We start from the raw sequence: 56,655 nt of genomic DNA, 5'->3' as shown, positions 1-56,655 counted from the left end.
CACTTGCTCGACCCGCGCGTGGCAGCGCTGCTTGAGGAGACCGCAGCCCCGGAGCGGCTTTTCCCGGCATTGCTGAACGCGCTGCAGCGCGCCAAGGGCACGACCGTGCTCATCTTCGAGGACATGCATTGGGCGGATAATGCGACGCTCGACCTCGTAAGATATCTCGGTCGCCGCGTCTCCCTGCTCCGCACCATGCTGGTGCTCAGCATGCGCAGAGAGGACTTGAACGCCGATCACCCGCTGACCCACGTGCTCGGCGATCTTCCCGCCGCCTCCGTACGCCGCGTGACGCTTAAACCGCTGTCTCCCCAGGCGGTTACGATGCTGGCCGAACAGGCCGGCCGTTCCGCCGACGGGCTTTACCGCATTACTGAGGGCAATCCCTTCTTCGTTACCGAGCTCCTGTCCAGCAGCGAGACCGAATCGGCGCGCGTGCCCGATTCCATACGCGACGCGGTGTGGTCCCGCCTGTCGCGCCTGACGCCTGGAGAGCGCGACGTGCTGGAGGTCATGAGCATCATGCCGGGCAGCGTTGAGCCGTGGCTGATCCGGGCCCTTCTCGGGGACGAGACCGAAGCGCTGGTGGATCGATGCGTCGACCGTGGATTGCTGCGGCGGGACGATCAGGGCGCGCTGACATTTCGCCACGAGCTTGCCAGGGAGGCGACGCTCGACCGGCTCTCCCTCTCTCTGCAACGCTCGCTCCATTCCAAGGTCGAAGCGGCACTCTCTGAAGTTCCGGCGTCGCAGGCAAGCGCTCTGCTTTCGCGCCGCGTCCATCACGCCGGCGGCGCCGACAATGGCGAACGCGTGCTCGAACTCGCGCCGCTCGCCGCCCGGCAGGCCGCCCGCCTGGGCGCGCACCGGGAGGCGGCCTCGCATCTGGCGACCGCACTCAGATATGTCGACCAAGCCCCGCCGGAACTGGCCGCGCAGTTGCACGAGGACTGGGCCTACGAGGCCGGCCTGGCACTGCTTGTCTATGATGCCATCATCGAGGCCCGGCATCGCGCCATCGCCATCTGGCGGCAGCTGGACCGGGTCGACAAGATAGGGCTCAATTTGCGCTGGCTGTCGCGGCTGCACTGGCGGCGCGGCGAAGGCCCGCAGGCGGAAGAGTATGCGGACCAGGCCGTGCATGAAGTGGAAAGGCTGCCGCCGGGTCCCGAAGTGGCAATGGCCTACAGCACACGCTCGCAGCTCCACATGCTGCACTATCGTTTCGACGAGGCGATCGAATGGGGCGAGCGCGCGATCAGCCTGGCCGATCGGCTGGGTGAGGTCGAGACGCGCGTTCACGCCCTCAACAATGTCGGCACCGCGCTCATGTTCGCCGACCGTCCCGGCGGCCGTGAGCGGCTGGAGGAAAGCCTTGCCCTGGCGCTCGAGCACGGGCTCCACGACCATGCGGCGCGGGCCTATACGAACTTTGCGGAATGCGCGGTGGTGGCCAAGGACTTCGAGCTGGCGGAGCGGCTGCTGGCCGAAGGCATCGCATTCTGCACCAGGCACGACCTCGATTCGGCGGCGCAATACCTGCTCGGCCGGCAGGCGCAGCTTTGCATGGAACAGGGCCGGTTTCGCGAGGCCGCAACCATCGCTCAGGGCGTCATGAATGTGGAGCGCCTGCCGATGGTGATGCACTTGCCGGCGCTCACCGTGCTTGGCACGGTCCGCGTAAGGCTGGGCGAGACCGACGGCGTCGACCTTTTGCAGCGGGCCTTTGCGGAGGGGCAGACGACCGGCGAGCCGCAGCGTATCGTCCCGGTTCGCCTGGCGCTGACGGAGGCGGCCTGGCTTGCCGAGGATATCGGCGCCGGCCACGCGCAGCTTACCGAGCTGCGGCCATGAACCTCGACAATTTCCGCCCCAGGGACCTTGGCGAATTGTCGGTCTGGTGGCGTCGATGCGGAATGCCCGGATCGCTGCCGGCGCTATCGGCGCCCATACCGTCGCCCTGGTCCGCCGAGCTTGTCGGCGACCCGCAGGCCGCCGCGGCGGAGTGGACGCGTTTCTCGCTGCCCTACGAGGCAGCACTTGCCCTCATGCAGGTTCGTGGGGCGGATGCCGGAACGGCGCTCGCTCGCGCCGTGGCGATGCTGGACGAGATCGACGCGCCCGCGGCCGCAGCGCTGGCGCGCAAGCTCGCGCAGCGTCAGGGCCTGTCAGGCCTGCTGCCGAAGGTGCAGCGCGGACCCTATGCGGCGGCCCGTCGCCATCCGCTCGGCCTGACACAGCACGAGCAGAAGGTGCTCGCCCTGATCGCCCAGGGCATCAGCAACAAGGAAGTCGCGCGACATTTGTCGCGCTCGCCCCGCACGATCGAGCATCACGTCTCCTCGCTGCTCGGCAAGCTCAACGCCGCAAACCGTATGGAAATCCTCCTGCGGCTGCGCGGCGAGCCGTGGCTCCTGACGGGCACCCATCCGTTGGAACCGCACCAGACGGGACCATGATTCCAGCTGATTCTGTCGGGATGGAACAGGCTCTGGGTAGTTCCCGCAGCGAAATCTCCGCGAAAACTGGGAAATCGACCGCCTAAAAATGGGTGGCGGTACCGATTTGCATGCCCGCCGCTCCGCGTAGGCTTCTGCTCGCAGCGTGGATGGACCTCCCAACACCACGACGCCTTCACGATCCGGGGGAGAAGGCGGGCAACGGCGGCGGTGCGGGGAACCGCCGCCGGCGTCCGGCGGCTGGGGCGCGACGGAATTCCTCGCCGCTCTGTGATCGACGCCACAAACGGGAGGCTGCAATGTCAAATTCGCTTCTGCCGTCGACGGCCATGCTGCAATTCCTGGCGGCATATACGGTGATCATGATCACGCCAGGCCCGATCGGGCTCGCGACCGGCAGCCTTGCCTCCCTACACGGCTTTGGCAGGACGGTTCCGCTCGTGGCCGGGATCGGCGCCGGAACCGCCGTGCTGGCGGTCCTGGTGGCATTGGGCGCCGTTCATCTTTCCGGGTCGCTGTCGGTGCCGGCGGTCAAGATCGCTGGTGCGGCGGTCCTTGGCTGGATGGCCCTGCGCATCGCCAGAACGGCGCCGCCGGCCGTCGGCGACGAGCCTCAGAGACGACAGGCCGGATTGTTTGCCGGCGGGTTTCTCATCAGCATTCTCTCGCCTGAAACCGCCACTTTCTTTGCCGTCGCCTTCATGGGGCTGATGCTGCCGATCCGGAATTCGAACGAGATGCTGATGGTCGCGGCCATCGTCGCCATCATCGACATTGGCTGGTACGGATTTCTGGCCGTCGCCCTTTCGCGTCCGGTCGTGCGCGCTGCCGCGATGCGGCATCATCGGGTCATCTGCCGGGCGGCGGGGGTCGTGCTGGCAATGCTCGCCCTCGTCTCGGCGGCGTCGGCCTTTCCACTCGGCTGAGCGCTGGTTGAAGGAGGCGCGCGGGTAAATCGTTTGGTGCCGCTTAGGTGACTCGAACACCTGACCCCATCATTACGAATGATGTGCTCTACCAACTGAGCTAAAGCGGCCCGGGAAGCCGTGCTTCCAAGATCGGCTGGGTGATAGACGCAACCAGCGTTTAATTCAAGATGGTAGCGTTGAATTCAAGATGGCAGCAGCGAATTCAAGGACGAGGCTTGGCAATTCGTATCGGTCCGAGGCCGGGCGCAAGGGCAGCAGCCGCGCCGATCCGCCTAGGTCGCGCGATGCCGCACCAGCAGGCCGCGCGACCGCCACGTTGGCGTCGTGACCGGAAAAGCAGCGAAAAATGTTGATTCCTTTACCGAAAACCGCCGAAATGAGCTTTGCACCCCTCGGCAAGGCAGAATGCGGCCGCTCGCTTGTTGATTGATTGGTCGCCTGCGGCTAACGATCATGACAATGTGAATGAAATTGCAGAGGGAATTTGCTTGGACGCGATCGAAAAAGCGATCCGCAATGCCTTCGAGAAAGGCAATGCCGACGACCGGGCGTTTCGCGAGCGGGTCTATCGATCGGCTTTCGCGGCACTCGACCGTGCCCTGCAGGCCAATCCAAACGTCACCGTGGAGGTCGCCATCAAGCGCCGCAAGGCGGTCCAGGCCAAGATCACCGAAATCGAATCGGAATTCCTGCCGGCGGTTCCCGATGTCGCCGCGCCGACCGACAGTTTGGAGACAGCACCGGCGGTGGAGCCTCCAGCTGAAACCGAAACCGAAGCCGAGCCCGTGCCGTCGTCCGATGTCGTCGTTGACGGTCCGGCGCAGCCGCCCGAATCCGATGCGCCCCGGTCGCGCGTCCTGCCGGTCGTCCCCGACATCATGCCCGATGCACCTGTTGCCGAAGTGCCGGTGATCGACATGGGGGCCTCGGCTCCGACCGAAGCCGACGTCGAAACCGACGATGCGGAAGTGACGCCCGACCGCGACGACCGGCGGGCGAGGCGGCGGCGCCTGCCTTTGACCGCGATCTTCCTCGGTGTGACGCTGCTCGCAGCCGCCGGCATCGGCCTTTATTTCGCCAACCAGACCGGCGTCTTCAAATCGGCAACCGAACTCGACACGGCGCCGCCGGAAGTGCCGCCAACGGTCGACGGCGACGATTTCACGCCGGATGACACCGCTTCGCCGCCAAAGCAGGGCGAGGAGGACCAGGCGCGCGACTGGATCAACGTGTTTTCGCCGGGCGACCCGACGCAGGTCAATGCGCCGTCGGACGCCAAGGCCGACGTTGTCCAGGACGAAAGCGGTTCCTTCCTGCGCATCCGCTCGGGCGCATCCGGCTCGGCCATCAGCTTCGACGTCGGGCAAGGCGTGCTGGAGAGGATCGCCGGCAAGCATGCCACATTCGACATCATCGCACGCTCCGAGGAGGGGCAGGAGACGCAGATTTCCGTCGACTGCAATTTCGGCGAACTCGGCGACTGTGGCCGCAAGCGCTATGCGGTCGGTCGCGAGCGCAATGAATATCTGTTCGACGTGCGCCTTCCCGACAAGCGTCCGGGCGCTGCCGGCACCATCGCCATCAATTCCGACTTCGACAAGCAGGGCAAGTCGGTCGACATCTACGAGATCCGCGTTTCAGTCCTTCCTTAAGTTAACTGTCGAGCAGCGCCTGCAGCGTCTCGATGCGGTCGGCTTCGGCCGCCGGCTTGTCCCAGCGCAATCGTGAAATGCGGGGGAAGCGCATGGCGACGCCCGATTTGTGCCGCGTCGAGCGGTTGAGCCCTTCGAATGCCACCTCCAGTACGAGGCCTTGTCTGCGGTCGGCACGCACTGAGCGCACCGGGCCAAAGCGCTCGATCGTGTTGTCGCGGACATATTTGTCGATCTGCCTCAGTTCTTCGTCGGTGAAGCCGAAATAGGCTTTTCCCACCGGCACCAGCTCTTCCGATCCTTCCGGCCCGGACCAGACGCCGAATGTATAATCGGAATAGAAGCTCGAGCGCTTGCCGTGGCCGCGCTGGGCATACATCAGTACGGCGTCGACCGTGTGCGGATCGCGCTTCCATTTGAACCAGGGGCCCTTCGGCCGCCCGGCCACATAAGGCGAATCCCAGCGCTTCAGCATGACGCCTTCGATGACCGGATGCAGCGGCTTGCGGCGCAATTCCTCCAGCGCCTGCCAGTTGGTGAATTCGACCAGCGGCGACAGATCGAAGCGGCTCGGATCGAGTGTCCTCACAAAGGCCTCGAGCCGGCCGCGCCGTTCGCGGAAGGGAAGTCCGCGCACATCCTCGTCGCCGATCTGCAGCGCATCGTAGCAGCGCATGAAGGCCGGGTATTGCTGCTGGATCTTGGGTGACACGCTCTTGCGGTTCAGCCGCTGCTGCAGGTCCGAGAACGTGCCCGTCGCCTGCCTGGGGTCTCCGACCAAAAGCTCGCCGTCGAGGGCGCCGGAAAAATCCATCGCCTCAGCAAGATCGGGAAAGGCGCCGGAGACATCGTCACCGGTGCGCGAATAGAGCCGGCGAATGCCGCCTTCGCAAACCGCCTGGACGCGGATGCCGTCCCATTTCCATTCGGCCGCGTAGTCGGCCGGGTCGAGCTTTTCGAGGTCGCCGTCACCGACGGCATTCGACAGCATCACCGGCCTGAACAGCGCCAGCGCCGTCTTCCTGGGTTTTTCCGCTTTACCCTCCAGCCAGGCGAACAGCGCGATATAGGGCGGCGTCAGGCCGTGCCAGAGTTCCTCGATTTCGGCGATTTCGACCCTGCCGAAATCAGCGAGCGCCTGCTTGGCCAGCCGCGCCGAGACGCCGATGCGCAGGCCGCCGGTGACCAGCTTTATGATGGCAAAGCGCGCCGAAGTGCTGGCGCTGTCGAGCAGCCGGGCCAGCACCTGAGGCCCGTCCGAACGGCTCGCCGCCTGCAGCTTCGCCACCACTTCGGCCAGCGTCGGCTCGTGGTTCGCAATGTCGACCGGCGCTTGCGGCCAGACCAGCGACACGGTCTCGGCCAGGTCGCCGACATAGTCGTAGGAATAGCCGAACAGCACCGGATCCATGCGCTCGACGACCAGCGTGCGCAGCATCGCCGGCTTGACCGCGGCGATGGACAGATCGCCGGTGATGGCCGCCAGCGCCAGCCCGCGGTCAGGATCCTCGACGCTGCGGAAATAATCGGTCAAAAGCGTCAGCTTGCCGTTGCGCGACGGCGTCAGCACCAGCCGGTCGAGAAGCTCGGCGAAGCGGTTCATGGGAGGAGCGCCAACGGGGGAAGCTTGCGATCCTTCGCGCCCCCCTCTGTCCTGCCGGACATCTCCCCCACGAGGGGGGAGATTGGATGTCGCCACTGGTTTCGCCAATCTCCAGCGTTGAGGGAACGAGCGCGGCGCCAAAGCTGCCGATCTCCCCCCTCGTGGGGGAGATGGCCGGCAGGCCAGAGGGGGGCGCGACAGAACGCCATACCGGCGATTTCCACCATCAATCGCCCTCGTCCTCATAGCCAACCAGATGCAGCGGCCTGGCGGCGATGCCTTCGAGTTCGCACCAGCGCACCAGCGCCTCCTCGCGGCCATGCGTCACCCAGATTTCCTCGGCGCCGGTCTCCTTGATCGTCGCTGTCAGCTCGTCCCAGTCGGAGTGATCGGAGATGATCAGCGGCAGCTCGACGCCGCCCTGTTTGGCGCGCTGGCGGATGCGCATCCAGCCTGAGGCGAAGCACGACATCGGATCGGGAAAACGCCGCGCCCAGCGATCGGCGAACGCGGATGGCGGGCCGACGACGATGGCGCCGGCAAAGTCGCTTTTCGCGCCGCTCTCGACGGTCGCCGGTTCCAGTGTGCCGAGATCGATGTCCTGGCTCTGGAAATACTCGCTGAGCTTGGCCAGCGCGCCATGGATGTAGATCGGCTTTTCGTAGCCGGCATCGCGCAGCAGGCGCATGACGCGCTGCGCCTTGCCAAGCGCATAGGCGCCGACCAGATGCGTGCGTTCGGGAAACTGCTCGGTCGATTTCAGCAACCGGGCGATCTCTTCGCTATCGGGCGGATGGCGGAACACCGGCAGGCCGAACGTCGCCTCGGTGATGAAGACGTCGCATTTGAGTGGCTCGAACGGCTCGCAGGTCGCGTCCTTCTGGCGCTTATAGTCGCCGGACGCGACGATGCATGTGCCCTGATGCGCGACCTTGATCTGCGCCGAGCCCAGCACATGGCCAGCCGGGTGAAAGCTGACGGTGACGCCGTCGAGCGTGATCGTCTCGCCGAGCACGGCGGCTTGCGTCGTTCCGGCAAAATCTTCGCCGTAGCGCAGCCCCATGATGTCGAGCGTCTGCTGCGTCGCCATCACCGAGCGGTGGCCGGGGCGGGCATGGTCGGAATGGCCATGTGTGATCAGCGCCCGGTTGACCGGCCGCACCGGGTCGATGAAGAAATCGCCGGGCGGGCAATACAGCCCTTCCGGCCGGGGATGAAGCAGGTCGCTGGCGCGCATGGCCCCAAGATAGGCGCTAATTCCGGCGCGGGAAGCCTGTTGTAAGTCACTGCTGACTCCAGCATAGAGCGCAGGCCGGCCGCAAAACACCGGCGGAACCTGATCGCCATGAAACCGCTCCAGACTTCGTCCGGCGATCCGACCGCCGACCGCCGCGCCGACTATGCCGAAATGCTCCATGCGTCCGGCGATCATGCGGCAGCGTCGGAATTGCTGCTCGGCGCGCTCGAACTGGCGCCGCAATGGCCGGCCGGCTGGTTCCGCCTCGGTGAGATGCAGGAGGCGGCGGGCGCGCCCGATCTCGCCGCGCAGGCCTGGACGACGGCACTGCGGCTGGACCCGGCGGACAGGCTCGGCGCGGTGCTCAAGCTGCAATTGATCGGCAAGGCAGCGGCCGCCCAGGCGCCGCCCAGCGCCTTTGTCGAGACGCTGTACGACCACTATGCCGGAAGCTTCGAGGGTGAGCTGGTCGACAGGCTAGGCTATCGTCTGCCCGAATGTCTCGACCGAGCCATCCGGGCAGCACGGCCGGGCCGGTTTTCGCTGGTGCTCGATCTCGGCTGCGGCACCGGCCTCATGGGCCAGAGACTGCGGCCGATCGCCGATCGGCTGGAGGGTTACGACATCTCGGCCGGCATGCTGAGGCAGGCGCGCGCCAAAGGCGTCTACGATCTGCTCGTCAAGACGGACCTGCAGGATTTTTGCTATTCAGGCCCGAAAGCCGATCTGGTGACGGCGGCAGATGTGTTCATCTATCTCGGCGCACTCGACAAGGTGGTGACCAAGATTGCCGGAATGCTTGCCGGCGGCGGTCTGTTTGCGTTCTCCGTCGAGACGCTCTCCGGCGGCGACCTATCTGGCAGCGGCGATTTCGCCTTGCAGCCGTCGCGCCGCTATGCGCATTCGCAAAGCTATGTAGAGCGGGTTCTGGACGCCAACGGCTTTTCGGTCCTGTCGCTGCAGGCAACGATTATCCGGCAGGATCGCCGCGAACCGGTCGAAGGGCTTGCCGTACTGGCAAGCTTGCTTTCCGGCAGCGTAAAATCTGGCTAAGACTCCTGCCGCTGCACAGGAGAGTGGCAGCTGCGAAAGACAAGGAGCACGTTCATGCGCTGGAACATGATGGTCTTGGCATCTTGCTTGGCGATGGCCGGCTGCGTCGGCAATTCGATGTCCGAACGGCAGGACGAAAACGTCCAGTCCTCGCTGCTATATGACAAGGTGCCTTGCGACCAATTGCTGGCGCAACGAAACGGCCTGGCGCAGCAATATCATTTGCCGGTGGACGCCAAGCCGTCCTTCTCCAACCCGGCGACGGGCTTCGGCCCGTTCACGCCGGACATGCGCTCAAAAGCCAAACGTGACGCCGACCAGGCAAGCGGCAAGATCGACGCCATGAACCGGTCGATCAGCCGCCGCGAATGCGGCAAGCCGGCCAAGCAGAACAAGCTCAGCCTGACCTGACCGGACCCTAATCCGCCACCTTCCATTGCTCGCGCGAGGCACTGGCGGGGTAGACGCCGAGAATGCGCATTTCGCGCGAGAAGAAGGCGAGCTCGTCGAGCGCCAGCTTCACCAGCGGGTCGTCGGGATGGCCCTCTATGTCGGCGTAGAACAGCGTCGCCGTAAACGCGCCGAGCTGGTAGCTTTCCAGCTTGGTCATGTTGATGCCGTTGGTGGCGAAGCCGCCCATCGCCTTGTAGAGCGCGGCAGGCACGTTGCGGACGCGGAAGATGAAGGTCGTCATCATCTTGGCGTCGGCCGAGGGGCGTTCGGCCCATTGCTTGTTCTTGGTCAGCACGACGAAACGGGTGACGTTGCTGTCGGTGTCCTCGACATTCTCCTCGATGATGTCGAGCCCGTAGAGCGTCGAGGCCAGCGCCGGCGCCAGCGCGGCCATGGTGCGGTCCTTCATCGCGGCGACCATCTTGGCGGCGCCCGCCGTGTCGCCGGCAACCGTCGCCTTCCAGCCGTTCTTGCGGATGTATTTGCGGCATTGGCCGAGCGCGTGGATGTGGCTGTGCACGGTCCGGATCTCGTCGCGCCTGACGCCGGGCAGCACCATGAGCTGGAAGTGGATCGGCAGGAAATATTCGCCGATGATGTGCAGCTTCGATTCCGGCAAGAGGTGATGGATGTCGGCGACGCGGCCGGCAATGGTGTTCTCGATCGGGATCATGGCCAGATCGGCCTTGCCGGTCTCGACGGCGTTGAAGGCGTCCTCAAAGGTCGGGCACGGCAACGGCTCCATCGACGGGAACATGTTGCGGCAGGCGGTGTCGGAATTGGCGCCCGGCTCGCCCTGGAAGGATATTTTGTTGGTCTTTTCAGGCATGCAAAGAGTCTCGGGAATTGGGGGAAGAATTTCTTAGTTGGAAAGGAGCGCCCTGGCGCGTTCGAGATCGTCCGGCGTATCGACGCCAAGCGGCACCGACTGCACGATCTCCGCATCAATGCGCATGCCGGCCTCGAGCGCCCGCAACTGCTCCAGCCGCTCGCGGCGCTCCAGCGGCGACGGCCTCAGCGCAACGAAGCGTTCGAGTGCGGCGCGGCGATAGGCATAGAGGCCGATATGATGGTAGAGCGGGCCTTCGCCCCAGGGGGCGGTGGCGCGGGTGAAATAGAGCGCCCTGAGCCGCGTCGCCGAGAGTGGCGAGCCGACCAGCTTGACGACGTTCGGATTGGTCTTTTCCTCGTCGCGGACGATCTCGACGCAGAGCGTGGCGATGTCGACCGCTGCGTTCTCGAAAGGCTTAAGCGCGGCGCCGATAACAAGGGGCTCGATGGTCGGCAGATCGCCCTGCACATTGACGATGGTCTCGACGCTGTTGCCAGGGTCGAGAATGGTCAGCGCTTCGAAGATGCGGTCGGAGCCGGTTTCGTGGTCCGCCCGCGTCATCACCGCCTCGAAATCATGCGCGCGCACCGCCTCCGCAACGCTTTGCGTATCGGTGGCGACGACGACCCGGCCGAGGCCGGCCTCGGCAGCACGGCGGGCGACGTGGACGATCATCGGAGTGCCGGCGATGTTGGCCAGCGGCTTGCCCGGCAGGCGGGTCGAGGCCATGCGGGCCGGGATCAGGATGAGGGTGGACATGAGGCGGGCAGGGGCTCGAAAAAGAGGAGGACAAAAGTGGCAAAAGGTCTCACTGGCAGCGCCCTTATAGGTGTTGCAACGCCGGAGCAAAAGACCTAGTTTCCGCGCGATTTGACCGCCTCGCAGGGTGGTTCACGATACCGACGGACGGAGTGGACGGATCGGTCCGCCGGAAAAGGGAGCCTGGGGCGTATGGATTCCAACGAAGTCAACAAGCTGCTCGCCGCTTTCCTCGGCACGGTGTTCATTGTCTTTTCCGTTGGCATCGTGTCCGACGCGCTGTTTGCCTCGCCGGCGCCGGAAAAGCCCGGCTTTGCCATCGAGGCGACCGAGCCTGCCGAAGGCGGCCCGGCCGCTCCCGCCGCGGAGGCCAAGCCGATCGCCGAGCTGCTGACCACCGCCAACGCCGAAGCGGGCGCCGCCGTCTTCAAGAAATGCCAGGCCTGTCATTCCGGCGAAAAGGGCGGCCCCAACAAGGTGGGCCCCGATCTGTGGGACATCATCGACCGTCCGGTCGCCGAGCATGAGGGCTTTGCCTATTCTGCCGGCATGAAGGAGTTCTCTAAGGGCGGCAGCGAGAAGTGGACCTACGACAACCTCAACCACTTCATCACCTCGCCGAAGAAGTTCGTGAAGGGCACGGCGATGGGTTTCGCCGGCCTGCCGAAGGATGAGGACCGCGCCAACGTCATCGCCTATCTGCGCACGCTGTCGGACAATCCGAAGCCGCTGCCGGCGCCCGGCGCCTCGGCCGAGAACGCGCCCGCCAAGCCGGCCGAAGGTGCAGCCCCTGCCAAGCCGGCAGAAGGCGCGGCGCCAGCCGCTCCGGCTGCACCCGCAAAATAACAAAACTGTAATGACATAATCCTTGAAAAAGCCGGGTTCAGCCCGGCTTTTTCGTTAGGAAAAATGCATATGCGACGACAAAGCCGCTCCGTTGCGGTTTTCAGCGCCGCCAAATGATCTAGATTGGGCCCAGACGCTATGGTGACGGCGCTATATCGCGAAGAGGAGAACGCATGACGGTTGGCCGAGCGCGGACGCTTCTGAAATCGGTGCTTATGCTGGCTGCTTTTGCCGGCGGCCTGCAGGCGGCCCTCGCGGACGAATGGCGCACGACCTCGTCGCTGATCGGCGAATCCAAATATGGCGACAACTTCCAGCACTACGATTACATCAATCCGGATGCACCCAAGGGCGGCACGCTGAATTCCGTGGTGCTTGGTACGTTCGACAGCTTCAATCCCTACATCGTGCAGGGGTCGCCGGCTGCCGGCTTCGCGCAGTTCGGCGGCGGCCTGCTCTACGACACGCTGATGGAGCAGGCGACCGACGAGGGCAGCACCAGCCATCCGCTGATCGCCGACGCCTACAAATATCCGGCCGACTATTCCTCAGCGACCTACCGGCTCGACCCGCGGGCGAAATGGCATGACGGCCAGCCGATCACCACCGACGACGTGATCTGGTCGTTCCAGGTGCTGAAGGCCAACAGCCCGCAATATAGCCGCTATTTCGAAAACGTCACCGACGCGGTCGCCATCTCCGACCGCGAGGTCGAGTTCCATTTCAACCAGAAGGGCAACCGCGAACTGCCCAAGATTCTCGGCGATCTCGTCGTATTGCCCAAGCACTGGTGGGAAGGTACCGACGCCAATGGCAAGAAGCGCGACGTCACCAAATCGACGTTGGAGCCGCCACTCGGCTCGGCCGCCTACAAGATCGCCAGCTTCAAGCCGGGCTCGGAAATCGTCTGGCAGCGCGTGCCCGACTACTGGGCGGCCAAGCTGCCGGTGAAGATCGGCCGCGAGAATTCCGACAGCCAGCGTTTCACCTATTTTCTCGACGACAATGCCGCCTGGCAGGCCTTCACCAAGGGCGGCTTGGACGACATCAAGCCGGAGAACAGTTCGAGGCGCTGGAACACGGCCTATAATTTCCCGGCAGTCCAGGCCGGCGACGTCATCAAGAAGGAATTCAAGACCGCGTCGCCCGAACCGATGCAGGCCTTCATGCTCAACACCAGGCGCCCGCTGTTCCAAGATCGCCTGGTGCGCGCCGCCTTGATGTACCCGTTCGACTTCGAGACGATGAACCGGACCCTGTTCTTCGGTTCCAATACCCGCACCAGCAGCTATTTCCAGGGCACGGAACTGGCGTCGAGCGGCCTGCCGCAAGGCAAGGAACTCGAAATCCTGGAGCAGTACCGTGACAAGCTGCCGCCCGAGGTCTTCACCCAGGAATTCAAGCTGCCGGTCTACGACAGCCCGCAGGCGGAGCGCAAATACCTGAAGACCGCGGTCGATCTGTTCGCCAAGGCAGGCTGGGTGATCAAGGGCGGCAAGATGGTCAACGCCAAGACCGGCGAACCGTTCAAATTCGAAATCCTCGGCTGGAACGACACCGACCAGGTCATCGCCAGCCCGTACATCGCCAATCTGCGCAAAATCGGCGTCGATGCGACGCTGCGCCTGATCGATCAGACCCAGTATATCAACCGCGTCACCCATTTCGACTTTGACGTGGTCACTTCGATACTCGGCCAGTCGGACTCTCCCGGTAATGAACAGCGCGATTTCTGGAGCTCCAAGGCCGCCGATTCGCCGGGATCGCGCAATTACGCCGGCATCAAGAATCCGGTCGTCGATGCGCTGGTCGACCGGATCATCTATGCCACCGACCGCGACGATCTCGTTGCCGCCACCCATGCGCTCGACCGGGTGCTGTTGTGGAACTTCTACGTCGTGCCGCAATATTACCGCGCCGTGGTCTGGCTCGCCTATTGGAACAAGTTCGGTATGCCGGAAAAGCAGCCCGCCTATAGCGGCGTCGACCAGAATTCCTGGTGGATCGATCCGGTCAAGGAAAAGGCGCTGGCGGCCAAATACAAGAGTGGCAATTGATGACGGTGCTGCCCCGTCGCGACTTCCTCGCCCTGGGCGGTGCCGCCGCGGCAGCTGCATGGCTGCCCGGCCGGGCTTTCGCCACGACCCCGACCGGCGTGAAACTGCACGGCCTGTCGGCCTTCGGCGATCTCAAATACGCGCCGGATTTCAAGCATTTCGACTATGTGAATGTCGACGCGCCCAAGGGCGGCACCTTTAATTTCGGCCCCTCGCAATGGGTGTTCAACCAGAATCCCTACACCTTCAACACGCTGAACAGCTTCGTGCCCAAGGGTGACGCCCCGCCGCGCATGGAAATGTGTTTCGATTCGCTCATGACCGGCGCACAGGACGAGCCGGATTCCATCTATGGACTGCTGGCTGAAAGCGTGACGATCTCGGCGGACCGCAACATGTTCGAGTTCGCCCTGCGCCCGCAGGCGCGCTGGCATGACGGCTCGCCGCTGACCGCAGAGGATGCCGCATATACGTTCACCCTTTTCAAGAATCAGGGCCATCCCGATCTCTCGCTGCCGCTCCGTGAGATGACCCAAGCCGTCGCCGCCGATACTGGAACGCTGAGATTGACCTTTTCGGGCAAGCAATCGGAACGTACCATCCTGGATGTCGCAACGTTCCCGATCCTCTCCAAGGCATATTTCGCGATCGCCCCGTTTGACAGCTCCCGCATGAAGGCGCCGCTCGGATCCGGCCCTTACAAGGTCGGGTTGGTGCGTCCGGGACAGACAATCGAGTTCGAGCGCGTCGTGGACTATTGGGGCCGCGGCCTGCCGGTCAATAAAGGACAGTTCCATTTCGACAAGCTGCGCATAGAGTTCTATGGCGACCGTCAGGCGGCTTTCGAGGCTTTCAAGAAGGGCGAAGTCCATTTCCGCGAAGAGGCAACGTCGCGCGTATGGGCTACCGGCTACGATTTTCCGGCGCTCACCGCAGGCAAGGTGGTTAAACGCGAGTTTCCTTCCGAAAAGCGCCCGTTAATGTACGCGACAGCCATGAACCAACGGCGCGAACGGTTTCGGGATATGCGCGTGCGCCGCGCAATTGCGTTGTGCTTCGATTTCGAATGGACCAACAAATCGCTGTTCTACGGCCTCTATGATCGTTCGCAATCCAATTTCGAACGATCGGAATTCAAAGCCACCGGCGTACCGTCTCCTGACGAACTGACGCTGCTGGAGCCGCTTCGCGACAAGCTTGCGCCTGAAGTCTTCGGCGAAGTCTATGCTCTGCCCCCATCCGACGGCAGCGGCCGTGACCGGAAATTGCTGCGCGCATCGCAAAAGCTGATGGCTGACGCGGGATGGAAACGGTCCGGTCAATTTTTCCAGAATGCCGCCGGCGAAACTTTCAGGTTAGAAATCCTTGCTGACGACGAAGGTTTGGTGCGCATCTATGGGCCGTGGGCGGAGAATTTGAAGGCCATCGGCTTCGACGCCTCAATCCGCCTGGTCGAGTCGGCACAGCACCAAGCCAGGCAGGCGAGCTTCGATTTCGACATGATAGCGATGGCGGTGCTGTTCTCGCCGACGCCAACACGGGAGGGAATGGACGGCATCTTCCATTCACGCTCGGCCAACCTGCAGGGATCGCGCAATCTGTCCGGCACGGCAGACCCGGCGATCGACATGCTTGTCGAGGCGATAGACCGCGTCAAAAACCGTCAGGAACTGACGACAGTGCTGCGTTCGCTGGATCGGGTCTTGCGCGCGCGCATGGACTGGATTCCTAGTTGGTATTCGGCGAATCACCGCGTGGCCTTCTGGGACATGTTCGGTTTCGACGAAACGAAACCCGACTACGGCTTCGCGATGGAAGCGCTGTGGTGGTTTGACAGGGACAAGGCGGCAAAGATTGGCAAAGGCTGAATTTCTTGCGGGCGTTGGCGCCGCCCCTCACCTGCCTGCCGGCATCCTCTCCCCGTATAGCGACGGGGAGAGGGGGGCTTTCATCGAGGATTTCGCCAACCACAAACATGGCAACAAAAGCGCCGAGACTACGGCCAGCCCCTTTCTCCCCGTCACTATACGGGGAGAAATGTCCGGCAGGACAATGAGAGGCGGCGCCGGCGTCGACAATTGGCCTGAAGCGATTGCCTCGGGGGCACCCCCAGCCACAGTGGTCCTCCCTAAGGAGGGTAAAAACTGATGGGCGCCTATATACTGCGCCGCATGCTGCTGATGATCCCGACCTTGTTCGGCATCATGGCGGTGTCCTTCGCCGTCATCCAGTTCGCGCCTGGCGGGCCGGTCGAGCAGGTCATTGCCAGGCTGACCAACCAGGGCGGCAGCGATCGCCTCGGTGGCGGCGGCGGTGATGCCGGCGGCGCCAATTTCGATGTGGCCGGCGACGTCGGCTCGAAATACCGCGGCGCGCAAGGGCTCGATCCGGAATTCATCAAGAAGCTGGAGAAGCAGTTCGGCTTCGACAAGCCGCCGCTCGAGCGCTTTGGCATGATGCTGTGGAACTATCTCCGCTTCGATTTCGGCGACAGCTACTTCCGCGACATTTCGGTGCTCGACTTGATCCTGGAAAAGATGCCGGTGTCGATCTCGATCGGGCTGTGGATCACGCTTTTGTCCTATCTGATTTCGATCCCGCTCGGCATCCGCAAGGCGGTCAAGGACGGCTCCACCTTCGACGTCTGGACCAGCGGCGTCGTCATCGTCGGTTACGCCATTCCAGGCTTCCTGTTCGGCATATTGCTGATGGTGCTGTTTGCCGGCGGCTCGTTCTGGGACTGGTTTCCGCTGCGCGGCCTCACCTCCGACAATTGGGACCAGCTGTCGTGGCCGGCCAGGATCGTCGACTATTTCTGGCACATGACCCTGCCGCTGACGGCGCTGGTGCTGTCGGCCTTCGCCACGACGACGCTTTTGACCAAGAATTCCTTCCTCGAGGAAATCCGCAAACAATATGTGGTCACCGCCCGCGCCAAGGGCCTGTCGGAGCGGCAGGTGCTCTACGGCCACGTCTTCCGCAACGCCATGCTGATCGTCATTGCCGGTTTTCCCGGCGCCTTCATCTCGGCCTTCTTCACCGGCTCGCTGCTGATCGAGAACATCTTTTCGCTCGACGGCCTCGGCCTGCTCGGCTTCAACTCGGTGGTGCAGCGCGATTATCCGGTGGTCTTCGCCAATCTCTACATCTTCTCGCTGCTTGGCCTGTTCGTCGGGCTGCTGTCCGATCTGATCTATACCTGGGTCGATCCGCGCATCGACTTCGAGCGGAGAGACGTCTGATGGCGCAGGCCACAGCCGAAACGGCGCCGCCTCGGATCGCGCGGCCCTTTCTGTCGCCGCTCAACCAGCGCCGCCTGCAGAACTTCAAGTCCAACCGGCGCGGCTACTGGTCGTTGTGGATTTTCCTGTTCCTGTTCGTGCTGTCGCTGGTTTCCGAACTGATCGCCAACGACAAGCCGATCATCGCCTCCTACAAGGGCGAGATCCTGTTTCCGGTCCTGGTCGCCTATCCCGAGGAGAAGTTCGGCGGCTTCTATGCGGTCACCGACTACCGCGACCCGGTCATCCAGGACGAGATCAACGCCAATGGCTGGATGATCTGGCCGCCGGTGCGCTACTCCTATCAGACCGTCAACAACGCTATTCCCGAAGCAGCACCGACCAAGCCATCCTGGCTCTACGACAAGAAGACGCGCTGCAACCAGTATCCGAAAGGCGAGGCAGACCCCAACTGCAACGTCGGCAACTGGAACTGGCTGGGCACCGATGACCAGGCCCGCGACGTGCTGGCGCGCGTCATCTACGGCTTCAGGATCTCGGTGCTGTTTGGCCTGGTTCTGACTGCCGGCTCGGCGCTGATCGGCGTGGCGGCCGGCGCTCTGCAGGGCTATTTCGGCGGCTGGACCGACCTTCTGTTCCAGCGCTTCATCGAGATCTGGTCGGCGATCCCGGTGCTGTATCTGCTCTTGATCGTCGCCGCCATCCTGCCGCCCGGCTTCTTCATCCTGCTCGGATTGATGCTGCTGTTTTCCTGGGTGGCACTGGTCGGCGTGGTAAGGGCCGAATTCCTGCGCGCCCGCAATTTCGAATATGTCAATGCGGCGCGCGCGCTCGGCGTGTCCAATATCACCATCATGTTCCGGCATCTGCTGCCCAATGCCATGGTGGCGACTCTGACCTTCTTGCCCTTCCTGCTTAGCGGCTCGATTTCGACGCTGACCTCGCTCGACTATCTCGGCTTCGGCCTGCCGCCCGGCTCCGCCTCGCTCGGCGAGTTGTTGAAGCAGGCACAGCGCAATCTCAACGCGCCATGGCTCGGCATTTCCGGCTTCGTCGTCATCTCGCTGATGCTGTCGCTGCTGGTCTTCGTCGGCGAGGCCACCCGCGACGCTTTCGATCCGCGCAAGACGTTCAGATGAGAGCGATGCGGGCTGGCATTCGGCATGTTATATTCCGGCCGATATCGAGCGAACCCGGACCCATGACGGTGTTGGCGTCGGTTCAGTCCGTCAAGCCGCACGTCGGGGAAGGAAAGGGTTATGAATAGGGTCATCCTTGAACACTACCCGGCATCGAAGCTCCCGGATGAACTGCGAAGGGGCACAGCTCCGAGCGCCTCGGTCAAAGTGACAGTGGAAGAGGAGGCCAACAGGCCTCTTGGCCGCGAACAATTGCTTGAACTCATGCGGAATGCTCAGGCCAACGCGCCGGGAACAAGCCTCGACGAGGCTGTCGCGCGTGTTCGTGCCCTCCGCGATGAGTGGGAGGATTGATGGCTGCAGTCCGGCTTTATGTCGACACCAACATTTTCATCTATGCCTTTGAAAACAACGATGCGCTTGCAAAAAAACTGCTTCAGCTCATTTCACTGAACGACGGCAGAAAGCAGACCGCGGACACGAGATTGAAAGAGACCTATCCTATCGCACCAAATCGTCTCGTCCCCCCTCAAATGGCAGTCAAAATTTCGATCATGCGACAGGAAATTTCCGCCTTGGACAGGGTTGTCGCGGAAGTTGAGCCATGACCGCCCCTCTCCTTTCCATACAAGACCTCAGCGTCGCCTTCACGCAAGGCGGCAACCAGTCGATCGCCGTCGACCATATTTCCTTCGACCTCGCCAAGGGCGAGACGGTGGCGCTGGTCGGCGAATCCGGCTCCGGCAAGTCGGTCACCGCGCTGTCGGTGCTGAAGCTGCTGCCCTATCCGACCGCCAGCCACCCCTCGGGAAAGATCCTGTTCCTCGGCGCCGACCTGCTGGCCACGGACGAGAGAGACTTGCGCCGTGTGCGCGGCAACAAGATCACCATGATCTTCCAGGAGCCGATGACTTCGCTCAACCCGCTGCACACGATCGAGCAGCAGATCGTCGAGGTGCTGAAATTGCACCAGGGCCTGGGGGATCGCACCGCCAAGGCGCGCACGCTGGAACTTCTGCACGAGGTCGGCATCCGCGAACCGGAGAAGCGGCTCGACGCCTATCCGCACCAGCTTTCCGGCGGCCAGCGCCAGCGCGTCATGATCGCCATGGCGCTGGCCAACGAGCCTGAACTGTTGATCGCCGACGAGCCGACGACGGCGCTCGACGTCACCGTCCAGGCGCAGATCCTCGAATTGCTCGCCGGCCTGAAAAGCCGCAAGAACATGTCGATGCTGTTCATCACCCACGATCTCGGCATCGTCAGGAAGATCGCCGACCGGGTCTGCGTGATGACCAAGGGCAAGATCGTCGAGACCGGCCCGACCAAGGAGATATTCGCCAATCCGCAGCACGCCTACACCCGGCATCTGCTTGCCGCCGAGCCGAAGGGCAAGCCGCCGGCGGCCAACCAGGCCGCCAAGCCAGTGATGGTCGGCAACGACGTCAAGGTCTGGTTTCCGATCAAGAAGGGCTTCTTCCGGCGCACCGTCGACAATGTGAAGGCGGTCGACGGCATCGACGTCACCGTGCGGGCCGGTCAGACGCTTGGCGTCGTCGGCGAATCCGGCTCAGGCAAGACGACGCTCGGCCTGGCGCTGGCCAGGATGATCTCGTCGACCGGGAATATCCAGTTCAACGGACGCGGCATCGATCAGCTATCCTTCAACGAAATGCGGCCGCTGCGGCGCGAACTGCAGATCGTCTTCCAGGATCCGTTCGGCTCGCTCAGCCCGCGCATGTCGGTCGCCGAGATCATCGAGGAAGGGTTGAAGATCCACGAGCCGAAACTGTCGCCCGATGCGCGCGACGAGCGTGTCGTCGACGTGCTGCAGGAAGTCGGCCTCGATCCGGCGACGCGCAACCGCTATCCGCACGAATTCTCCGGCGGCCAGCGCCAGCGCGTCGCCATCGCGCGCGCCATGGTGCTCAACCCGCGCTTCGTCATGCTGGACGAGCCGACCTCGGCGCTCGACATGAGCGTGCAGGCGCAGGTCGTCGACCTCTTGCGCAGCCTGCAGGCCAAGCACGACCTCGCCTATCTCTTCATCAGCCACGATCTGAGGGTCATCCGCGCGCTCGCCAATGAAGTCATCGTCATGCGCAATGGCAGGATCGTCGAAGCCGGACCTTCCGATCAGATTTTTGGCAACCCGCGGACCGACTATACAAAGGCGTTGATCTCGGCCGCCTTCAAGATCGAAACGGCGCCGGTCGGCATCGTTAGCGAGTAGATTTTCGCCAGAGATCATGCACAAAATCAAAACGCTGCCGCGCCCTTGCACGTCGGGACGCGAACGCTGTTGGTAAAAAGGAAAAACAATCCGCAATGGAAAAAGGCCGCATCCTGCTTGCCCTCACCGGTATTCATCCGCTGCGTTGGCGCGAACTGCTGTCGGCGGAGCGCGAAGTGGTGCTCGAGCCGAATGGCGCCGCCGATCCGTCGATCACCTATGCGGTGGTGTGGAAACAGCGGCCGAACCTCTTGTCGTCGCTGCCCAATCTGCGCGCCATCTTCTCGATCGGCGCCGGCGTCGACCACATCTTCGCCGATCCCACCTTGCCCGACGTACCGGTCGTCAAGGTGGTGGCCGACAACCTGACCCAGTACATGACCGAGTACGTCGTCTGGCGGGTGCTCGACCACCATCGCCAGGGCATGCTCTACCGCGCCCAGCAGCAGAAGAAGATCTGGCACGAACCGCAGCAGCGGCCGGCCAGCGACATCTCGGTCGGCATTATGGGGCTCGGCACGCTCGGCCGCGCGGCGGCGTCGGTGCTGTTGTCGCTCGGCTTTCCGGTCAATGGCTGGTCGCGCAGCGATCGGCCGATGCAAGGTGTCTCGACTTATGCGGGCGAGGCCGGCCTGATCCCGTTCCTCAACGCTACCGACATCCTGGTGGTGCTTCTGCCGCTGACGCCGCAGACGCACGGCATCGTCAACCACGGCGTGCTGAAGGAGCTACGCAAGCGCAACGGTCTCGGCGGCTCGGTGCTGATCAATGCCGGGCGCGGCAGGCTGCAGAAGGACGCCGACATTTTGCGCGCGCTGGACGACGGCACGCTGAAGGAAGCCAGCCTCGACGTGTTCGAGGTCGAGCCGCTGCCGAAGACCAGCCCGCTATGGAACCATCCTAAAGTGTTCGTGACGCCGCATGCGGCGGCAACTTCCGATCCGGTCCACCTGGCGCCGATCATGCTGCGCCAGATGGACACCTTCGAGCGCGGCGAAGCGCTGGAAAATGTGGTGGACCGCGACGCGGGGTATTGATTTTTTGGAGCGCCGCTTCCCCGTCTCAGCCCCAGCCGAGCGGCACGTAGTCGATCTCCATAAACGCCTCGACCTCGGGGATCCAGCGGTCGCGGACGAAGGCGACGTGGTCGGGATGATCGTTGTAGCCGGAGTAAGCCCGCTGATCGGCGAACTCCATCGAGAAGCCGAAGCGGTACTCGTTCTTGGGGCTGACCTGCCGCAACTGCTCGAAATGCGTGACGCCCTTTATCGCCGCGAGGATTCTCTTGGCATCGGCGAGGAACCTTTTTTCCTCGAGCGAGTGCGGCGGATGCTTCAGCGTGAACACGACGGTGTGACGGATCATTTTCTGCTCCTGTGATGTCCCTGCGCTACGCGCTGTCGGCCCAGGCGCGGATCAGGTTATAGGCGATCGCCCCCTTTGGCGGCGTCACCAGGCCGCCCGGATGCTCGCGGGCCAGCATCGAGAGCACCTCGTCGCGAAAGAACCAGCGGCAATCTTCCAGCTCGTTAAGGTCGGCCTGGATATCGTCGTTGAGCGGTTCGCCGAAGCAGCCGATCATCAGCGAATAGGGAAACGGCCAGGGCTGGCTGGCGTGGTAGACGACGCGGCCGAGCCGGATGCCGGCTTCCTCCAGCGTTTCGCGGCGCACCGCCGCCTCGATCGTCTCGCCCGGCTCGATGAAACCGGCGAGCGCCGAATACATGCCGGGCCCGAAATGCCGGCCGCGGCCGAGCAGGCATTTTTCGCGCGTCGCCGTCAGCATGATCGCCACCGGGTCGGTGCGCGGAAAGTGCTCGGTGCCGCAGGCCGGGCAATGCCGCTTGTAACCGCCGGCCCGCATCTCGGCTTCGGTGCCGCATTTGCTGCAGAAGCGATGGCTGGCATGCCAGGCGAGCAGCGCCGCCCCTTGTGCCAGCGCGCCGGCCGCCGCTTCGTCGATCAGCCCCTGCATATAGACCGAGCGATAGTCGATCGCCTTGATCGTCTCGGGAAGCTGCTCGGGCTCGATCCCGGCCGGCACCGCCAGCACCGGGCCGCTTTCGGAAAAGCCGAGCAGGACGCCGTTTTCGGGCGATGCCTCGAGCGGCCGGCTTTCGGCCACGCCGAACCAGGGATCGAATGCGTCTTGCGCAAGCTTCAGATAGAGCCGGCCGCCATGCATCAGCAAAAGCCGAGTCGTCGGATCGGCGAGCGCCTTTTCGACGGAATCGTCGGCGCGGTTTTCGGATTGCCGGTCGATGATGTTGCCGGCGAAGCCGACGAACTGGCTCGGCTCGCGCAAGGGCGCGTCAAACAGGCTAAAGCTCATGCGGACTCGGGAAGGTTCAAGATGGACACGGGAGAGCTTATAGCGCTGCCTTGATCTTTTCCGCAAACTTGCGAATGTCGGAGCGCTGGTAGGGCTCGCGCAGGCCGTGCCCCCACACCGGGCCGGGCCAGCCGGGATCGCCTTCCGAGCGCGCGATAACATGCACGTGCAACTGCCGCACGATGTTGCCGAGCGCGCCGGTGTTGATCTTGGTGCAGCCGGTCACCCGCTTCAGCGCCAGCGCCACCATGTTGGTCTCGAAGGTCAGCATCGCCTGGTCGAGCGGCGTCATGTCGTGGATTTCCTCGATGCCCGGCCGCTGCGGCACCAGCAGCAGCCACGGCCAGCGGCGGTCGTTCATGACGCGCAATTCGCACAGGCCGAGCCACATCAGCTGTTCGCTGTCGGCTTCCAGCTGAGCGTCAAGCGTGAATCCTGCCTTGAGGCCCGGCAGCATCGGCGTTTCCCTCGCATTTTGACGTTTTTTGAACTTTATCGACGCTAGAGCGGCTACCGGGGGGCCGCAAGGGGCAGCAAGCAACATTGGCCGTCGTGGCGCTGATTGTGCGCGAAGAACCGAGGACCAGGGCATTGCATACGGTTGGCGCTGCCCCGCCGAGGTCGACAATTTTGACCGCAGCCACATTTTGTTCTTGCTTTGTGCCGGCAGCTATGCTACTAATGTCGCTATGGTGATTATTCGCACCAACGACCCGCCCGCCGAGGCGGGTTTTTGGTTTCAGCTTTCGCCGTCGCGCACGACTCCTATCATCCGCACTTGCATTTCATCGCCGGATTGCCGATATGGAGGCCGGGAGGTTGGTGGTGGACGGTCCACTCGCCAACCGGGTCAGGTCCGGAAGGAAGCAGCCCTAACGAGCCCGGAACGGGTCATTGTTCCAGCCTCCCGCCTCTTCGCCTTTTGCCCCGACATTGACGGCGCCAAGCCGTGCGGGCGAAACTATGCGCAGGAATCGGCCGCCTCCAGTGGCAGCCCTTGGAGCTTAACGGGCGAATGAGCGAAGCCGGAAACGACGCCGGGAAATCGGACAAGCCTGCCGCCTATCGCGTGCTGGCGCGCAAATACCGACCGTCGAATTTCTCCGAACTGATCGGCCAGGAGCCGATGGTCCGCACCTTGACCAATGCCTTTGCCACCGGCCGCATCGCCCAGGCCTGGATGCTGACCGGCGTGCGCGGCGTCGGCAAGACGACGACCGCGCGCATACTGGCGCGGGCCCTGAACTATAAAACATCGACCGTCGACCAGCCTTCAGTCGACCTTGCCGTGCTCGGCGAGCATTGCCAGGCGATCATGGAAGGCCGCCATGTCGACGTCATCGAGATGGACGCCGCCTCGCATACCGGCATCGACGACATCAGGGACATCATCGAACGCGTGCGCTACGCCCCGGTATCGGCGCGCTACAAGGTCTACATCATCGACGAAGTGCACATGCTTTCCAACCAGGCCTTCAACGGCCTGCTGAAGACGCTGGAAGAGCCGCCGCCGCACGTCAAGTTCATCTTCGCCACCACCGAAATCCGCAAGGTGCCGATCACCGTCCTGTCGCGCTGCCAGCGTTTCGACCTCAGGCGCATCGATGCGGCAATGATCAAGGCCGACCTTGCCAGGATAGCGGGTCTGGAGGGCATCGAAGTCGAAGACGATGCGCTGGCGATGATCGCGCGCGCGGCCGAAGGCTCGATGCGTGACGCGCAGTCCATCCTCGACCAGGCGATCGCCCATGGCGGCGGCGCGGTCAGCGCCGAAGCGGTCCGCGCCATGCTGGGCCTGGCCGACCGTGCCCGCATCGTCGACCTGTTCGAACATGTCATGAAAGGCGACGTCGCCGCCGCGCTTGCCGAATTCCGTGCCCAGTACGATACCGGCGCCGATCCTGCCGCGGTGCTGACCGACCTTGCCGAGTTCAACCATCTGGTCACCCGTCTGCGCTTCGTGCCGGCTGCTGTCGACGACGCCTCGCTGTCCGAGGACGAGCGCCGGCGCGGCGCCGATTTCGCCAGGACGCTGTCGGTCAAGGTGCTGTCGCGGACATGGCAGATGCTTTTGAAAGGCATTCCCGAGGTGCAGACTTCCAACCGTCCAGTCAGCGCCGCCGAGATGGTGCTGATCCGGTTGGCGCATGCCGCCGACCTGCCGACGCTGGACGAGGCGCTGAGATCGCTGGAGAGCGGCGTTTCGCTGCCCGGCTCCGCGCCGCGCGCGAATGGCGCGCCGGCAAGCCCCGGCCCCGCAAGCCCCGGACCCGCAAGCCATGGGCCTGCAAGCGGTGGTGCCGGTGCCGTGGCGCAGACGCGGATGCCGACGGCCAATGGCGGCGCGCAGTCGATGCGCCTGGTCGAGCCCGAGCCGGTGCCGACCAATTTCGTTGCTCCGCCGGAGCCGGTGGTCAAGGCGCCGCCGGTGGCGGTGAAATCGCTGGCCGACATTGTTGCCCTTGCCGACGCCCAGCGCGACATGGCCTTCAAGGTGCTGGTCAAGCGTTGCGTGCGCCTGGTGCGCATCGAGCCCGGCCGTATCGACGTCAGCCTGACCGACGATGCGCCGAAGATGCTGCTCAACGATTTGACCGCCAAATTGCGCGCCTGGACCGGCCGCAACTGGCTGGTGTCGCTGTCGAAGGAAGAGGGCGGCCAGACCTTGGCCGAGATGGAATCGACAAAGCGCGAAAATGCCTTCCTCGATGCCAAGAGCGATCCGACGGTCGCCGCCATCCTGGCGCGCTTTCCCGGCGCCAAGATCATCGACGTGCGCATTCCCGACGCGCCGGAGGCCGATGCGGCCGAGGGCGAAGTGCCGGTCGAGCCGCCGGCAGACGACGACGAAACCTGAAACAACCGGCACCAACTGCAAAGGACCGTGCGATGAAAGATCTTCTCGGCCTGATGGGCAAGGCAAAGGAAATGCAGGCCAAGTTCCAGGCCATGCAGGATGAGATCGCCACGCTGGAAGCCACCGGACAGGCCGGCGGCGGCCTGGTCAGCGTGACGCTGACCGGCAAATTCGAGATGAAGTCGCTGAAGATCGACCCGTCGCTGTTCAAGGAGGACGAGGTCGAGATTCTCGAGGATCTGCTTCTCGCTGCCCACAACGACGCCAGGACCAAGGTCGAGCAAACCATGCAGGAAAAGACCAAGGCGCTGACCGCGGGACTGCCGATCCCGCCGGGAATGAAACTGCCCTTCTAAGGCTAATGCATGTCGCGCAAAAGTGTGCAGCGGTTTTGCGGTAACGACATGCATCGAAACAAGAACGTAAAGCGCGTCGCCTGAGGCCGGTCGAACGCGACGCGCTTTTAGTCAATCGGTATGCCGTTACAGTGGCCGAAGAGTGCAGCAGCCAGTGCTTGCTCTTCCGCGGCTGTGTCTATTAGGCAACTCCCCACACTTAATAACGCTTTAGCCATCTTTTTGCCTGAAAGTGTCTCATTCTTGCCGCAACCAGGGGCGGGCTGGCAGCAGAATGAGGGGACGCCTGTTGATCTCTACCCGATGGAAGACGCCGTTGCGGCTCGGCGTCGTTATCTCGCCGCTGTTTTTGGCCGCTTGCAGTCAGACCGCCTCGCACGGCATGTCCAGCCTGACCGATGCCATTACGCCGGGTTTCCTGAGCTCGCGTTCCTACAATTCCACGCCGAAGGAAAAGGAGTGCCTGGAGCGGGCAATGTTCTTCGAGTCCAACCGGTCGAGCCGTGACGGCATGATTGCGGTCGGCACGGTGGTGATGAACCGGCTGCGGTCCGGCAAGCATGGCAACACCATCTGCCAGGTCGTTGGCGAGCGCGGCCAATTCGCGCCGGGCGTCATGACGCGGCCGATGAATTCGAAGGCGATGCCCGATGTCGAGGAAGCCGCCGCGGCGGTGCTCAAGGGCGAGCGCAAAGCCAAGCTGAAGAACACGATGTACTTCCACACCGCCGGCCTGCGCTTCCCCTACAAGAACATGCACTACACCATGGTCGCCGGCGGCAATGCCTTCTATGAAAAGCGCGGCCGCAACTGGCAGCCGCTGCCGGACGAACCGGTGGTCGCCGTGGCCCAGGCCAAGCCGCAAGCGCCTGCCGCTCAGGCCATACTTGTCGCCTCGGCCGAGTCGGCGCGCGACGCCAAGCCGACATTCGCCAAGGCGACCTATGTGACCGCCGCCGCATCGCAGCCGGCAAAGCAGACAAGGGTGACTGCCGGGATGGCGACCCCGGAGAGGGCGGCCCCAGAGAAGCCCACCCAGGAGAAGCCGGTGCTGGTGGCGCTGCAAGAACCAATGCAGGAGCCCGATGCGGCCCGTTTCGGTGGGACCGCGAGCGCACGGCCTGTCACCTCCTTCGAGGCAGCGCCGGCAGAGCCGACAATGTCGTTCGAGGCGACGCCCGAGAACACCGACGCCATCGGCGCGATGATCGCCGGCCAGACCCGGCCGCTGGAAGAAAACTGAGACGGTCAACGTCGGCGCCGCCGCTCATCTGGCTGCCGCCATCTTCTCCCCGTATAGTGACGGGAGAAGGACGCTGTGGCCAAGGATTTCGCCAATTTCCGGCGTCGCAAAAAAAGGGACCGAGGTTGCGGTCAGCCCTTTCTCCCCGCCGCTATACGGGGAGAAATGCCCGGCAGGGCAATGAGGGGCGGCGCAAACCTGGGCGATTGCCTCTCTGCCCGCTGGACAGCACGCGCCTCAGTGGTGTTCCAAAACCCGTTGAAAAATCCTGGAGCCTGATCCATTCCGATAGATCGGAATGGGGCTCTATCGTCTTGTTTGACCATGATCTTTTCCGAAAACCGGTTTCCACTTTTCGGGATCATGGTCTAAACCGGTGCGATGTCGAAGCGAATCGCCGGTCCCGAGATCGAACGCCTGATCCAGCTGCTGGCCAAGGTGCCGGGGCTCGGCCCGCGTTCGGCACGGCGCGCCGCGCTCCACCTCATCAAGAAGAAGGAGCAGCTGCTGGCGCCGCTCGCCGCCGCCATGGGCGAGGCGGTCGACAAGGTGCGCATCTGCTCGACCTGCGGCAATGTCGACACCTCCGATCCCTGCATGATCTGCACCGACCCGCGCCGCGACCCCACCACGCTCATCGTCGTCGAGGACGTGGCCGACCTTTGGGCGCTGGAGCGGGCGACCGCCATGAACGTGCGCTACCATGTGCTCGGCGGTACGCTGTCGCCGCTCGACGGCATTGGTCCTGATGAGCTCAACATCCGTTCGCTGGTCGATCGCGTCGCCGGCGGCGAAGTCAAGGAAGTGATCCTCGCCGTCAACGCCACGGTCGAGGGCCAAACCACCGCGCACTACCTCACCGACCAGCTTTCCGGCTTCGACATCAAGGTGACGCGGCTGGCGCATGGCGTTCCGGTCGGCGGCGAGCTCGATTATCTCGACGAAGGCACGCTGGCCGCCGCACTGCGCTCGCGGACGGCGTTTTGAGGCGAGTGGCGGGGAGAGTGCGGATGATGGCTGCTGCGCATTTTTTAAGGCGGGCACTCTGTCACACCCCCCTCTGTCCTGCCGGACATCTCCCCCGCAAGGGGGGAGATCCGCAGCGTCAATCTCGCCGCCAATCTTTCAACGTCGAAAATTGGCGGAAGCAGAGGCGACAGCCAATCTCCCCCCTTGCGGGGGAGATGTCCGGCAGGACAGAGGGGGGTGGGACGGATCGCTGCTTTCACAAAATAGCCGTCGCGTTTCTTCTCGCCGCACTTGCCGCCTTCCTCCTCGCCACCCCTGTCTCGGCGGCAAAAATCGACGACCAGTTCCGCGCCTGGCTTGGCAACGACCTCTGGCCCGAAGCCAATGCCAAAGGCATCTCCAGGAAAACCTTCGATGCCGCCTTCGACGGCGTCAAGCCGAACCTCAAGCTGCCCGACCTGGTGCTGCCGGGCGAGAAGGCGACGACGCCGCGGAAGCAGCATCAGGCCGAGTTCGGTTCGCCGGGCGCCTATTTCGCCGAAAAGATAGTTCGCGCGGTCACCGCCGGCGGCCGCACCCGCGAGGCGGCCAACGCTAGGACCCTTGCGGCGATCGAGAAGCGCTATGGCGTGCCCGGCGAAGTGCTGCTGGCGATCTGGGGCCGTGAGAGCGGCTTCGGTGCGGCAAAGCTGCCCTACGACGCCTTCGAGGTGCTGGGCACCAAGGCGTTCATGTCGACGAAGAAAGAATTCTTCCGCACCGAGCTGCTGGCGGCGCTCGAGATCGTCGAGCGCGGGCTTGCCCCGGTCGGCGCGATAAAATCGTCCTGGGCCGGTGCGCTCGGTCAGCCGCAGTTCATGCCGACGTCGTTTCTGAAGCATGCCGTCGATTTCGATGGCGACGGCCGCACCGACATCTGGAATTCGAGGCCCGACATACTGGCGTCGATCGCCAATTATCTCGTGCATTATGGCTGGGTCAGGGGCCGCGGCTGGGGCTTCGAGGTGACGATACCGGACAGCGTCTCGTGCTCGCTCGAAGGTCCCGACCAGGGCAAGAAGATTTCGCAATGGGCTGATATGGGTATCAGGCGTGTGTCGGGTAAACCATTCCCGGCGAGTGAACTGAAGGCAGAAGGTTTTCTTTTGATGCCGGCCGGGCGCAGCGGCCCGGCCTTCATCGTGACCCCCAATTTCTACGTGCTGAAGCAGTACAACACCAGCGATCTCTATGCCCTGTTCATCGGCCATGGCGCCGATCGCATCGCCCATGGCGACAGCAATTTCTCGGGCAATTGGGGCGCGGTCGGCGGGCTCTACCGCTCCGACATCGCCGCCCTGCAGCGGGCGCTGGAGGCAAAGGGTTATGATGTCGGCAGCGCCGACGGCCTGCCCGGCTTCAAGACGCGCCGCTCGATCGGCAAATGGCAGGCCAGAAACGGCCGTTCCGCTACCTGCTTTCCCGACGCCGACCTGGCTACCGCGCTGAAATAGCCGGGTTTTCGCACCGCCGGTCTGGCCCAATCGACCGTTCTGCAAATGCTCGTTGCCGCGCTCGAAACCGCCGGATATGGTGAGCCGGAACTGCACAAAAATTGCCAAGACAATGGTCCGGGGATCACCGTTCGACGCGGCAAGAAAATGCCACAACCCTGAGCCGGGAACTCAGGTCAACAAAAACAGGGAACAGTTAAAATGATGATGGAAAAGTTTGCTCTACGCTCCCGCTTCTTGCTCGCGGGCGCGGCCATGTCCGCGCTGCTTCTGGCCGCTGCGCCTGCCTTCGCGGTCACGCCCGCCGACACGCTGGTCGAGGGTTTCGCCATCGACGACATCATCTCCATGGATCCGGGCGAGGCATTCGAATTGTCGACCGCCGAAATCACCGGCAACACCTATGATCTCCTGGTACGCCTCGACCTCAGCGACACCTCCAAGGTCAAAGGCGATCTCGCGGAAAGCTGGAGCGTCTCCGACGACGGCCTGACCTACACGTTCAAGCTCAAGCCCGGCCTCAAATTCGCCTCCGGCAATCCGATCACGGCGGCGGACGTCGCCTATTCGTTCGAGCGCGCCATCAAGCTCGACAAGAGCCCGGCCTTCATCATCGGCCAGTTCGGCATCGATGGCGGCAATGTCACCGAGAAGGCGAAGGCCGTTGATGATACGACGTTCCAGTTCACCGTCGACAAGGCCTATGCGCCGAGCTTCGTGCTGAACTGCCTGTCGGCGACGGTCGCCTCGGTGGTCGACGCCAAGCTGGTCAAGGAGCATGTCGCCGCGGTCACGCCGAGCGCCGACTACAAATGGGACAATGATTTCGGCAATGCCTGGCTGAAGACCGGCTATGCCGGCTCCGGCGCCTTCAAGCTGCGCGAATGGCGCGCCAACGAGGCCGTCGTGCTGGAACGCAACGACAATTACAACGGCGAGAAGGCCAAGCTTGCCCGTGTCATCTATCGCAACATGAAGGAAAGCTCGGGCCAGCGCCTGGCGCTGGAAGCCGGCGACATCGACGTCGCCCGCAATCTCGAGCCGAACGATCTCGACGCCATCGCCAAGAATGCCGACCTCACCACCACCAGCGCGCCGAAGGGCACGGTCTATTACATCAGCCTCAACCAGAAGAACGCGAACCTCGCCAAGCCCGAGGTTCGCCAGGCGTTCAAATATCTGGTCGACTACGATGCCTTGAGCACGACCATCCTCAAGGGCATCGGCGAGATCCATCAGACCTTCCTGCCCAAGGGCGTACTCGGCGAGCTGGACGAAAATCCGTTCAAGTTCGACGTCGCCAAGGCCAAGGAACTGCTCGCCAAGGCGGGTCTCGCCGACGGCTTCAGCGTCACCATGGACGTGCGCACCGGCCAGCCGACGACGGGCATGGCGGAATCGATCCAGCAGACGTTGGGACAGGCCGGCATCAAGCTGGAGATCATCCCCGGCGACGGCAAGCAGACGCTGACCAAATACCGCGCCCGCAACCACGACATCTATATCGGCCAGTGGGGCCAGGACTATTTCGACCCGAATTCCAATGCGCAGACCTTTGCCAGCAACCCGGACAATTCGGATGAAGGCAAGACCAAGACGCTGGCCTGGCGCAACGCCTGGGACATTCCGGACCTGACCAAGCAAACGGAGGCCGCCCTGCTCGAGAAGGACGCGGCCAAGCGCGCCACAATGTACCAGGATCTCGAGAAGAAGATCCTCGACACCAGTCCTTTCGTCATCATCCACCAGCAGCTGGAAGTGGCCGGCCTGCGCAAGAACCTCAAGGGCTTTGCGCTCGGCCCGAGCTTCGACACCAACTTCGTCGGCCCCGTCTCGAAGGAGTGACGCCGGCGGACGCGCCGTATGAGTGTGGCTGAAAGCGAAGTGACGGCAGGGCGCGGCGGCGCCCGCGCCGTTGCCGTGGCCTCATCGATCGCCCGGTTCCTGGTCATCGCGATAACGACCTATCTCGGTCTGCTCGCGGTGACCTTCTTCATCGGCCGTGTCATCCCGATCGACCCGGTGCTGGCGGTGCTCGGCGACCGGGCGCCGGCCAATGTCGTCGAACGAACGCGCCGCGAGATGGGCCTCGACCTGCCGCTGGTCGAGCAGTTCTACATCTATGTCAAACATGCCCTGAACGGTGATTTCGGCACCTCGGTGCTGACCACCAATCCGGTGATGACCGATATCCGCCGCGCCTTTCCCGCGACGCTCGAACTGGCGACGCTGGGAACATTGATCGGTTCGGTGATCGGCGTGCCGCTTGGCGTGCTGGCCGCGGTGCGGCGCGGCAGCGTCATCGACCAGGTCGTGCGGATCATCGGCCTTGTCGGCTATTCCGTGCCGATCTTCTGGCTGGGGCTGCTGGCGCTGGTTCTGTTCTACGCCAAGCTGCAATGGGTCGCCTTTCCCGGCCGCCTCGATGTCGTCTACGAATACACCTTCACGCCGATTACCGGCTTTTACCTGCTGGATGCACTCTGGCAGCGGCAGTGGGACGTATTTGCCGATGCCTTCCGCCACATCATCCTGCCGGCCTCGCTGCTCGGTTATTTCTCGCTCGCCTATATCAGCCGCATGACGCGCTCCTTCATGCTGAACGAACTCACCCAGGAATATATCGTCGCGGCACGAGCCAAGGGCCTGTCCGAAACGCGCATCATCTGGAGTCACGCGCTGCGCAACGCCGCGGTGCCGATGGTTACGGTGATCGCTCTGTCGTATGCCGGGCTGCTCGAAGGCTCGGTGCTGACCGAGACGGTGTTTTCGTGGCCGGGCATCGGCCTCTACATCACCAACTCGCTGCAGAACGCCGACATGAATGCCGTGCTCGGCGGCACCATCATCATTGGCTCGGTCTTCATCGCCATCAATCTATTCTCCGACCTGCTCTACCGGGTGCTCGATCCCAGGACCAAGGCAGGATGAGGACGAAGGCAGGATGAGCACGGAAGCGATTCAAACCCGCCGCGACTGGCTGCTCAGCGAGCGGCCGGCGTCGCGCGTGCAGGCAAGGCTCGGCCGCGCCTACGTGGCCTGGCGGCGCTTCTCCGCCAACCGGCTGGCGTTTGCCGGCCTGCTCATCATCATCGCCCTACTGGTGGTCGCGGCCTTCGCCGATGTGCTGGCGCCCTATTCGCCGACATTCGGCGACCTCAAGGGCTCGCGGCTGCTGGCGCCGAGTGCCGCGCACTGGTTCGGCACCGACGATCTCGGCCGCGACATCTATTCGCGCATCATCTTCGGCTCGCGCTGGACACTGTACGTCGTCATTCTGGTTGCCATCATCGCCGCGCCCATCGGCTTGCTGGTCGGCACCGTCGCCGGCTATGCCGGCGGCTGGACCGATGCGATCCTGATGCGCATCACCGACATCTTTCTCGCCTTTCCGAAGCTGATCCTGGCGCTGGCCTTCGTCGCCGCGCTCGGCCCCGGCATCGAAAACGCCGTGCTCGCCATCGCCATCACCTCGTGGCCGCCCTATGCCCGCATTGCGCGCGCCGAAACGCTCACGGTGCGCAATTCCGATTACATCAAGGCGGTGCAGCTGATGGGCGCCTCGCCGTTCCGCATCGTGCTTCGCCACATAATGCCGCTCTGCATCTCCTCGCTGATCATCAGGGTGACGCTCGACATGGCCGGCATCATCCTGACCGCCGCCGGTCTCGGCTTCCTCGGTCTCGGCGCGCAGCCGCCGCTGCCGGAATGGGGCGCGATGATCGCATCGGGCCGCCGCTTCGTGCTCGACCAGTGGTGGGTGGCGGGCGCGCCGGGCTTTGCCATCCTCATCGTCAGCCTCGGCTTCAACCTGCTCGGCGACGGCCTGCGCGACGCGCTCGATCCCCGAAGCGGTGACCAATGAGCACGCTTCTCGAAGTCGACGACCTGCGCGTTACCTTCCCGACGCGCACCGGCCTGATCGAGGCGGTGCGCGGCGTTTCCTTCTCGCTCGGCCGCGAGCGGCTCGGCATCGTCGGCGAGAGCGGATCGGGCAAATCGCAGACCGGCCGCGCCATCATGGGAGTGACCCCGCCGCAGGCCGAGGTGACCGCGAAGACGCTCGCTTTCGACGGCATCGACCTGCTGGCCGCCTCGCCGCGCGAGCGCCGGGCGCTGCGCGGCAAGCGTATCGCCATGATCCTGCAGGATCCGAAATATTCGCTGGACCCGGTGATGAGCATCGGCCGCCAGATCGTCGAGACGCTGCGCACGCATGAGAAGGTCTCCAAGGCCGAAGCCCGCGAGCGCGCGCTTGCCATGCTGGAGGCTGTGCAGATCCGCGATCCGGTCCGTGTCTTCGACCTGCATCCGCATGAGGTTTCCGGCGGCATGGGCCAGCGCGCCATGATCGCCATGATGCTGATCGCCGGGCCGGAGATGATGATCGCCGACGAGCCGACCTCGGCGCTCGACGTCACCGTGCAGCTCGACGTGCTCGGCATCCTCGACCGGCTGGTCAGCGAGCGCGGCATGGGGCTGATCTTCATCTCGCACGACCTGCGCCTGGTCTCGTCCTTCTGCGATCGTGTCATCGTCATGTATGCCGGCAAGGTGGTCGAACAGCTCAAGGCCTCCGAACTCGGCCGCGCCCAGCATCCCTATACACGCGGCCTGCTCAACTGCATGCCCAAGATCGGCGCCGACCGCCACCCGTTGCCGGTGCTCGACCGCAAGCCGGAGTGGGCGGCATGACGGCAGCCCTTTCCGTCGACAGGCTGGAGGTGATGTTCGACCGCTTCCGCGCGCTGAAAGGCGTCAGCCTCGAGGTGCAATCCGGTGAATCGTTCGGCCTCGTCGGCGAATCCGGCTCCGGCAAGTCGACCCTTCTCAGGGCAATCGCCGGCCTGGCGCCGGCCGCATCAGGCACCATTACCGTCAACGGCAAAACGCTCGGCGCGCGCCGCGACAAGGCGTTTTATCGCGAGGTGCAGATGGTCTTCCAGGACCCGTACGGCTCGCTGCACCCGCGCCAGACCGTCGACCGCCTGCTGCAGGAGCCACTCGCCATTCACGGCTTCGCTGACGGTGAAAAGCGCATCCAGCGGGCGCTGGACGAGGTCGGCCTGGGAACCGGATTCCGCTTCCGCTATTCGCATCAACTGTCGGGCGGCCAGCGCCAGCGCGTCGCGATCGCCCGCGCCCTGATCCTCGAACCCTCGATCCTGCTGCTCGACGAACCCACGTCGGCGCTCGACGCTTCCGTACAGGCCGAAGTGCTCAACCTGTTGGAGGAGATCCGGCGGCGCCGCAAGCTGACCTTCCTGATGGTCAGCCACGACCTCGCCATCATCACCCATATGTGCGAGCGGCTGATGGTGATGCAGAACGGCGAGGCGGTCGAGCACCTCGCCGCCGGCGACCTTGTCGAGCGCCGCGTCACCAAGGACTACACGCGCAATCTGCTGAGGGCGAGCGAGGGGTTTGTCAGGACGGCATGAGCGACGGGCGTTCGGTTGCTGACGCCGACCGGCAGGCCCAATCGCCCGGCGGCGGTGCCAACTTGAGGAAAAACTGAAATAAGCCCAGAAGAGTCTCAACAGCCATCAAACGAGAGCGGGCGCCGGCCCGGCGAGGGGTACGATGACAAATTCAGCCATTTCCGAACGCAAGAACCAGTCGATTTCCCGCGGCGTCGGCATGACCACTCAGATCTATGCCGATCGCGCCGAAAATTCGGAGATCTGGGACGTCGAAGGCCGCCGCTATATCGATTTCTCGTCCGGCATCGCTGTCGTCAACACCGGCCACCGTCACCCTAGGGTGATCGAAGCGGTCAAGGCGCAGCTCGACCGTTTCACCCACACCTGCTACCAGGTCGTGCCTTATGAGAGCTATATCAGGCTGGCAGAACGGCTGAACGGCATGCTCCCCGGCAAGTTCGACAAGAAGACGATTTTCGTCACCACCGGCGCCGAGGCGGTCGAGAACGCGATCAAGATCGCCCGCAATGCCACCGGCCGGCCGGCGGTCATCGCCTTTTCCGGCGGCTTTCACGGCCGCACCTTCATGGGCATGGCGCTGACCGGCAAGGTCGTGCCTTACAAGGTCGGCTTCGGCGCCATGCCGGCGGATGTCTTCCATGCGCCGTTCCCGGTGGCGCTGCACGGCGTCTCGGTCGCCGATTCGCTGGCCGCGCTCGACCGGCTGTTCAAGGCCGATGTCGACCCGGCCCGCGTCGCCGCGATCATCGTCGAGCCGGTGCAGGGCGAGGGTGGCTTCTACGAGGCGCCGCGCGACTTCATGACCGCATTGCGCAAGATCTGCGACCAGCACGGCATGCTGCTGATCGCCGACGAAGTGCAGACCGGCTTTGCCCGCACCGGCAAGATGTTTGCCATGGACCACCACGAGGTGGCGGCCGACATCACCACCATGGCCAAGAGCCTGGCCGGCGGCTTCCCGCTGGCGGCCGTCACCGGGCGTGCCGAGATCATGGATGCGCCCAGCCCCGGCGGGCGAGGCGGCACCTATGGCGGCAGCCCGATCGGCGTCGCCGCGGCGCATGCGGTGCTCGACGTCATCGATGAGGAGAAGCTCTGCGACCGCGCCAACACGCTGGGCAACCGTCTGAAGCAGCGCCTGCAATCGATCCGCGACGAAGCGCCTGAGATCGTCGATATCCGAGGACCCGGCTTCATGAACGCGGTCGAGTTCAACGATGTGACGAAGGGGCTGCCGTCGTCGGAACTCGCCAATGCGGTCCGGCTGAAGGCGCTCGACAAGGGCCTGATCCTGCTGACCTGCGGCGTCTACGGCAACGTCATCCGCTTCCTCGCGCCGATCACCATCCAGGACGCCGTCATGAACGAAGCGCTCGACATCCTGGAAAGCTCGATCCGCGAAGTTCGCGCCGCCTGAGCTATCCGGCCGCTCTTGCAGGCTCTGCCGGCTGGAAGGCGGCGAGCGCGGCCTTCAGCCCGTCGGGCCCGGTCGCGACAATCTGCGGCGACGGCGAAAAGCCGGCGCCGAGCATCTTGCGGCCAAGCATATGGTCGCCGGGCCGGTTGACCGATTCGATGCCGAGCAGCCGGCCTGCGGCGTAGTGGTAGATCGAGAATTTGTTTTCGGCCACGTCGCCCAGCACGACATGGCTGTCGCCGCCCGCAATCAGGCCGACCATCTGCAGCTTCATGTCGCCGATATCGGACCAGAACCACGGCACCGCCGAGTAATTGTCGGCATGGCCGATGATGGTGCGCGCGGCGAGCCGCGCCTGGTCTGTGGCGTTCTGCACCGATTCCAGCCGCACGTCGCCGCCGGTGAACCAGTGCCGGTAGGAGGCGGCGTCGCCGATGGCGAGGATTTCCGGCACCGACGTGCGCATCTGCTGGTCGACGCGGATGCCGTTGGCGATGGCAATACCGGCGGCTTCGGCCAATTCGACATTCGGCACGACGCCAATGCCGATGACGACCATCTGTGCCGGCAATCTCTCGCCGGATGAGGTGATTGCAGCCGAAACACGGCCGTTCTCGCCCTCCAGCCGTTCGATGGTGGTGCCGGTAAGGATGCGCACACCGGTCGCTTCCAGCCGCTGGCGCACATGGCTGGCGATGACCGGCGCCACGGCGCGGCCGAGCAGCCGGTCGACCGCCTCGACCACGGTGACCTTGCGGCCTGCGGCGGTGAGCGTTGCGGCAATCTCCAGGCCGATGAAGCCGCCGCCGAGGATGACGACCTCCTCGCTTTGCACGCTCAATTGGCGGATCAGGCGGGCATCGCCGAGCGAGCGCAGCGACACAACGTCGGAAAGCTCCGAACCCGGCAGCGGCAGCAGGCGCGGCCGCGCGCCGGTGGCGAGGACCAGCCGGTCGAACGGCAGCACGCCGCCGCCCGATATCTCCAGCCTGCGGCCGCCTGCATCGATGCGCTCGATCCGGATGCCTGGCCGGAAGTCGATGGCGCTGCCGGTATAAAAAGCCTCGCCGCGCAGCGGCTGCGGCTTTGCTTGCTGATCCTTGATGAAGGTCTTCGACAGCGGCGGCTTGTGGTAGGGCAATTCGTTTTCGTCGCCGATCAGGATCACCGGACCGTCATAGCCTTCTTCGCGCAGGCTGGCGGCCGCTTGCACGCCCGCATGACCCGCACCGACAATGACAACCCCGTTCTTCATAACAGCCCGATTCCTCCTCCAAATCTAGGACTTCCCGCCAGGTGGCGATTGTCCGGCGCCGCCGCAAGAGCGCCGATCCGGGTCGCACCCGGAACGGCCACCTGTCAATCGCTTCATGCGCCGGCATTCCGGATAGATCGGCGTTAAAGTTGACAGTTCTAGTTTAGAATAATTCTAAACTATTGTTTCAATTGAATTTTTTCTACGCCCACCGGTTGACATCCGGCGTCTTCGCCGTTTTATGGAAGCTCGCGCGTCAGCGCATCCCTTTGATGTCTGGGCCTTGAACCCTTTCGATTGGAGGCATTTCGGTGTCTTTCTTCCGCGAACCGCGCGATGGCGCGACCCTTCTTTGCCCGCTGGCAACTGCCCGCCGCGGCGCCGGCATTTCATTGATTCCCGAGGAGAGACAGTCATGAGAACGATGATCACGGCGCGGTATGGCGGCAGGCTTGCGGCGATCGGCGCCACCGCGATGCTTACGGCGGCGGTGTTCGTGCTGCCGGCCAAGGCGCAAACCGATACCAAGGCGGTCATCAAGACCTATTCCGACATTGCGCTTGCCAAATACGAGGATTCGCTGATCACGGCCGAGGCGCTCGACAAGGCTGTCGATGCACTGCTCGCCAAGCCATCGGCTGAGACGCTGAATGCCGCCCGCGAGGCGTGGAAGGCATCGCGCGTTCCCTATCAGCAGACCGAGGTCTATCGCTTCGGTAATGCCATCGTCGATGACTGGGAAGGCAAGGTGAACTCCTGGCCGCTCGACGAAGGCTTGATCGACTATGTCGCCAAGAGCTACGGCACCGAATCGGACGCCAACGCGCTCTACACCGCCAATGTGATCGCCAACAAGTCGATCGAGATCAACGGCAAGAAGGTCGACGCCACCAATCTGACGCCGGAGTTCCTCTCCGGCACCCTGCAGGAGGCCGGCGGCATCGAGGCCAATGTGGCGACCGGCTATCACGCCATCGAATTCCTGCTGTGGGGGCAAGACCTGCACGGCACCGGTCCGGGCGCCGGCGAGCGGCCCTACACCGATTACGACCTCACCAATTGCACCGGCGGCAATTGCGACCGCCGCTCGCAGTACCTGAAATCGGCGAGCGACCTTCTGGTTTCCGATCTCAAGGACATGGTCAACGACTGGAAAGAAGGCGGCGCCGCCCGCAAGAACCTTGTCGATGGCGAGCAGAACGCCGCCATTTCGACCATCTTCACCGGCATGGGCTCGCTGTCCTATGGCGAGCTCGCCGGCGAGCGGATGAAGCTCGGCCTCTTGCTGCACGATCCGGAAGAGGAGCACGATTGTTTCTCCGACAACACCTACAACTCCCATCTCAATGACGCCGTCGGCATCCGCGCCGCCTATCACGGCAGCTACACGCGGCTTGACGGCACTGTCGTGGAGGGCCCGTCGGTCGCCGACATGGTCAAGGCGGCCGATCCGGCGATCGACAAGGAATTGTCGGACAAGCTGGATGTTACCGTCGCCAAGATGGAGGCCATCAAGGCGCGGGCGCTTGCCGGCGAGGCCTATGACCAGCAGATCGGAGAGGGCAACACGGAAGGCAATGCCACCGTGCAGGCGGCGATCGACGCGCTGGTCGATCAGACCAAGTCGATCGAACGCGCCGTCGGTACCCTGAAGCTCAATGCCATAGCCTTCGAGGGCTCGGACAGCCTCGATTCACCGGACAAGGTGTTCCAGTAAACTATCGAAACCACCAGCCACGCGGCGCAATGAGCGCCGTCAGCCAGAGCGCCAAATGCTGATCTGCCATTGCAACATCATCACCGAAAAGGAGATAGAGCAGACGATCGTCGAACTGCTGGATGAGGACCCTTGGCAGCTTATCGTGCCGGCGAAGGTCTATCATGCCATGCACAAGCGCGGTCGCTGTTGCGGCTGCTTCCCAAATGTGGTCGAAACGATCATTCGGGTCACCGAAAATTACCACACCCGCTCGGCGGCGAGCGGCGTGGACATTGTTTCACACCTGGATCGCGTCAGAGGCCTGCGCGTCCAATACGGGAGCAGAACCCATGAAAGGCGAACAGCAGATCATAGAGCGGCTTAACGAGGCTCTGTTTCTGGAACTTGGAGCGGTCAATCAGTACTGGGTGCATTTCCGGCTGTTGGAAGACTGGGGATACGCCAAGCTGGCGAAGAAGGAACGCGCCGAATCGATCGAGGAAATGCACCATGCCGACCGGCTCGTGGCGCGCATCATTTTCCTCGAGGGCCATCCGAACCTGCAGTCCGTGGCGCCGCTGCGCATCGGGCAGAATGTCAAGGAAGTGCTCGAATCCGATCTTGCCGGCGAATATGACGCGCGCACTGCCTACAAGCGGTCGCGCGAGATCTGCAACGAGGCAGGCGACTACGTGACGATGAAGCTGTTCGAGGAATTGCTGACTGACGAGGAAGGTCACATCGACTTCCTCGAGACGCAACTCGATCTGCTGGCCTCGATCGGCGAGGAAAAATACGGCCAGCTCAACGCGGCATCGGCCGACGAGGCGGAATAAGGACATGCAGGAATGCGGCGCCCCCTAGATTTCATGCGCCGCTTGCGGCCGGCCGAGCATTGCGGCCTGCCGCCTCAGAAGAAACCGCGATACGGAATGGTTCGCGGCGCTTTTCTTGCCGTGGTGGCGACGCTCACAGCCTCGGCGCTGGCCGGAGCGCCGCAACCGGCGGGGCTTGCTACCAGCCGCACCGATCTGACGCCGAAGGATCTGGCGCGCGTCATCGCCATTACCAGGCCGACCAGCGATTTCTCCAAGCCCGAGCAATTCGAGCTAATGCAGGGCGGCGCCGGCACCTCGAAGAAGGACGTCAACAAGGACGCCTTCTCGCAATCCTCTGCCAACATCAGCTTCGAGGAAGAGGGCACCTTCAAGCTCGGCAACGCCATTTTCCGCAAGAACTGGGTGTCCTCGCCATCCTCGACACAGGCCTCGGATGGGCTAGGCCCCCTGTTCAATGAGCGCGCCTGCCAGAACTGTCATCTGAAGGACGGCCGCGGCCATCCGCCCGAAGGCGACAGCCGCACCACCTCGATGTTCCTGCGCCTGGCAAGGCAAGCCAGTACCGAGGAGGAGAAAGCCGCGCTCGCCGATCACAAGGTGCTCAACTTCCCCGACCCGGTCTATGGCACGCAATTGCAGGAATTGGCGGTACCCGGCCTGCAGGGCGAAGGCAGGATGCATGTCGACTATCAGGACGAGAAGGTGAAATTGGCGGACGGCAGCACGGTATCGCTGCGCAAGCCGAGCTATTCGGTCGAGGGCCTAGCCTACGGGCCGCTCGACCCGCACACCACGCTGTCGCCGCGCATGACGCCGCCGATGATCGGCCTTGGCCTGGTCGAGCAGATCGCTCCGGCCGACATCCTTGCCCGTGCCGATCCCGCCGACCGCGATGGCAACGGCATTTCCGGCAGGCCCAATATAATTCGCGACGGCAGCAGCGGTGAACTGACGCTCGGCCGTTTCGGCTGGAAGGCGCAGGCGGTATCGATCCGCCAGCAATCGGCGGACGCTTTTGCCGGCGATATCGGCATTTCGACGCCCGAGGTGCCGAAGCACTGGGGCGATTGCACCTCCGGAGAAAAGACCTGCCTTGCCCTGCCCAACGGCGTGCAGGAGCGCCTCGGTCCGGTCGAAGCGCCGCCGCCGGTCATGGACCTCGTTACCTTCTATTCGCAAAACCTTGCCGTGCCGGCCCGGCGCGATCTCGACAGACCGGACGTGCTCGCCGGCAAAAAACTGTTCTACGATATGGGCTGCATCTCCTGCCATACGCCGAAATTCGTCACCCGTCGCGGCACCCCGAATAAGGCGCAGGCCTTCCAGCTGATCTGGCCGTATTCCGATTTCCTGCTGCACGACATGGGACCAGGCCTTGCCGACGGGCAGGCGGTGGGCGAGGCCACGGGAAGCGAATGGCGCACGCCGCCGCTGTGGGGCATCGGGCTCACCCAGACCGTCAGCGGCAACACCTTCTTCCTGCATGACGGGCGCGCGCGCAGCCTGGCCGAGGCGATCCTGTGGCATGACGGCGAGGGCCAGAAGGCGCGTGACCGCTTTGCCGCCGCTGAAGCGGCCGATCGCGATGCGCTGATCAAATTTCTGGAGTCGCTCTGATGCCGAAGCGTCTTGCGCTTGCGCTCGCTCTGCTGGTCCTCAACGGTGCGCTGCCAGCATCCGCGGCGGTGAAGGCTTCGGATGTGATCCAGCGGGCGACCGACGGCTTCGTCCGCCCGGCCTACGCCAGGCTGCATGACCATGCGGACGGCTTGGCGAAGATCATGCACGCGCTTTGCCAGGCGCCCTCGCAAGACAATCTCGATGCGGCACGCGCCGAATTCTCGGGTGTCGTGGATGCCTGGTCGGTGGTGGAAATCATCCGTTTCGGGCCGATCTCCGAAAACAACCGGCTTGAGCGCATGCTGTTTTGGCCGGACCGCAAGAGCATCGGCCTGAAGCAGGTGCAGGCAGCACTTGCCGGCAAGGATCCGACAGCCGCCGATCCGGCCCAGCTGGCGACAAAGAGCGTCGCCATGCAAGGGCTCGGCGCACTGGAATTCGTGCTCCATGGTGACGGCGCCGATCAATTGGCCGGCAGGGACGCCGCCTATCGCTGCGCCTACGGTGCGGCCATTGCCGGCAATATCGAGGCAATCGCCGGCGAGGTCAGCGATGCCTGGACCAAGCCCGACGGTTTTGCCGCGCTCTGGGCCAATCCGGGTCCGCAGAACGCGCTCTATCACGGCGGCACCGAAGCGGTGACCGAACTGGTCGGCGTCTTCATCAACGAGCTGAAAATGGTGCGCGACGTGCGCCTGAAAGGCTTCCTGGGCGCCAAGCCGGAGGCCGACAAACCGAAACAGGCGATCTATTGGCGCTCGCAAAACACCGCCCGCTCGCTGACCGGGAACCTGGCGGGCATGGACGCGCTGTTCCAGGCCTCGCAGCTTGGCGACGCGCTGCCGCCCGATGCGCGCTGGATGGCGGAATCGGTTCACATCCAGCTCACCAACGGGATCGAGGCGGCCAAGGCGATCAGGGGTCCGATCGACAAGGCACTTGCCGATCCGGCGCTGCGCCGCAAGCTCGATTATTTCTCGCTGGTGACATCCAGCCTGACGACCCTGATCGGAACCAGGCTGACCGCCGAATTTGGCCTGACCGCCGGGTTCTCGTCACTGGACGGCGACTGATCATGAGGACGCCGCTGATCGATCGGCGCGATTTCCTGAGGGCCGCAGGCGCTGGTTTCGTAGCGGCGATGGCGCCGTCGGCCTGGGCAAAGACACTCGACGCCGACGCGGTCTTCGCCACCGCTTTCGTCAAGCGCGACGGCAGCTATGGCGCGGCCGTCCTGTCCGAGGCCGGCAAGTTGTTGCACACGATCGATCTGCCCGATCGGGGCCACGACGTTACTTTCGACCCGGTGTCGAAGCGGTCGGTGGTGTTTGCCAGGCAGCCGGGCACCTTTGCTGTCGTCTTCGACCATACCGGCCGCGATGAACCGCACACCATTGCCAGCGTTGCCGGCCGACATTTTTTCGGCCATGGCGTGTTCTCGGCCGACGGCACGCTGCTCTACGCCACCGAGAACGATTTCGACAATGCCGCCGGCGTGGTCGGCGTCTATGACACGCATGCGAAATTCAAGCGCATCGGCGAGTTCCCGACCTACGGCATGGGCCCACACGAGCTTTTGCTGCTTTCCAATGGCAGGACGATTGCTGTGGCTAATGGCGGCATCGAGACGCATCCGGATTATGGCCGCGCAGAGCTCAATATCGCAACGATGAAGCCGTCCTATGTTCTGGTCGACCGCCTTACCGGCGATCTCACCGAAAAGCACGAATTGCCGCCGGCGCTGCACCAACTGTCGATCCGCCATATGGATGCCGACCGGTCCGGCACCGTCTGGTTCGGCTGTCAATACAGGGGGCCGGGTACCGATCGTCCCCCGCTGGTCGGCCGCGCGCCGCGCGGCAAGGACTTGCAATTGCTCGACATGTCGCAAGACGTGCTCTCCGGCTTCAGGAACTATATCGGCTCGGTCGCCGCCAACCCTGCCGCCGGCACCATCGCCGTGTCTTCGCCTGAGGGGAATTCGCTTGCCGTGATCGACACCGCCAGCAGCCGCATCGTCGCTACCAAGGCGCTGGTCGAGGTCTGTGGCGTGGCGCCCGATGGGAAAAGCTTCATGGCGACGACGGGCGCCGGCGAAATTGTCGAGGGCGGTGGCACGATCCGTTCCGAGCCGGACTATGTCTGGGACAATCACGTGCTGCGTATCGAGCAGATCGGCTAATCCTGGCAACGGTTTGTGGCAGTTGCGTTCGTCGAAACTTACCTTCTTGGACCCACACTCCAAGCAAGTCGCCTGAAGATTTGTGGATATTCCCCTTGCGGGGATCAGCCTTGGCGGGCAGAGGGAGGCTGCTTTCGAAACTGTCTCAACCGGGCGCTTCATGAAGTTGCTTGCCATCGACTGTGCCGCCAATCTCTGCGCCGCCTGCGTCTACGACGCGGCGGCCGGGAAAGAACTCGGCCGTTCGGTGCTCGATCTCGGCAAGGGTCATGCCGAGCATCTGATGGGTGTCATCGAAGGGGCGTTGAAGGCGGCCGGAACGGACTTTACCGGCCTCGGCGCCATTGCCGTTGCGACCGGTCCGGGCTCCTTCACCGGTCTGCGCGTCGGCGTCTCGGCGGCGCGCGGCCTTGCGCTGGCGCTGAAAATCCCCGCGATCGGCGTGACGACTCTGGAGGCGTTGGCCGCAGAGGCCGCAGCGATATTTCCCCGCCGCGCCGTGCTCGCCGCGCTCGATGCAGGCCGCGAGGAGATCCATGCGGCGCTTTACGATGAGAGGTCGGTTCTGATCTATGGTCCGGCTGTGACCACGCTCTCGCAAGCCGCAGCCATGGCGACCGACATCTCTCCGGTTCTGGCGGGCACGGCGGCAACCCAAATTGCCGCGGCGGCCGGGCGCAGCTTCGATCTCGGCGGGACGGCGGCCACCGCCGACATCGCCGTCTATGCCCATCGGGCCGCAGCCAAGGGCGAGGGCGAAAAGCCGAAACCGCTCTATCTGCGCGGCGCCGACGCCAAGCCGCAGGCCGGCTTTGTTTTATCGAGGCAAAAAAACTGATGCGCATTCCGTTCCTCCAGCCGCGCCGCAGGGACTATGCGCTCGAGCCGCTGACAATTGCCGACAGCGCGGCCATGTCGGTGCTGCATCGCGAGGATTTCGCGCGGCCGTGGACCGACGACGAATTCGCCGCACTGCTCGAGCAGGACACCGTGTTCGGCTATGCCGCGCGCGAGACCGGACAGGGCGCCAAGCCGCCGGTCGGCTTCGTGCTGGCGCGCCTGGCGGCCGGCGAGGGGGAGGTCCTGACGGTCGCGGTGGCACGCTCGCATCGGCGCCGGGGGCTCGGCTGGCAATTGATGGATGCGGTGCTGCGCGAATTGCACGCACAGCGCGCCGAGGCACTTTTCCTCGAGGTCGACGAGACCAACGTCGCTGCGATCGCGCTCTATCGGCGGCTTGGCTTCCGCGAGGTCGGCAAGCGCGCCAACTATTACAAATCGCCGGAACACGGCCCGACCGGCGCGCTTGTCATGCGCCGCGATCTTCGCTAGCCAAACGCCGGGGTGGTGCGGATGATCGGAAAAATCAGGATTTTCCTGGCGCTGGGGCTGGTTGTCGTCGGCTCATTGGTGCTTGTGCCGCTGCAGGTCCTGTCGATGAGGACCGGGCTCTGGCGCGAGACCTTCATCCTGAAGATCTGGCACAGGATGATCGTCAGGGCGCTGGGGCTGCGCATCCATGTCAAGGGGGCGCTGTCCGGCCAGCGCCCATTGCTGATTGCCGCCAACCACATCTCCTGGACCGACATCATGGTACTGGGGTCGATGGTCGACGTGACGTTCATCGCCAGGGCCGACATGGCCGGCTGGCCGTTGATCGGCATGCTGTCGAAGCTGCAGCGCACTGTCTTCATCGAACGTGAGCGCAAACGTTCGTCGGGCGACCAGGCGAGCGAGATCGCCGGCCGCATGGCTAAGGGCGACGCCATGGTGCTGTTTGCCGAAGGCTCGACCGGCGACGGCAACATGATCCTGCCGTTCAAGAGTACGCTGTTCGGCGCCGCTACAATGGCGATTGCGGAAGGGGCGGCCGAACAGGTCTTCATCCAGCCGGTGGCGATCGTCTATACGCGCCTGCATGGCGTGCCGCTCGGCCGCCGGCATCGGCCGGTTGCCGCCTGGATCGGCGATGAAGAGCTGATGCCGCATCTGAAGGTGCTGATGGCCGAGGGCGCCCTCGACGTCGAGGTGCATTTTGGCGAGGCGATTGCTTTCTCCAAGGGCTCCAGCCGCAAGGAAACGGCAAAGCAGATGGAACGCCAGGTGCGCGAGATGGTACAGGCGGCTCTCGCCGAACCGCGCCCAAGCCGGTAAGCCGCGCAGGTTCCGGCCAGATTCGTCTGTTTTTTGTCAGGGAAAGGCGCTAGAAGCCGCGAAATGGAATTGAACACGATAGAACGCGACGACATCGGCGCTGCCGCCGAAAACCTAGTCGTTCTGCCTGCCGCGACCAGAAAGGTCTTCGTCAAGACCTATGGCTGCCAGATGAACGTCTACGATTCGCAGCGCATGACCGATGCGCTGGCGGCCGACGGCTATGCCGCGACAGACGCTATCGGCGAGGCCGATCTGGTGCTGCTCAACACCTGCCACATCCGCGAGAAAGCGGCGGAAAAAGTCTATTCCGAACTTGGGCGCATCCGTGAGTTGAAGGCCGAGCGTGCAAGGGCCGGGCGCGAAATGCTGGTCGGCGTCGCCGGCTGCGTGGCGCAGGCCGAGGGTGCCGAGATCATCCGCCGCTCGCCGGCCGTCGACCTGGTCATCGGCCCGCAGACCTACCACCGGCTGCCCGGTGTGCTGGCGAGGGCGCGGAGCGGCGAAAAGATCGTCGAGACCGACTATGCCGTCGAGGACAAGTTCGAGCATCTGCCGCAGCCGAAGCGCGCCGAACTGATCAGGCGCGGCGTGACGGCGTTCTTGACCGTTCAGGAAGGCTGCGACAAGTTCTGCACCTTCTGTGTCGTGCCCTACACGCGCGGCTCGGAAGTCTCGCGGCCGGTGGCACAGATCGTCGCCGAGGCCGAGCGCCTGGCGGATGCCGGCGTGCGCGAGGTGACGCTGCTCGGCCAGAACGTCAATGCCTGGCATGGAAGAGGTGAAAACGGCGCGGAATGGGGCCTTGGCCGGCTGCTGTTCAGGCTGGCCGAGATTCCGGGCCTGGCGCGCCTGCGCTACACAACCAGTCATCCACGCGACATGGACGATGAATTGATCGCCGCCCATCGTGATTTGCCTACGCTGATGCCCTATCTACATTTACCGGTGCAATCCGGCTCCGACCGCATACTCAAGGCGATGAACCGCAGGCATATGGCCAAGGACTATCTGACGTTGATCGACCGCATCCGTGCCGCACGGAACGACATTGCGCTGTCGGGCGATTTTATCGTCGGCTTTCCCGGCGAGACGGAAGCCGATTTCGAGGCGACCATGCAGTTGGTCGAAGACATCAACTATGCCTCGGCCTTTTCGTTCAAATATTCGCTGCGCCCCGGCACGCCGGGCGCCGAGATGAGTGATCACGTGCCGGAGGCCGTCAAGGACGAGCGCCTGCAGCGGCTGCAGGCGCTACTGCTGAAACAGCAGCAGGATTTCGGCGCAAGCCTGATCGGCAGGACCATCGACACGCTGATCGAAAAGCCGGGCCGCCAGGCCGGTCAGAAGGTTGGCCGCTCGCCCTGGCTGCAGCCGGTTATTGTTGATGAAATGGCCGGCGAAATCGGTGACATTATCCAGGTACGAATCACGAAGACGGGCTACAACAGCCTGTTCGCCGAATTGGCCTGAAGGTCTCGGCAGATGAGGAGAGACGGTTGAGCGCTGCTGAAGTGAAGAACCTGCCCCAGAACCTACCCTCGGGGGCCTCGGATATGGCGCACATCGTACTGACTTTCGACAACAACAAGCTTGCCAGCGCCCTTTACGGCCAATTCGACGAGAATCTGGCCAGACTCGAGCAGAAGCTCGGCGTCGACATCCGCTCGCGCGGCAATCAATTGACCATCAAAGGCTCTTCCTCGGCGGCCGAGCAGGCACGCCGCGCCTTGGACAATCTTTACGGAATTCTGCAGAAAGGCACCGATATCGGCCAGTCCGATGTCGACGGCGCTGTGCGCATGGCGATCGCCGCCGACGACCAACTGACGCTGCCGACACTGGAGCGCAAGGGCAAGGTGTCTGCCGCCCAGATATCGACGCGCAAGAAGACGATCTATGCCCGCTCGCTGAACCAGGACGCCTATATGCGCGCGCTGGAGCGGTCGGAACTCGTCTTCGGCATCGGCCCGGCCGGCACCGGAAAGACCTATCTGGCGGTGGCGCATGCGGCAATGCTGCTCGAACGCGGCATGGTCGAACGCATCGTGCTGTCGCGCCCCGCGGTCGAGGCCGGCGAACGGCTTGGCTTTCTGCCGGGTGACATGAAGGAGAAGGTCGATCCTTATCTGCGGCCGCTCTATGACGCGCTCTACGACATGATGCCGGCCGACAAGGTCGAGCGGGCGATTGCCGCCGAGGTCATCGAGATCGCGCCGCTGGCGTTCATGCGCGGCCGTACGCTGGCGCACGCTGCCGTCATCCTCGACGAGGCGCAGAACACCACGCCCATGCAGATGAAGATGTTCCTGACCCGGCTCGGCGAGAACTCGCGCATGATCGTCACCGGCGATCCGACCCAGATCGATCTGCCGCCAAACACCAAGTCCGGCCTGGTCGAGGCGCTGAGAATCCTCGACGGCGTCACCGGCATGGTGACGGTCCGCTTCAACGAAGGCGACGTCGTCAGGCATCCGCTGGTCGCCGAGATCGTCAAGGCCTACGACCGCGACGGCAAGCTGGCCAGGGGCTTGGGTGTCGAAGGCTGATATGATTATGCGGCCGCATGGCTGAGCAGCAAAAGGCGGGGGGGCCGCTTCCCGTCGAGATCGATATCGCGATCGAGGCCGGAGATTGGCCCGCCGAGACGACGCTGACGCGGCTGGTCGACCATGCCGTCTCGGCCGCCTTTGCCGAAACCGGTGCGGACGGGCGTTCCGAGCTCAGCATCCTCTTTTCCGACGATGCCCATATCCGCACGCTCAATGCCGGCTGGCGCGGCAAGGACAAGCCGACCAACGTCCTGTCTTTTCCGGCTTTTCCGTTTGCCCGGGGCGGGCCGCTGCCGCCGATGCTCGGCGACATCGTGCTGGCCGCCGAGACGGTCGCGCGCGAGGCGGCACTGGAAGACAAGCCGGTCGAGGACCATATCTCCCATCTCGTTATCCATGGCCTGCTGCATTTGCTGGGCTACGATCACGAAACCGACGCCGAAGCGGAACTGATGGAAGCGACAGAGCGCGCAGCACTTGCGAGGCTTGCCATTCCCGATCCCTACACGTAATTACAAAAGATCAATTGACCGGACGATGATGAACGACAAACCAGAGACTGCCGCCCGCCCCGATGCCGGCAGTGCGATCAAGCCTTCCGAAACGACGGAAGAGGGCTCGAGTCCGAGTACCACGACCGGCAGCTTCGCCAGCGAGGCATCGCCTGCCGGTCCTTCCCTGTTCGATCGCGTGCTCGGGCTTTTCAGGCACCGCAACGGCACCAGCCTGCGCGAGGAGATTGCCGGTGCGCTTGCCGAAACGGCGAGCGATGCGGAATCCTTCTCGCCCGGCGAACGCGCCATGCTCAACAATATCCTGCGTCTGCGCGAAGTGCGCGTCGAGGACGTCATGGTGCCGCGCGCCGACATCGAGGCGGTCGAGATCACCACGAAGCTGGGTGATCTTCTGGGGCTCTTCGAACAGTCCGGCCATTCCCGCATGCCGGTCTATTCGGAGACGCTCGACGACCCGCGCGGCATGGTCCATATCCGCGACGTGCTGGCGCACATCACCAAGGTCGCCCGCGTCCGAAAGGGCAGGACGACCAGGAAAACCGCGGTCGCAACGGTTCTCGATCTCGCCCAGGTCGATCTGGCGCGCACCATCGGCGATCTCAACCTGATCCGACCGGTGCTGTTCGTGCCGCCGTCGATGCTCGCCTCCGACCTGATGGGGCGGATGCAGACGACACGGACCCAGATGGCGCTGGTCATCGACGAATATGGCGGCACCGACGGTCTCGTCTCGCTCGAGGATATCGTCGAGATGGTGGTCGGCGACATCGAGGACGAGCACGACGACGACGAGCCGATGATCACCCAGGCCGGCGAAGGCGTCTTCATCGTCGACGGCAAGGCCGAGATCGACGATGTCGCCAAGATGATCGGCGAGGATTTCGCCGCCGGCGAGCACGGCGAATATGTCGACACGATCGGCGGCATGATCTTCAACACGCTTGGCCGGGTGCCGGCGCGCGGCGAAGTGGTGCAGGCCATACCCGGCTTCGAGTTCCATGTGCTCGACGCCGACCCACGCCGCGTCAAGCGCGTGCGCATAGTCGAAACCCTGAAGGGCGAGCGCCGCCGCCGCGCCGCCCGCGCCGAGCAGGCTTGAAGGACGCGGCTCGCCCGATGCCGATTGAGGACCCGTTCAAGCACTCGACACTGGGCTCCGGCGTCTTCTACCAGGATCCGCGGGCCGCATTGACATGGCTTGAAAAGGCTTTCGGCTTCGAGCCGAGCATGGTGGTCAGCGATACCGATGGCAGGCTCGTCCATTCCGAGATGCGGTTCGGCGACGGCTATATCATCATCGATTCCGAATGGGCCGACCATATAGCCAGCCCGGCTTCAGTTGCAGGCAAGAACACGCAGTCGGTCTATGCGCGCCTCAAGGACGGGATAGATGCCCACTGTGATCGTGCAAGGGCGGCGGGAGCCGAGATCGTCGAGGAGCCTGCCGACCAGTTCTACGGTGAACGGCAGTACAGGGCGCGCGATCCTGAAGGCCATGTCTGGACCTTTTCCCAGACTGTCCGCTCCGTCCCACGCGACGAGGCTGAGCGGCTGGGCGGACTGAAGATCGAAGGCTGGCATCGATAGCTATGAGCGGACTTGTTCGCTCTTATCCGGTTTGGAGCCAAGGCCGCGGCCTGATAAATCTTGCTTCCTGATTCGCACGACTCGGAAGCATAGATGGAGCGCCAGGCCGGCCGGATAATTCTGCTTTGGGGCTGGCGGCGCGCGCTGGTGGCGTTTCTTGCCGGCGCGCTGGCGGTTCTCGCTCAGGCGCCTTACGATTTCTTCGCCGTCTGTTTCGTTTCGTTCCCGCTGCTGGTGTGGCTTCTCGATGGCGCGACCGGCGAAGCCTCGGACGGTTTTCTGCGACGCTTGCTGCCGGCTTTCGCCATCGGCTGGTGGTTCGGTTTCGGCTACTTTCTTGCCGGTCTGTGGTGGGTTGGCTCGGCGCTTCTGGTCGAGGCCGACAGCTTCGCCTGGGCCTTGCCGTTCGCGGTGGTTGGCATCCCCCTCGCGCTGGCCTTCTTCTATGGCTTCGCCGCCGTGGTTGCCCGGCTGTTGTGGAGCAATGACATCGGCCGCATCGCCGCGCTCGCCTTCGGCTTTGCGCTGGCGGAATGGTTGCGCGGCTTCCTGTTCACCGGCTTTCCCTGGAATGCCGTCGGCTATGCGGCGATGCCGGTGCCTTTGCTGATGCAGAGCGTGTCGGTGACCGGCATGATCGGCATGAATGCGCTTGCAGTCTTCGTCTTTGCACTGCCGGCCCTGCTTGCGGCGCGCCGGCATCTTCGCCTCGGCGTGGCGTTGCTTGTCGTTCTGGTCGTTGCCCATGCCGGCTTCGGCTATATAAGGCTCGCCGCCCCCGAAAAGCCGGGCGCCCGCAGCCTCGACGTCCGTATCGTGCAGCCTGCCGTCGACCTCACGGAAAAATGGGATGCCTCGGTGCGTGACCGCATCTTCGCCACCATGATGGGGCTTTCGGCCAAAGCGCCGGAACCCGGCCATGACAGGCCGCAATTGATCCTGTGGCCGGAGACCTCCGTGCCGTTTCTGTTCACCGAACGTCCGGATGCCTTGCCTGCCATCGGAGAGATGCTCGGCGATGGCCAGATGCTGGTCGCCGGCGTCGTTCGCGAGGAAGGCGGCTCGGCGACCGGAAGCCGTTACTACAACTCGGTCGTGGCGATCGACGAAAGGGGCGAAATCGTCGATGCCGTCGACAAGGTTCATCTGGTACCGTTTGGTGAATACCTGCCTTTCGCCGATCTGCTCGGCCGCTTTGGGCTTGAGCAGCTTGTCGCCGGCCCAATGACCTTCGCGGCCGGCAATGAGCGGCACCCGATCACGCTGCCCGGCGGCATCCGGGCGCTGCCGTTTATTTGCTATGAGGTCATCTTTCCCGATCTGGTCGCGGTTGACGCCACGTCAGCCGAGCTTATTGTGAACGTCACCAATGACGCCTGGTTCGGCGACACGCCAGGGCCGTACCAGCACTTCAGGCAGGCGCAGATCCGGGCGGTGGAGAATGGGGTGCCCCTGTTGCGCGCGGCCAATAACGGCATTTCGGCCGTTGTCGACCCGCAAGGACGCATCGTCGACGCGCTGGCCATCGACGCACGCGGCGCCATCGATGTGCGTGTGCCGATCTCCAACCAAGCCATCGTTTCCTCCGGCCAACGACGCATTAACGGAATGCTGATCATGTTTTTGCTTGCCGTTGCGGCATGCATTTTGAACGTAAGGCAAAGGCTACGGGCGAATTGACAGCCGACACATTAGAAACTCATACTGTAAGCGCCTGAAAATTCTCGAAGTCGATAAGGTCGTTCTGTTGGGGCACGGGCCGCGGCGTCGTTTGGGCAGCAAAATAGAAAAAGCCGGAAAAATTCGGCGAGGAAAAAATGACAGAAGAAAACAAGAAAAAGCCGAATCCGATCGACATCCACGTCGGAAGCCGCATCCGGCTTCGCCGCAATATGCTGGGAATGAGTCAGGAAAAACTGGGCGAAAACCTCGGCATAACGTTCCAGCAGATCCAAAAGTACGAAAAAGGCACCAATCGCGTCGGCGCCAGTCGTTTGCAGGCAATCGCCTCGATACTCGGCGTTCCCGTCGCCTTCTTTTTCGAGGATGCGCCCGGTCAGGAGGCCGTGGGCAACCGTGGATTTGCCGAGGATGCGTCGATGACCTCCGCCGTCGAATTCTGCGGCAGCCCGGAAGGCCTCCAGCTGAACCGCGCCTTCGTCAAGATCGCCGACGTGAAAGTGCGTCGCAAGATCATCGAGCTTGTGAAGTCGCTCTCCGCCGACGAGGTCGATTGACTGGCCGTAGCCGGGCATGCAATTTCTCGTGGCTGAGTGCACCGTGGGATGTGCATTCCGCAGATGCGCCGACGCGCGGATCGATTTTGCTCGACATGCTTCCACGAAACCGTTCTCTTCAGCCTGTGAGTGCAAGAGATAAGGGTAGTGCGCCCTGCCGCCGTCTTCTGGACGCAAAGATAATAACGTCAAAATTCATGCTAGAACGGCTGCACGACTTGACGAGCGGCGCCCGGCACCGTTAACAACTGGCGCGCCAAAATCGGCGGCCTGCCGATATTTTTTCAAGAGGGGACACCCGTGACGCGGCACAATTATTTCTTCACCTCGGAATCCGTTGCCGAGGGCCATCCCGACAAGGTCTGCGATCGTATCTCCGACGAGATTGTCGATCTCGTCTACCGCGAGGCCAGAAAGACCGGCATGGACCCGTGGAAAGTCCGCGTCGCCTGCGAGACGCTCGCGACGACCAATCGCGTTGTCATCGCCGGTGAAGTGCGCGTCCCCGAGACGCTGCTCAAGAAGGACAAGGAGGGCAACATCCTGAAGGATGCGGCCGGCCATCCGATTGTCAACCCGGCCAAGTTCAAGTCGGTCGCACGCAAGGCAATCCGCGAAATCGGCTACGAGCAGGCCGGCTTCCACTGGAAGACGGCCAAGATCGAGGTCCTGCTGCACGGCCAATCGCCGGATATCGGCCAAGGCGTCGACAACGCTTCCGACCGGCAAGGCGAGGAAGGAGCCGGCGATCAGGGCATCATGTTTGGCTATGCCTGCCGCGAAACGCCGGACCTGATGCCGGCGCCGATCTATTACAGCCACAAGATCCTCGAATTGCTGGCCGCTGCGCGCCATGAGGGCAGCGGTGATGCCGGCAGGCTCGGGCCGGATGCCAAGAGCCAGGTGACAGTCCGCTATGTCGACGGCAAAGCGGCGGAAGTGACGCAGATCGTGCTGTCGACCCAACATCTCGATGAGACGTGGGATTCGAAGAAGGTGCGCAACGTCGTCGAGCCCTATATCCGCGAAGCACTAGGCGACCTGAAGATCGCCGACAATTGCAATTGGTACATCAACCCGACTGGCAAGTTCGTCATCGGCGGACCTGACGGCGACGCCGGCCTGACCGGCCGCAAGATCATCGTCGACACCTATGGTGGGGCTGCGCCCCATGGCGGCGGCGCCTTCTCCGGCAAGGACACCACCAAGGTCGACCGCTCGGCCGCCTATGCGGCGCGCTATCTCGCCAAGAACGTGGTTGCCGCGAAGCTTGCCGATCGCTGCACTATCCAGCTTTCCTATGCGATCGGTGTCGCCCAGCCGCTGTCGATCTACGTCGACCTCCACGGCACCGGCAAGGTCGACGAGGCAAAGCTCGAGCGTGCACTGCGCACTGTGATGGACCTATCGCCGTCCGGCATCCGCCGCCACCTCGATCTCAACAAGCCGATCTATGCCAAGACGTCGTCCTACGGCCATTTTGGCCGCAAGGCCGGCCGCGACGGATCCTTCTCCTGGGAGAAGACCGATCTCGCCAAGGCGCTCAAGGACGCTCTCGCCGAACCGGTCGCCGAAGCAGTCGCCGCCTAACAACGGCGCCTATGGACCCGAAGGACCGGCCAAGCCGTGCGACCGAGGCGTTTTTCGGTCGCCGGCGCGGCAAGACCATCCGACCGCAGCAGGCGGCGGCGCTGGAGAGCGGCTTCGCCGCCTACAGGCTCGATCTGACGGTTGAACCGCCAGCCGATCTGCGCAGCCTTTTCGAAGCCGAAGTTTCCGCTGTCCAGCTCGAAATCGGTTTTGGCGGCGGCGAACATCTTCTGCACCGTGCCACGGCCAGCCAGGCGACCGGCTTTATCGGCGTCGAGCCTTTCGTCAACGGCATGGCCAAGATGATGATGGCGGTCCGGGAGCGGCCGCTTGCTAATCTGCGCGTCTATGACGACGACGCCACACGCCTGCTTGACTGGCTGCCGCAGGCTTCGCTTGACGGCATCGACCTTCTCTACCCGGATCCGTGGCCGAAGAAGAAGCACTGGAAGCGGCGCTTCGTCAGCCCGGTCAATCTCGACCGCTTCGCGCGCGTCTTGAACCACGGCGGAAAGTTCCACTTTGCGTCAGACATCGACAGCTATGTGAACTGGACGCTGCTGCATTGCCGGGCGCATGGCGCCTTCACGTGGCAGGCAAACGAAGCAGCCGACTGGCGTCGGCCCTATGATGGCTGGCCGGGGACGCGCTATGAGGCCAAGGCCATTCGCGAGGGCCGACGGCCCGCCTATCTCACCTTTGTGCGGAAATAGCAGGAAGTCCGAGCTGAGCGGCCGAAGGCTCTCCTGTTCACTTGGCTTAGAAGCGGCGGATTTTATCGAAGGCTGCCGGCTCCATGCCCAGATTGCGCAGATCATTCGCACGCGGCTTGCGACCGTTTTCCACAGCACGCGACGCTGCTACGGCGCTGCCAAACACGCTAAAAAAGTCGCCTATGGCTGAAAAAAATCCACGATTGTTCATGATCGGATCCTTCCGAGCGTAGTGAGCGCTCCAATTGTGCAATGCAACATAGATAGTCGTGCGTTGCCGGTGCTCAAAGGAGGATTACTGCATGGGCGCCATGCATTTGGCGCAGCGCTGCGGACTCGGAGCCTTGCCGTCATGCACGACGGGCTTGAAACGACGGCCACGATCGTCTATATCAGCTTCAAATTCTTGGTCAGTATGACGAAGAGTGGGTCCACCCGGTCCCGCTCTTTTTTATTACCTGCCGGCCAAGCAGGAATCGAACGACAGGGACCGAATGACAGTGACGGCAAGCGAAGGCGACGACCGCATCATCCGCGAAAGCGGCATCGATGCGCGCATCGCGCTGATCGTTCAGCCGGTACTGCGCGCCATCGGTTTCCGCTTGGTACGTGTGCATCTGTCGGGCCAGAACGGGCTGACGCTGCAGATCATGGCCGAGCGCGAGGACGGCACGATGACTGTCGAGGATTGTGAAGAGGTCAGCCGGGCAGTATCGCCGGCGCTCGATGTCGATGATCCGATCGAGAAGGCTTATCATCTCGAAGTGTCGTCGCCGGGCATCGACAGGCCGCTGGTCCGCAAATCGGACTTTGCAGCCTGGACCGGCCATCTGGTGAAGATGGAAACGTCGGTTCTCGTCGCCGACCGCAAGCGCTTCAAGGGCAAGATCGCCGAAAGCGACGCGGACGGTGTGCTGATCGAGCGCGACAAGGCCGCTTACGGCGAGGAGCCGACGGTGCGTGTTCCCTACGATGCGATTGCCGAAGCGCGGCTGGTTCTGACCGATGATCTTATCCGCGATGCGCTGTCGAAGGATAACCGGGCGCGCAAGGAAGCCAGAAAACGCCGCGGCGAACCCGAAGACGCACCAGAGGGTGCGGAAGACG

At 63.6% G+C, this 56,655-nt stretch carries 54 protein-coding genes, 1 tRNA gene and 1 other RNA gene (2 of these 56 running past the window's edge); 46 read left to right on the top strand and 10 right to left on the bottom strand.

Features of this window, described 5'->3' with window-relative positions:
* From NKH89_RS09150 to NKH89_RS09140, 3 genes are all read left to right on the top strand, one after another.
* A protein-coding gene (locus NKH89_RS09150) for an ATP-binding protein (protein WP_352908623.1) crosses the window boundary here: on the top strand, positions 1–1,854 show its 3' portion. The gene continues 225 nt to the left of window position 1, outside the view; 1,854 of the gene's 2,079 nt are visible here — the last part of the coding sequence; its start codon lies beyond the left edge, outside the window; its stop codon occupies positions 1,852–1,854.
* On the top strand, positions 1,851–2,459 hold the full coding sequence (locus tag NKH89_RS09145; protein WP_352908622.1) for a helix-turn-helix transcriptional regulator: 609 nt from the start codon (positions 1,851–1,853) through the stop codon (positions 2,457–2,459). The genes NKH89_RS09150 and NKH89_RS09145 overlap by 4 nt, the downstream gene beginning before the upstream one ends.
* A 299-nt stretch (positions 2,460–2,758) precedes the next feature.
* Complete coding sequence (locus NKH89_RS09140; RefSeq protein WP_352483271.1) at positions 2,759–3,385, top strand: LysE family translocator; 627 nt, start codon at positions 2,759–2,761, stop codon at positions 3,383–3,385.
* A 34-nt stretch (positions 3,386–3,419) separates the two neighbouring features.
* On the opposite strand, the gene NKH89_RS09135 is transcribed toward NKH89_RS09140, so the two are convergent.
* Positions 3,420–3,495 (bottom strand) — tRNA-Thr (locus tag NKH89_RS09135).
* A 381-nt stretch (positions 3,496–3,876) separates the two neighbouring features.
* Between NKH89_RS09135 and NKH89_RS09130 the strand changes: the two genes are divergently transcribed.
* Positions 3,877–5,040: a hypothetical protein gene (locus NKH89_RS09130; RefSeq protein ID WP_352483270.1), complete on the top strand. Its 1,164-nt coding sequence runs from the start codon at positions 3,877–3,879 to the stop codon at positions 5,038–5,040.
* A 1-nt stretch (position 5,041) separates the two neighbouring features.
* On the opposite strand, the gene NKH89_RS09125 is transcribed toward NKH89_RS09130, so the two are convergent.
* Positions 5,042–6,643: a cisplatin damage response ATP-dependent DNA ligase gene (locus NKH89_RS09125; protein WP_352548794.1), complete on the bottom strand. Its 1,602-nt coding sequence runs from the start codon at positions 6,641–6,643 to the stop codon at positions 5,042–5,044.
* A gap of 226 nt (positions 6,644–6,869) precedes the next feature.
* The gene (locus tag NKH89_RS09120; protein WP_352483268.1) at positions 6,870–7,880 is read right to left on the bottom strand and encodes a ligase-associated DNA damage response exonuclease; all 1,011 of its coding nucleotides are present in this window, start codon (positions 7,878–7,880) and stop codon (positions 6,870–6,872) included.
* Positions 7,881–7,988: 108 nt separating this feature from the next.
* Here NKH89_RS09120 and NKH89_RS09115 point away from each other — a divergent pair, with 108 nt between their 5' ends.
* Together NKH89_RS09115 and NKH89_RS09110 are read left to right on the top strand one after the other, a co-directional pair.
* Positions 7,989–8,933, top strand: a complete 945-nt coding sequence (locus NKH89_RS09115) for a class I SAM-dependent methyltransferase (protein ID WP_352483267.1) — start codon at positions 7,989–7,991, stop codon at positions 8,931–8,933.
* A 54-nt stretch (positions 8,934–8,987) separates the two neighbouring features.
* Positions 8,988–9,344 (top strand): hypothetical protein, encoded by a 357-nt coding sequence (locus NKH89_RS09110; RefSeq protein WP_352908621.1) that lies wholly within the window; start codon positions 8,988–8,990, stop codon positions 9,342–9,344.
* A gap of 7 nt (positions 9,345–9,351) precedes the next feature.
* On the opposite strand, the gene NKH89_RS09105 is transcribed toward NKH89_RS09110, so the two are convergent.
* Both NKH89_RS09105 and NKH89_RS09100 read right to left on the bottom strand, forming a co-directional pair.
* Entirely contained in the window at positions 9,352–10,215 is an 864-nt protein-coding gene (locus NKH89_RS09105) for a prephenate dehydratase (RefSeq protein ID WP_352483265.1), read from the bottom strand.
* Between the two features lie 33 nt (positions 10,216–10,248).
* Positions 10,249–10,977: a 3-deoxy-manno-octulosonate cytidylyltransferase gene (locus NKH89_RS09100; protein ID WP_023717846.1), complete on the bottom strand. Its 729-nt coding sequence runs from the start codon at positions 10,975–10,977 to the stop codon at positions 10,249–10,251.
* Between the two features lie 192 nt (positions 10,978–11,169).
* Between NKH89_RS09100 and NKH89_RS09095 the strand changes: the two genes are divergently transcribed.
* The 9 genes from NKH89_RS09095 (at position 11,170) to NKH89_RS09055 (ending at position 21,531) form a co-directional block, all read left to right on the top strand.
* On the top strand, positions 11,170–11,823 hold the full coding sequence (locus NKH89_RS09095; RefSeq protein ID WP_352483264.1) for a c-type cytochrome: 654 nt from the start codon (positions 11,170–11,172) through the stop codon (positions 11,821–11,823).
* A 173-nt stretch (positions 11,824–11,996) separates the two neighbouring features.
* Positions 11,997–13,880, top strand: a complete 1,884-nt coding sequence (locus NKH89_RS09090; protein ID WP_352716756.1) for an extracellular solute-binding protein — start codon at positions 11,997–11,999, stop codon at positions 13,878–13,880.
* Positions 13,880–15,748, top strand: a complete 1,869-nt coding sequence (locus NKH89_RS09085) for an extracellular solute-binding protein (RefSeq protein ID WP_352590819.1) — start codon at positions 13,880–13,882, stop codon at positions 15,746–15,748. The genes NKH89_RS09090 and NKH89_RS09085 overlap by 1 nt, the downstream gene beginning before the upstream one ends.
* Before the next feature lie 279 nt (positions 15,749–16,027).
* The gene (locus tag NKH89_RS09080) at positions 16,028–17,122 is read left to right on the top strand and encodes a microcin C ABC transporter permease YejB (protein ID WP_023717841.1); all 1,095 of its coding nucleotides are present in this window, start codon (positions 16,028–16,030) and stop codon (positions 17,120–17,122) included.
* A complete protein-coding gene (locus tag NKH89_RS09075; RefSeq protein WP_352640535.1) occupies positions 17,122–18,261 on the top strand; it encodes an ABC transporter permease in 1,140 nt (379 codons plus the stop codon). Before NKH89_RS09080 ends, NKH89_RS09075 begins: the two co-directional genes overlap by 1 nt.
* Positions 18,262–18,381: 120 nt before the next feature.
* Positions 18,382–18,615 (top strand): hypothetical protein, encoded by a 234-nt coding sequence (locus NKH89_RS09070; protein ID WP_023717840.1) that lies wholly within the window; start codon positions 18,382–18,384, stop codon positions 18,613–18,615.
* Positions 18,615–18,869, top strand: coding sequence for a hypothetical protein (locus tag NKH89_RS09065; protein ID WP_352908620.1), 255 nt, complete (start codon positions 18,615–18,617; stop codon positions 18,867–18,869). The genes NKH89_RS09070 and NKH89_RS09065 overlap by 1 nt, the downstream gene beginning before the upstream one ends.
* A complete protein-coding gene (locus NKH89_RS09060; protein WP_352493749.1) occupies positions 18,866–20,494 on the top strand; it encodes an ABC transporter ATP-binding protein in 1,629 nt (542 codons plus the stop codon). Before NKH89_RS09065 ends, NKH89_RS09060 begins: the two co-directional genes overlap by 4 nt.
* A 95-nt stretch (positions 20,495–20,589) precedes the next feature.
* The gene (locus NKH89_RS09055) at positions 20,590–21,531 is read left to right on the top strand and encodes a 2-hydroxyacid dehydrogenase (RefSeq protein ID WP_352908619.1); all 942 of its coding nucleotides are present in this window, start codon (positions 20,590–20,592) and stop codon (positions 21,529–21,531) included.
* 25 nt (positions 21,532–21,556) lie between these two features.
* Here the strand turns inward: NKH89_RS09055 and NKH89_RS09050 are convergent, their stop codons facing one another.
* From NKH89_RS09050 to NKH89_RS09040, 3 genes are read right to left on the bottom strand one after another with little or no spacing between them, the layout of a single operon-like run.
* Positions 21,557–21,859, bottom strand: a complete 303-nt coding sequence (locus NKH89_RS09050) for a Dabb family protein (RefSeq protein WP_352493751.1) — start codon at positions 21,857–21,859, stop codon at positions 21,557–21,559.
* Positions 21,860–21,884: 25 nt separating this feature from the next.
* Positions 21,885–22,826 (bottom strand): NAD(+) diphosphatase, encoded by a 942-nt coding sequence (gene nudC / locus NKH89_RS09045; protein ID WP_352493752.1) that lies wholly within the window; start codon positions 22,824–22,826, stop codon positions 21,885–21,887.
* 37 nt (positions 22,827–22,863) lie between these two features.
* The gene (locus NKH89_RS09040) at positions 22,864–23,283 is read right to left on the bottom strand and encodes an HIT family protein (protein WP_023717834.1); all 420 of its coding nucleotides are present in this window, start codon (positions 23,281–23,283) and stop codon (positions 22,864–22,866) included.
* 357 nt (positions 23,284–23,640) lie between these two features.
* On the opposite strand from NKH89_RS09040, the gene ffs reads away from it, so the two are divergent.
* From ffs to NKH89_RS08980, 12 genes are all read left to right on the top strand, one after another.
* Positions 23,641–23,737, top strand: an RNA gene (ffs, locus tag NKH89_RS09035) — signal recognition particle sRNA small type.
* A 104-nt stretch (positions 23,738–23,841) separates the two neighbouring features.
* Positions 23,842–25,683, top strand: coding sequence for a DNA polymerase III subunit gamma/tau (locus NKH89_RS09030; RefSeq protein ID WP_352716747.1), 1,842 nt, complete (start codon positions 23,842–23,844; stop codon positions 25,681–25,683).
* A gap of 32 nt (positions 25,684–25,715) precedes the next feature.
* Complete coding sequence (locus tag NKH89_RS09025; protein WP_023719593.1) at positions 25,716–26,039, top strand: YbaB/EbfC family nucleoid-associated protein; 324 nt, start codon at positions 25,716–25,718, stop codon at positions 26,037–26,039.
* A 289-nt stretch (positions 26,040–26,328) separates the two neighbouring features.
* Positions 26,329–27,282 carry a cell wall hydrolase gene (locus NKH89_RS09020; RefSeq protein WP_352908618.1) on the top strand — a complete coding sequence of 318 codons (954 nt, stop codon included), beginning with the start codon at positions 26,329–26,331 and terminating at the stop codon, positions 27,280–27,282.
* 381 nt (positions 27,283–27,663) lie between these two features.
* Positions 27,664–28,269, top strand: coding sequence for a recombination mediator RecR (gene recR / locus NKH89_RS09015; protein ID WP_352493754.1), 606 nt, complete (start codon positions 27,664–27,666; stop codon positions 28,267–28,269).
* Positions 28,270–28,466: 197 nt separating this feature from the next.
* Positions 28,467–29,744 (top strand): lytic murein transglycosylase, encoded by a 1,278-nt coding sequence (locus NKH89_RS09010; protein WP_352908617.1) that lies wholly within the window; start codon positions 28,467–28,469, stop codon positions 29,742–29,744.
* A 201-nt stretch (positions 29,745–29,945) separates the two neighbouring features.
* A complete protein-coding gene (locus tag NKH89_RS09005) occupies positions 29,946–31,589 on the top strand; it encodes an ABC transporter substrate-binding protein (RefSeq protein WP_352549165.1) in 1,644 nt (547 codons plus the stop codon).
* 18 nt (positions 31,590–31,607) lie between these two features.
* On the top strand, positions 31,608–32,675 hold the full coding sequence (locus tag NKH89_RS09000) for an ABC transporter permease (RefSeq protein WP_352716740.1): 1,068 nt from the start codon (positions 31,608–31,610) through the stop codon (positions 32,673–32,675).
* A gap of 13 nt (positions 32,676–32,688) precedes the next feature.
* The gene (gene nikC / locus NKH89_RS08995; RefSeq protein WP_292653972.1) at positions 32,689–33,609 is read left to right on the top strand and encodes a nickel transporter permease; all 921 of its coding nucleotides are present in this window, start codon (positions 32,689–32,691) and stop codon (positions 33,607–33,609) included.
* On the top strand, positions 33,606–34,439 hold the full coding sequence (locus tag NKH89_RS08990) for an ABC transporter ATP-binding protein (RefSeq protein WP_352716737.1): 834 nt from the start codon (positions 33,606–33,608) through the stop codon (positions 34,437–34,439). The genes nikC and NKH89_RS08990 overlap by 4 nt, the downstream gene beginning before the upstream one ends.
* Positions 34,436–35,185: an ABC transporter ATP-binding protein gene (locus tag NKH89_RS08985; protein WP_352493759.1), complete on the top strand. Its 750-nt coding sequence runs from the start codon at positions 34,436–34,438 to the stop codon at positions 35,183–35,185. Before NKH89_RS08990 ends, NKH89_RS08985 begins: the two co-directional genes overlap by 4 nt.
* 142 nt (positions 35,186–35,327) lie before the next feature.
* On the top strand, positions 35,328–36,605 hold the full coding sequence (locus tag NKH89_RS08980) for a 4-aminobutyrate--2-oxoglutarate transaminase (protein ID WP_352908616.1): 1,278 nt from the start codon (positions 35,328–35,330) through the stop codon (positions 36,603–36,605).
* A 1-nt stretch (position 36,606) separates the two neighbouring features.
* Here the strand turns inward: NKH89_RS08980 and NKH89_RS08975 are convergent, their stop codons facing one another.
* Positions 36,607–37,860, bottom strand: coding sequence for an NAD(P)/FAD-dependent oxidoreductase (locus tag NKH89_RS08975; protein WP_352908615.1), 1,254 nt, complete (start codon positions 37,858–37,860; stop codon positions 36,607–36,609).
* A 424-nt stretch (positions 37,861–38,284) separates the two neighbouring features.
* Here NKH89_RS08975 and NKH89_RS08970 point away from each other — a divergent pair, with 424 nt between their 5' ends.
* The 18 genes from NKH89_RS08970 (at position 38,285) to trmB (ending at position 55,548) form a co-directional block, all read left to right on the top strand.
* Positions 38,285–39,577: an imelysin family protein gene (locus NKH89_RS08970; RefSeq protein WP_502896881.1), complete on the top strand. Its 1,293-nt coding sequence runs from the start codon at positions 38,285–38,287 to the stop codon at positions 39,575–39,577.
* Between the two features lie 55 nt (positions 39,578–39,632).
* Positions 39,633–39,944, top strand: a complete 312-nt coding sequence (locus tag NKH89_RS08965; protein WP_084642720.1) for a (2Fe-2S)-binding protein — start codon at positions 39,633–39,635, stop codon at positions 39,942–39,944.
* Complete coding sequence (gene bfr / locus NKH89_RS08960) at positions 39,910–40,395, top strand: bacterioferritin (RefSeq protein ID WP_023719581.1); 486 nt, start codon at positions 39,910–39,912, stop codon at positions 40,393–40,395. The genes NKH89_RS08965 and bfr overlap by 35 nt, the downstream gene beginning before the upstream one ends.
* A gap of 96 nt (positions 40,396–40,491) precedes the next feature.
* Positions 40,492–42,015, top strand: coding sequence for a di-heme oxidoreductase family protein (locus NKH89_RS08955; protein WP_502896880.1), 1,524 nt, complete (start codon positions 40,492–40,494; stop codon positions 42,013–42,015).
* Positions 42,015–43,091, top strand: a complete 1,077-nt coding sequence (locus tag NKH89_RS08950; protein WP_352908613.1) for an imelysin family protein — start codon at positions 42,015–42,017, stop codon at positions 43,089–43,091. The genes NKH89_RS08955 and NKH89_RS08950 overlap by 1 nt, the downstream gene beginning before the upstream one ends.
* 2 nt (positions 43,092–43,093) lie before the next feature.
* Positions 43,094–44,200, top strand: a complete 1,107-nt coding sequence (locus NKH89_RS08945; protein WP_352908612.1) for a DUF1513 domain-containing protein — start codon at positions 43,094–43,096, stop codon at positions 44,198–44,200.
* 160 nt (positions 44,201–44,360) lie between these two features.
* Entirely contained in the window at positions 44,361–45,038 is a 678-nt protein-coding gene (gene tsaB / locus NKH89_RS08940) for a tRNA (adenosine(37)-N6)-threonylcarbamoyltransferase complex dimerization subunit type 1 TsaB (protein WP_023719577.1), read from the top strand.
* Positions 45,038–45,532, top strand: coding sequence for a ribosomal protein S18-alanine N-acetyltransferase (gene rimI, locus NKH89_RS08935; RefSeq protein ID WP_023719576.1), 495 nt, complete (start codon positions 45,038–45,040; stop codon positions 45,530–45,532). The genes tsaB and rimI overlap by 1 nt, the downstream gene beginning before the upstream one ends.
* 21 nt (positions 45,533–45,553) lie before the next feature.
* Positions 45,554–46,354, top strand: a complete 801-nt coding sequence (gene olsA / locus NKH89_RS08930; RefSeq protein WP_023719575.1) for a lyso-ornithine lipid O-acyltransferase — start codon at positions 45,554–45,556, stop codon at positions 46,352–46,354.
* 63 nt (positions 46,355–46,417) lie between these two features.
* The gene (gene miaB / locus NKH89_RS08925) at positions 46,418–47,827 is read left to right on the top strand and encodes a tRNA (N6-isopentenyl adenosine(37)-C2)-methylthiotransferase MiaB (RefSeq protein ID WP_352716726.1); all 1,410 of its coding nucleotides are present in this window, start codon (positions 46,418–46,420) and stop codon (positions 47,825–47,827) included.
* 83 nt (positions 47,828–47,910) lie between these two features.
* Entirely contained in the window at positions 47,911–48,903 is a 993-nt protein-coding gene (locus tag NKH89_RS08920; protein WP_023719573.1) for a PhoH family protein, read from the top strand.
* Between the two features lie 17 nt (positions 48,904–48,920).
* On the top strand, positions 48,921–49,418 hold the full coding sequence (gene ybeY / locus NKH89_RS08915) for an rRNA maturation RNase YbeY (protein WP_352884999.1): 498 nt from the start codon (positions 48,921–48,923) through the stop codon (positions 49,416–49,418).
* 28 nt (positions 49,419–49,446) lie between these two features.
* Complete coding sequence (locus tag NKH89_RS08910) at positions 49,447–50,520, top strand: hemolysin family protein (protein WP_352908611.1); 1,074 nt, start codon at positions 49,447–49,449, stop codon at positions 50,518–50,520.
* 17 nt (positions 50,521–50,537) lie between these two features.
* Positions 50,538–51,008 (top strand): VOC family protein, encoded by a 471-nt coding sequence (locus NKH89_RS08905; RefSeq protein ID WP_352884997.1) that lies wholly within the window; start codon positions 50,538–50,540, stop codon positions 51,006–51,008.
* Between the two features lie 93 nt (positions 51,009–51,101).
* Entirely contained in the window at positions 51,102–52,688 is a 1,587-nt protein-coding gene (gene lnt, locus NKH89_RS08900; RefSeq protein ID WP_352884995.1) for an apolipoprotein N-acyltransferase, read from the top strand.
* Positions 52,689–52,825: 137 nt separating this feature from the next.
* A complete protein-coding gene (locus tag NKH89_RS08895; RefSeq protein WP_352493770.1) occupies positions 52,826–53,245 on the top strand; it encodes a helix-turn-helix domain-containing protein in 420 nt (139 codons plus the stop codon).
* Positions 53,246–53,545: 300 nt separating this feature from the next.
* Positions 53,546–54,835: a methionine adenosyltransferase gene (gene metK, locus NKH89_RS08890; protein ID WP_352908610.1), complete on the top strand. Its 1,290-nt coding sequence runs from the start codon at positions 53,546–53,548 to the stop codon at positions 54,833–54,835.
* Between the two features lie 11 nt (positions 54,836–54,846).
* The gene (gene trmB / locus NKH89_RS08885) at positions 54,847–55,548 is read left to right on the top strand and encodes a tRNA (guanine(46)-N(7))-methyltransferase TrmB (RefSeq protein ID WP_352908609.1); all 702 of its coding nucleotides are present in this window, start codon (positions 54,847–54,849) and stop codon (positions 55,546–55,548) included.
* A 46-nt stretch (positions 55,549–55,594) separates the two neighbouring features.
* On the opposite strand, the gene NKH89_RS08880 is transcribed toward trmB, so the two are convergent.
* The gene (locus NKH89_RS08880; protein WP_023719565.1) at positions 55,595–55,759 is read right to left on the bottom strand and encodes a hypothetical protein; all 165 of its coding nucleotides are present in this window, start codon (positions 55,757–55,759) and stop codon (positions 55,595–55,597) included.
* Between the two features lie 283 nt (positions 55,760–56,042).
* On the opposite strand from NKH89_RS08880, the gene rimP reads away from it, so the two are divergent.
* Positions 56,043–56,655 carry the 5' portion of a ribosome maturation factor RimP gene (rimP, locus tag NKH89_RS08875; protein ID WP_023719564.1) on the top strand. 20 nt of this gene lie beyond the right edge of the window, so the window shows 613 of its 633 coding nt (coding positions 1–613); the start codon lies at positions 56,043–56,045; its stop codon lies beyond the right edge, outside the window.

Origin of the sequence: Mesorhizobium sp. M0923 (assembly GCF_040319365.1) — a bacterium.
Taxonomy (GTDB): Bacteria; Pseudomonadota; Alphaproteobacteria; order Rhizobiales; family Rhizobiaceae; genus Mesorhizobium.
The sequence above is the reverse complement of the archived record's forward strand: the minus strand, read 5'-3'. Positions and strand labels throughout refer to the sequence as shown.

Coding starts and splice junctions, on each gene's coding strand:
- NKH89_RS09145 (WP_352908622.1), top strand. CDS start 1,851: ATGAACCTCGACAATTTCCGCCCCAGGGACCTTGGCGAATTGTCGGTC.
- NKH89_RS09140 (WP_352483271.1), top strand. CDS start 2,759: ATGTCAAATTCGCTTCTGCCGTCGACGGCCATGCTGCAATTCCTGGCG.
- NKH89_RS09125 (WP_352548794.1), bottom strand. CDS start 6,643: ATGAACCGCTTCGCCGAGCTTCTCGACCGGCTGGTGCTGACGCCGTCG.
- NKH89_RS09120 (WP_352483268.1), bottom strand. CDS start 7,880: ATGCGCGCCAGCGACCTGCTTCATCCCCGGCCGGAAGGGCTGTATTGC.
- NKH89_RS09115 (WP_352483267.1), top strand. CDS start 7,989: ATGAAACCGCTCCAGACTTCGTCCGGCGATCCGACCGCCGACCGCCGC.
- NKH89_RS09110 (WP_352908621.1), top strand. CDS start 8,988: ATGCGCTGGAACATGATGGTCTTGGCATCTTGCTTGGCGATGGCCGGC.
- NKH89_RS09105 (WP_352483265.1), bottom strand. CDS start 10,215: ATGCCTGAAAAGACCAACAAAATATCCTTCCAGGGCGAGCCGGGCGCC.
- NKH89_RS09100 (WP_023717846.1), bottom strand. CDS start 10,977: ATGTCCACCCTCATCCTGATCCCGGCCCGCATGGCCTCGACCCGCCTG.
- NKH89_RS09095 (WP_352483264.1), top strand. CDS start 11,170: ATGGATTCCAACGAAGTCAACAAGCTGCTCGCCGCTTTCCTCGGCACG.
- NKH89_RS09090 (WP_352716756.1), top strand. CDS start 11,997: ATGACGGTTGGCCGAGCGCGGACGCTTCTGAAATCGGTGCTTATGCTG.
- NKH89_RS09085 (WP_352590819.1), top strand. CDS start 13,880: ATGACGGTGCTGCCCCGTCGCGACTTCCTCGCCCTGGGCGGTGCCGCC.
- NKH89_RS09080 (WP_023717841.1), top strand. CDS start 16,028: ATGGGCGCCTATATACTGCGCCGCATGCTGCTGATGATCCCGACCTTG.
- NKH89_RS09075 (WP_352640535.1), top strand. CDS start 17,122: ATGGCGCAGGCCACAGCCGAAACGGCGCCGCCTCGGATCGCGCGGCCC.
- NKH89_RS09070 (WP_023717840.1), top strand. CDS start 18,382: ATGAATAGGGTCATCCTTGAACACTACCCGGCATCGAAGCTCCCGGAT.
- NKH89_RS09065 (WP_352908620.1), top strand. CDS start 18,615: ATGGCTGCAGTCCGGCTTTATGTCGACACCAACATTTTCATCTATGCC.
- NKH89_RS09060 (WP_352493749.1), top strand. CDS start 18,866: ATGACCGCCCCTCTCCTTTCCATACAAGACCTCAGCGTCGCCTTCACG.
- NKH89_RS09055 (WP_352908619.1), top strand. CDS start 20,590: ATGGAAAAAGGCCGCATCCTGCTTGCCCTCACCGGTATTCATCCGCTG.
- NKH89_RS09050 (WP_352493751.1), bottom strand. CDS start 21,859: ATGATCCGTCACACCGTCGTGTTCACGCTGAAGCATCCGCCGCACTCG.
- nudC (WP_352493752.1), bottom strand. CDS start 22,826: ATGAGCTTTAGCCTGTTTGACGCGCCCTTGCGCGAGCCGAGCCAGTTC.
- NKH89_RS09040 (WP_023717834.1), bottom strand. CDS start 23,283: ATGCTGCCGGGCCTCAAGGCAGGATTCACGCTTGACGCTCAGCTGGAA.
- NKH89_RS09030 (WP_352716747.1), top strand. CDS start 23,842: ATGAGCGAAGCCGGAAACGACGCCGGGAAATCGGACAAGCCTGCCGCC.
- NKH89_RS09025 (WP_023719593.1), top strand. CDS start 25,716: ATGAAAGATCTTCTCGGCCTGATGGGCAAGGCAAAGGAAATGCAGGCC.
- recR (WP_352493754.1), top strand. CDS start 27,664: ATGTCGAAGCGAATCGCCGGTCCCGAGATCGAACGCCTGATCCAGCTG.
- NKH89_RS09010 (WP_352908617.1), top strand. CDS start 28,467: ATGTCCGGCAGGACAGAGGGGGGTGGGACGGATCGCTGCTTTCACAAA.
- NKH89_RS09005 (WP_352549165.1), top strand. CDS start 29,946: ATGATGATGGAAAAGTTTGCTCTACGCTCCCGCTTCTTGCTCGCGGGC.
- NKH89_RS09000 (WP_352716740.1), top strand. CDS start 31,608: ATGAGTGTGGCTGAAAGCGAAGTGACGGCAGGGCGCGGCGGCGCCCGC.
- nikC (WP_292653972.1), top strand. CDS start 32,689: ATGAGCACGGAAGCGATTCAAACCCGCCGCGACTGGCTGCTCAGCGAG.
- NKH89_RS08990 (WP_352716737.1), top strand. CDS start 33,606: ATGAGCACGCTTCTCGAAGTCGACGACCTGCGCGTTACCTTCCCGACG.
- NKH89_RS08985 (WP_352493759.1), top strand. CDS start 34,436: ATGACGGCAGCCCTTTCCGTCGACAGGCTGGAGGTGATGTTCGACCGC.
- NKH89_RS08980 (WP_352908616.1), top strand. CDS start 35,328: ATGACAAATTCAGCCATTTCCGAACGCAAGAACCAGTCGATTTCCCGC.
- NKH89_RS08975 (WP_352908615.1), bottom strand. CDS start 37,860: ATGAAGAACGGGGTTGTCATTGTCGGTGCGGGTCATGCGGGCGTGCAA.
- NKH89_RS08970 (WP_502896881.1), top strand. CDS start 38,285: ATGATCACGGCGCGGTATGGCGGCAGGCTTGCGGCGATCGGCGCCACC.
- NKH89_RS08965 (WP_084642720.1), top strand. CDS start 39,633: ATGCTGATCTGCCATTGCAACATCATCACCGAAAAGGAGATAGAGCAG.
- bfr (WP_023719581.1), top strand. CDS start 39,910: ATGAAAGGCGAACAGCAGATCATAGAGCGGCTTAACGAGGCTCTGTTT.
- NKH89_RS08955 (WP_502896880.1), top strand. CDS start 40,492: ATGGTTCGCGGCGCTTTTCTTGCCGTGGTGGCGACGCTCACAGCCTCG.
- NKH89_RS08950 (WP_352908613.1), top strand. CDS start 42,015: ATGCCGAAGCGTCTTGCGCTTGCGCTCGCTCTGCTGGTCCTCAACGGT.
- NKH89_RS08945 (WP_352908612.1), top strand. CDS start 43,094: ATGAGGACGCCGCTGATCGATCGGCGCGATTTCCTGAGGGCCGCAGGC.
- tsaB (WP_023719577.1), top strand. CDS start 44,361: ATGAAGTTGCTTGCCATCGACTGTGCCGCCAATCTCTGCGCCGCCTGC.
- rimI (WP_023719576.1), top strand. CDS start 45,038: ATGCGCATTCCGTTCCTCCAGCCGCGCCGCAGGGACTATGCGCTCGAG.
- olsA (WP_023719575.1), top strand. CDS start 45,554: ATGATCGGAAAAATCAGGATTTTCCTGGCGCTGGGGCTGGTTGTCGTC.
- miaB (WP_352716726.1), top strand. CDS start 46,418: ATGGAATTGAACACGATAGAACGCGACGACATCGGCGCTGCCGCCGAA.
- NKH89_RS08920 (WP_023719573.1), top strand. CDS start 47,911: ATGGCGCACATCGTACTGACTTTCGACAACAACAAGCTTGCCAGCGCC.
- ybeY (WP_352884999.1), top strand. CDS start 48,921: ATGGCTGAGCAGCAAAAGGCGGGGGGGCCGCTTCCCGTCGAGATCGAT.
- NKH89_RS08910 (WP_352908611.1), top strand. CDS start 49,447: ATGAACGACAAACCAGAGACTGCCGCCCGCCCCGATGCCGGCAGTGCG.
- NKH89_RS08905 (WP_352884997.1), top strand. CDS start 50,538: ATGCCGATTGAGGACCCGTTCAAGCACTCGACACTGGGCTCCGGCGTC.
- lnt (WP_352884995.1), top strand. CDS start 51,102: ATGGAGCGCCAGGCCGGCCGGATAATTCTGCTTTGGGGCTGGCGGCGC.
- NKH89_RS08895 (WP_352493770.1), top strand. CDS start 52,826: ATGACAGAAGAAAACAAGAAAAAGCCGAATCCGATCGACATCCACGTC.
- trmB (WP_352908609.1), top strand. CDS start 54,847: ATGGACCCGAAGGACCGGCCAAGCCGTGCGACCGAGGCGTTTTTCGGT.
- NKH89_RS08880 (WP_023719565.1), bottom strand. CDS start 55,759: ATGAACAATCGTGGATTTTTTTCAGCCATAGGCGACTTTTTTAGCGTG.